This window comes from Hahella chejuensis KCTC 2396 (assembly GCF_000012985.1).
Taxonomy (GTDB): Bacteria; Pseudomonadota; Gammaproteobacteria; order Pseudomonadales; family Oleiphilaceae; genus Hahella; species Hahella chejuensis.
Genome location: NC_007645.1, coordinates 3,759,598 through 3,817,268 on the forward strand (window position 1 = coordinate 3,759,598; position 57,671 = coordinate 3,817,268).

At 54.1% G+C, this 57,671-nt stretch carries 44 protein-coding genes and 1 riboswitch (2 of these 45 only partly in view); of the genes, 21 read left to right on the forward strand and 23 right to left on the reverse strand.

Annotated features, from left to right (window positions below):
• The 7 genes from HCH_RS16240 to HCH_RS16270 form a co-directional block, all read left to right on the forward strand.
• On the forward strand, window positions 1-365 hold the final stretch of the coding sequence (locus HCH_RS16240; RefSeq protein WP_011397428.1) for an EamA family transporter. The gene continues 607 nt to the left of window position 1, outside the view; 365 of the gene's 972 nt are visible here — the last part of the coding sequence; its start codon lies off the left edge, out of view; it ends in the stop codon at window positions 363-365.
• Between the two features lie 107 nt (window positions 366-472).
• The gene (locus tag HCH_RS16245; protein WP_011397429.1) at window positions 473-1,750 is read left to right on the forward strand and encodes a radical SAM/SPASM domain-containing protein; all 1,278 of its coding nucleotides are present in this window, start codon (window positions 473-475) and stop codon (window positions 1,748-1,750) included.
• A 13-nt stretch (window positions 1,751-1,763) separates the two neighbouring features.
• Entirely contained in the window at window positions 1,764-2,705 is a 942-nt protein-coding gene (locus tag HCH_RS16250; RefSeq protein ID WP_011397430.1) for an agmatinase family protein, read from the forward strand.
• A 434-nt stretch (window positions 2,706-3,139) separates the two neighbouring features.
• A complete protein-coding gene (gene zorA / locus HCH_RS16255; RefSeq protein WP_011397431.1) occupies window positions 3,140-5,140 on the forward strand; it encodes an anti-phage ZorAB system protein ZorA in 2,001 nt (666 codons plus the stop codon).
• Window positions 5,137-5,928, forward strand: coding sequence for an OmpA/MotB family protein (locus HCH_RS16260; RefSeq protein ID WP_011397432.1), 792 nt, complete (start codon window positions 5,137-5,139; stop codon window positions 5,926-5,928). Before zorA ends, HCH_RS16260 begins: the two co-directional genes overlap by 4 nt.
• A complete protein-coding gene (locus tag HCH_RS16265; protein WP_011397433.1) occupies window positions 5,925-7,406 on the forward strand; it encodes an EH signature domain-containing protein in 1,482 nt (493 codons plus the stop codon). The genes HCH_RS16260 and HCH_RS16265 overlap by 4 nt, the downstream gene beginning before the upstream one ends.
• Window positions 7,407-10,418: a DEAD/DEAH box helicase gene (locus HCH_RS16270; RefSeq protein ID WP_011397435.1), complete on the forward strand. Its 3,012-nt coding sequence runs from the start codon at window positions 7,407-7,409 to the stop codon at window positions 10,416-10,418.
• A gap of 47 nt (window positions 10,419-10,465) precedes the next feature.
• Here HCH_RS16270 and HCH_RS16275 read toward each other — a convergent pair whose 3' ends face one another.
• The 3 genes from HCH_RS16275 to HCH_RS16285 form a co-directional block, all read right to left on the reverse strand.
• Entirely contained in the window at window positions 10,466-10,873 is a 408-nt protein-coding gene (locus HCH_RS16275) for a GFA family protein (RefSeq protein ID WP_041599629.1), read from the reverse strand.
• A gap of 53 nt (window positions 10,874-10,926) precedes the next feature.
• A complete protein-coding gene (locus HCH_RS16280; protein WP_011397437.1) occupies window positions 10,927-11,727 on the reverse strand; it encodes a hypothetical protein in 801 nt (266 codons plus the stop codon).
• A 183-nt stretch (window positions 11,728-11,910) separates the two neighbouring features.
• The gene (locus tag HCH_RS16285) at window positions 11,911-12,966 is read right to left on the reverse strand and encodes a serine hydrolase domain-containing protein (protein WP_011397438.1); all 1,056 of its coding nucleotides are present in this window, start codon (window positions 12,964-12,966) and stop codon (window positions 11,911-11,913) included.
• A 238-nt stretch (window positions 12,967-13,204) separates the two neighbouring features.
• On the opposite strand from HCH_RS16285, the gene bfr reads away from it, so the two are divergent.
• A complete protein-coding gene (bfr, locus tag HCH_RS16290; RefSeq protein WP_011397439.1) occupies window positions 13,205-13,669 on the forward strand; it encodes a bacterioferritin in 465 nt (154 codons plus the stop codon).
• Between the two features lie 243 nt (window positions 13,670-13,912).
• Here the strand turns inward: bfr and HCH_RS16295 are convergent, their stop codons facing one another.
• From HCH_RS16295 to HCH_RS16305, 3 genes are all read right to left on the reverse strand, one after another.
• Complete coding sequence (locus tag HCH_RS16295) at window positions 13,913-15,037, reverse strand: sulfite exporter TauE/SafE family protein (protein WP_011397440.1); 1,125 nt, start codon at window positions 15,035-15,037, stop codon at window positions 13,913-13,915.
• A 118-nt stretch (window positions 15,038-15,155) separates the two neighbouring features.
• Window positions 15,156-15,887, reverse strand: a complete 732-nt coding sequence (locus HCH_RS16300; protein WP_011397441.1) for a response regulator — start codon at window positions 15,885-15,887, stop codon at window positions 15,156-15,158.
• Window positions 15,888-15,986: 99 nt separating this feature from the next.
• Window positions 15,987-16,355: a hypothetical protein gene (locus HCH_RS16305; protein ID WP_011397442.1), complete on the reverse strand. Its 369-nt coding sequence runs from the start codon at window positions 16,353-16,355 to the stop codon at window positions 15,987-15,989.
• Window positions 16,356-16,733: 378 nt separating this feature from the next.
• Here HCH_RS16305 and HCH_RS16310 point away from each other — a divergent pair, with 378 nt between their 5' ends.
• Window positions 16,734-17,630: a hypothetical protein gene (locus tag HCH_RS16310; RefSeq protein ID WP_011397444.1), complete on the forward strand. Its 897-nt coding sequence runs from the start codon at window positions 16,734-16,736 to the stop codon at window positions 17,628-17,630.
• Window positions 17,631-18,090: 460 nt separating this feature from the next.
• Here the strand turns inward: HCH_RS16310 and HCH_RS16315 are convergent, their stop codons facing one another.
• Window positions 18,091-18,900 carry a phytanoyl-CoA dioxygenase family protein gene (locus HCH_RS16315; RefSeq protein ID WP_011397447.1) on the reverse strand — a complete coding sequence of 270 codons (810 nt, stop codon included), beginning with the start codon at window positions 18,898-18,900 and terminating at the stop codon, window positions 18,091-18,093.
• Window positions 18,901-19,281: 381 nt separating this feature from the next.
• On the opposite strand from HCH_RS16315, the gene HCH_RS16320 reads away from it, so the two are divergent.
• From HCH_RS16320 to HCH_RS16345, 6 genes are all read left to right on the forward strand, one after another.
• Window positions 19,282-20,523, forward strand: coding sequence for a diaminopimelate epimerase (locus HCH_RS16320; RefSeq protein ID WP_011397449.1), 1,242 nt, complete (start codon window positions 19,282-19,284; stop codon window positions 20,521-20,523).
• Between the two features lie 75 nt (window positions 20,524-20,598).
• Complete coding sequence (locus HCH_RS16325; protein WP_011397450.1) at window positions 20,599-22,878, forward strand: MFS transporter; 2,280 nt, start codon at window positions 20,599-20,601, stop codon at window positions 22,876-22,878.
• Window positions 22,879-22,891: 13 nt separating this feature from the next.
• Window positions 22,892-24,397: a hypothetical protein gene (locus HCH_RS16330; RefSeq protein ID WP_011397451.1), complete on the forward strand. Its 1,506-nt coding sequence runs from the start codon at window positions 22,892-22,894 to the stop codon at window positions 24,395-24,397.
• 150 nt (window positions 24,398-24,547) lie between these two features.
• Window positions 24,548-25,726, forward strand: coding sequence for an ABC transporter substrate-binding protein (locus HCH_RS16335; protein WP_011397452.1), 1,179 nt, complete (start codon window positions 24,548-24,550; stop codon window positions 25,724-25,726).
• A 48-nt stretch (window positions 25,727-25,774) separates the two neighbouring features.
• On the forward strand, window positions 25,775-26,950 hold the full coding sequence (locus tag HCH_RS16340) for an ABC transporter substrate binding protein (RefSeq protein ID WP_011397453.1): 1,176 nt from the start codon (window positions 25,775-25,777) through the stop codon (window positions 26,948-26,950).
• Window positions 26,951-26,952: 2 nt separating this feature from the next.
• A complete protein-coding gene (locus HCH_RS16345; RefSeq protein ID WP_011397454.1) occupies window positions 26,953-29,481 on the forward strand; it encodes a cache domain-containing protein in 2,529 nt (842 codons plus the stop codon).
• Between the two features lie 98 nt (window positions 29,482-29,579).
• Here HCH_RS16345 and HCH_RS16350 read toward each other — a convergent pair whose 3' ends face one another.
• The 6 genes from HCH_RS16350 to HCH_RS16380 form a co-directional block, all read right to left on the reverse strand.
• Window positions 29,580-32,105: an EAL domain-containing protein gene (locus HCH_RS16350; RefSeq protein WP_011397455.1), complete on the reverse strand. Its 2,526-nt coding sequence runs from the start codon at window positions 32,103-32,105 to the stop codon at window positions 29,580-29,582.
• Window positions 32,106-32,231: 126 nt separating this feature from the next.
• Window positions 32,232-34,286 carry an elongation factor G gene (gene fusA, locus HCH_RS16355; protein ID WP_011397456.1) on the reverse strand — a complete coding sequence of 685 codons (2,055 nt, stop codon included), beginning with the start codon at window positions 34,284-34,286 and terminating at the stop codon, window positions 32,232-32,234.
• A gap of 472 nt (window positions 34,287-34,758) precedes the next feature.
• On the reverse strand, window positions 34,759-37,551 hold the full coding sequence (locus tag HCH_RS16360) for an Hsp70 family protein (RefSeq protein WP_011397457.1): 2,793 nt from the start codon (window positions 37,549-37,551) through the stop codon (window positions 34,759-34,761).
• Between the two features lie 2 nt (window positions 37,552-37,553).
• Entirely contained in the window at window positions 37,554-39,410 is a 1,857-nt protein-coding gene (locus tag HCH_RS16365; RefSeq protein WP_011397458.1) for an Hsp70 family protein, read from the reverse strand.
• Window positions 39,407-40,000, reverse strand: coding sequence for a DUF2760 domain-containing protein (locus HCH_RS16370; protein ID WP_011397459.1), 594 nt, complete (start codon window positions 39,998-40,000; stop codon window positions 39,407-39,409). The genes HCH_RS16365 and HCH_RS16370 overlap by 4 nt, the downstream gene beginning before the upstream one ends.
• A gap of 316 nt (window positions 40,001-40,316) precedes the next feature.
• Window positions 40,317-40,532 (reverse strand): hypothetical protein, encoded by a 216-nt coding sequence (locus tag HCH_RS16380; protein ID WP_011397460.1) that lies wholly within the window; start codon window positions 40,530-40,532, stop codon window positions 40,317-40,319.
• Window positions 40,533-41,045: 513 nt separating this feature from the next.
• On the opposite strand from HCH_RS16380, the gene HCH_RS16385 reads away from it, so the two are divergent.
• Window positions 41,046-41,333, forward strand: coding sequence for an HlyU family transcriptional regulator (locus tag HCH_RS16385; protein WP_011397462.1), 288 nt, complete (start codon window positions 41,046-41,048; stop codon window positions 41,331-41,333).
• Between the two features lie 9 nt (window positions 41,334-41,342).
• Here HCH_RS16385 and HCH_RS16390 read toward each other — a convergent pair whose 3' ends face one another.
• Window positions 41,343-41,570, reverse strand: coding sequence for a DUF4272 domain-containing protein (locus tag HCH_RS16390; protein ID WP_011397463.1), 228 nt, complete (start codon window positions 41,568-41,570; stop codon window positions 41,343-41,345).
• Between the two features lie 210 nt (window positions 41,571-41,780).
• On the opposite strand from HCH_RS16390, the gene HCH_RS16395 reads away from it, so the two are divergent.
• Complete coding sequence (locus HCH_RS16395; protein WP_049780971.1) at window positions 41,781-42,647, forward strand: cytolethal distending toxin subunit B family protein; 867 nt, start codon at window positions 41,781-41,783, stop codon at window positions 42,645-42,647.
• 23 nt (window positions 42,648-42,670) lie between these two features.
• Window positions 42,671-43,192 (forward strand): ricin-type beta-trefoil lectin domain protein, encoded by a 522-nt coding sequence (locus tag HCH_RS16400; protein ID WP_011397465.1) that lies wholly within the window; start codon window positions 42,671-42,673, stop codon window positions 43,190-43,192.
• Between the two features lie 76 nt (window positions 43,193-43,268).
• Here the strand turns inward: HCH_RS16400 and HCH_RS16405 are convergent, their stop codons facing one another.
• Both HCH_RS16405 and HCH_RS16410 read right to left on the reverse strand, forming a co-directional pair.
• On the reverse strand, window positions 43,269-44,099 hold the full coding sequence (locus tag HCH_RS16405) for a methyltransferase domain-containing protein (protein ID WP_011397466.1): 831 nt from the start codon (window positions 44,097-44,099) through the stop codon (window positions 43,269-43,271).
• 245 nt (window positions 44,100-44,344) lie between these two features.
• Entirely contained in the window at window positions 44,345-44,950 is a 606-nt protein-coding gene (locus tag HCH_RS16410) for a hypothetical protein (RefSeq protein ID WP_148212592.1), read from the reverse strand.
• A gap of 147 nt (window positions 44,951-45,097) precedes the next feature.
• On the opposite strand from HCH_RS16410, the gene HCH_RS16415 reads away from it, so the two are divergent.
• Entirely contained in the window at window positions 45,098-45,979 is an 882-nt protein-coding gene (locus HCH_RS16415) for a hypothetical protein (RefSeq protein ID WP_011397469.1), read from the forward strand.
• Between the two features lie 560 nt (window positions 45,980-46,539).
• On the opposite strand, the gene HCH_RS16425 is transcribed toward HCH_RS16415, so the two are convergent.
• Window positions 46,540-47,895, reverse strand: coding sequence for a phytase (locus HCH_RS16425; RefSeq protein ID WP_011397470.1), 1,356 nt, complete (start codon window positions 47,893-47,895; stop codon window positions 46,540-46,542).
• A gap of 103 nt (window positions 47,896-47,998) precedes the next feature.
• Entirely contained in the window at window positions 47,999-49,333 is a 1,335-nt protein-coding gene (locus tag HCH_RS16430; RefSeq protein ID WP_011397471.1) for a DUF2254 domain-containing protein, read from the reverse strand.
• 248 nt (window positions 49,334-49,581) lie between these two features.
• Between HCH_RS16430 and HCH_RS16435 the strand changes: the two genes are divergently transcribed.
• A complete protein-coding gene (locus tag HCH_RS16435) occupies window positions 49,582-50,031 on the forward strand; it encodes a hypothetical protein (protein WP_011397472.1) in 450 nt (149 codons plus the stop codon).
• Between the two features lie 151 nt (window positions 50,032-50,182).
• Here the strand turns inward: HCH_RS16435 and HCH_RS32445 are convergent, their stop codons facing one another.
• The 5 genes from HCH_RS32445 to HCH_RS16460 form a co-directional block, all read right to left on the reverse strand.
• Complete coding sequence (locus HCH_RS32445) at window positions 50,183-52,546, reverse strand: DNRLRE domain-containing protein (protein WP_148212793.1); 2,364 nt, start codon at window positions 52,544-52,546, stop codon at window positions 50,183-50,185.
• 93 nt (window positions 52,547-52,639) lie between these two features.
• Window positions 52,640-53,308: a DUF1566 domain-containing protein gene (locus tag HCH_RS16445; protein ID WP_011397474.1), complete on the reverse strand. Its 669-nt coding sequence runs from the start codon at window positions 53,306-53,308 to the stop codon at window positions 52,640-52,642.
• Window positions 53,305-54,831, reverse strand: coding sequence for an ethylbenzene dehydrogenase-related protein (locus HCH_RS16450; RefSeq protein ID WP_011397475.1), 1,527 nt, complete (start codon window positions 54,829-54,831; stop codon window positions 53,305-53,307). The genes HCH_RS16445 and HCH_RS16450 overlap by 4 nt, the downstream gene beginning before the upstream one ends.
• A gap of 680 nt (window positions 54,832-55,511) precedes the next feature.
• Window positions 55,512-56,087 carry a TMEM165/GDT1 family protein gene (locus HCH_RS16455; protein ID WP_011397476.1) on the reverse strand — a complete coding sequence of 192 codons (576 nt, stop codon included), beginning with the start codon at window positions 56,085-56,087 and terminating at the stop codon, window positions 55,512-55,514.
• 6 nt (window positions 56,088-56,093) lie between these two features.
• Window positions 56,094-56,265: riboswitch (yybP-ykoY riboswitch) on the reverse strand.
• Window positions 56,266-56,572: 307 nt separating this feature from the next.
• Entirely contained in the window at window positions 56,573-57,304 is a 732-nt protein-coding gene (locus HCH_RS16460; RefSeq protein ID WP_011397477.1) for an expansin EXLX1 family cellulose-binding protein, read from the reverse strand.
• Between the two features lie 337 nt (window positions 57,305-57,641).
• Here HCH_RS16460 and HCH_RS16465 point away from each other — a divergent pair, with 337 nt between their 5' ends.
• Window positions 57,642-57,671, forward strand: partial view of a peptidoglycan-binding protein gene (locus tag HCH_RS16465; RefSeq protein WP_041598720.1) — the 5' end (the start) only. 726 nt of this gene lie beyond the right edge of the window; only the first 30 of its 756 coding nucleotides appear in the window; its start codon is at window positions 57,642-57,644; its stop codon lies beyond the right edge, outside the window.

The following is a 57,671-nucleotide window of genomic DNA, read 5'->3' on the forward strand; positions in this document are numbered from 1 at the left end:
CGACATTGACCGTACACGAAATCGATTACTCAGGGGACGTCATCCTCTACATCGCGTTTATCGCGATTATCGCCACTATTATTCCGTACTGGCTGTTAATGTACGGATTACGCCACGTAGACGCCCTGCCCGCCACCATCATCGGCATGTTCGACCCACTGGTGGCGGGGCTGGTCGCATACGCGCTGGTGGGCGAACGCCTGACCGTCGTCAACATGGTCGGCATCGGCGTCATCATCGTCGCCGTCTGTCTCATTACCATAAAAGAAAAGAACGCCCCGTCCTCGTCACAGAAAAACAATGCGAAAAAGGCGCCGGACGAGTCCTCCGGGACACTGCAAGAACCCACTCAGAACGCCTACTAAAAATTCCCAACCGCCAAGTCCACTCCGGACTCATGGCGGTGAAGACAAAAGGGATACGCCTCATGGAATAGCTGTAACGCAAATCGGATCAAAAAAGGAATTTAGTTATGGATAATAATCACGCAACGCTGTTGAACGTACATCTGATCGACGCCGCCGAAGAGCGGACCGATAACCTCCCAAATCTGCGTCTCTCCCCCGACGTGGACCGCAAATCTCTCCCCCATATCCAGGCTGCGCAGAGCCGACTGGAGAATCTGTGGGCGGTGGGCACTGATTATTGCGAAGAAACCATTCGCCGGGCGCGGGCGGAAAACCGTCTGCTGCACCTGGATATCGATATGACCGGCGAATGCAAACTGAAGTGTTTTTACTGCGATCGCACGCCTGATCGCTACAGCGATGTGCCTGACCGGACGGAGTTAAGCACCCAGGAGCGCAAGGACATTATCCTGCAGGCGCGCCGTCTGGGCGCTACGACGGTGGAGTTTCCCGGCGCCGGCGAGCCGATGATCGACCCCGGTTTCTGGGAGATCGTCGAATACATTCACAGTCTGGGCATGACTACCGTGCTGTTCACCAGCGGCTACCATCTGGACGCCGCAGCGGCGGACCGTCTCTATGAGCTGGGCGCTTCCGTGTTCCTCAAGTACAACAACATCGATACCGCCGTGCAGGACCGAATGGTGGGCGTGCGCGGCTATGGCGACAAGGCGCGCAGCGCCATGGGGCTGTTGCTGGAGCGGGGTTTTAATAAGTCGATACCCACCCGCCTCGCCATTGATGTGGTGGTGACGCCCAAGTATCACGATCTGGACGATGTGGCGGATCTGTTTCGCTGGTGCCGGGACAACAACGTGCACAGTTACATCATGACGCTGATCCCGGAGGGGATGGCGGATCACAAGTCACTGCTGCTGGAGAAAGAGCGCGCTAATGACCTGATCGAGATGATGCGCAAGATCGATGAAGAGGAATACGGACTGGTCTATTCCCCCAGCCGTCCCATGGGCGGCGGTTATCGTTGCCGGCAGGTGAACTGCGGGCTGTTTGTGAATCTGTTTGGCGAAGTGTACGACTGCAACGGCTTGTCCCGTCTGGTCGGCCATTTGCGTCAGGATACCCTGGAGAGCGTTTGGAATTCCGCTTATGCGGAAAAAATCCGTACGCCGGATCAGAACGGTTTCTGTCTGGTGCGGGAGCGTCAATGGCAGGGCCGCGACCTGTCCGCCATGAATCGTAAGGTCGAGGAATACGAACGCTGGCGCGCCAAGCATGGCGACGATGCGGTCGTAGAAAGAGCCAAGCAGGCCGTCGGCATTGACCATGTGGAGCTGACCCGCAAGGGCGCCATGGTGAAAACGCCAACGACGCAACCGGTGTGATGAGGAAGCCGCCATGTATGAGAGAGTTGTGAACGACCAATCGTTGAAATGGGTATCCGAAGCCTGGGTCAAGGACGTGGAGGACGCCGCTGGCGGAGTCTCCGGTTCGGATTTGATCACCTTTATGGAGATACCCTTCGATTTCGCCGTAAGCCATCGCCCTGGAACCCGGTTCGGGCCCGCCGCCATTCTGGAAGCGCTGAATGGTTTCAGTCTTTATTGCACGGACAAGCGCGCGGATCTCTCCTCTCTGCGTTTCAGGCGTGGCGCGCCGGTCCCCGTCAGCAATGATATTCATCAGACTTATTCCCGCATCGAAGAAGCCGTGACGTCGCTGCCGCCCTCCACAATGCCGATATTCCTGGGCGGCGATCATTCCATCACGGACCCGATTATGCGGGGACTTCTTAAACGCTCCGGCGGCCAGCGTTTCGGCTTGATCGTGTTCGACGCGCATTTTGATTCACGTCCGCCGGTCAAAGGCCAGGAACATTCAGGGCACTGGATGTATACGGTGCAGGAGGTGTATAGCCACGCCAACAGCGTGCAGCTGGGCGTGAACGCGCCGATCTATTCACGGGAGTATATGGAGCGCGCGGAGCGGGCTGGCGTCATGGTGCGCACGCCCTATGAAATCCGCCGCGACGGCTGGCTCCACACCCTGGAGGAAGCCATCGCCCACGCCTCCCGCAATACCGATGGCGTATATGTGTCCGTTGACATCGACTGTCTCGACCGCGCCTTCGCCCAAGGCACCAGCGTCCCTAACGGCTGCGGCCTGATGGCGTACGAAGTCGCCGACGCCCTCTACGAAATCGCCCGCAAAACCAAAACCATCGGCCTGGATATTGTAGAAGTCAGCCCGCCCCTGGACGACGCCTCCAACACCGCGGAAGTCGCCGCCCACTTCGTCATGAACTACCTCGCCGGCTTGACCGAAAGACGACGCGACTAACCGATTTAACCCTTCGTCCCCGACCAGGCCCTTCCGCACTCGCCTGTCGGGGGCGTTTTTTTGCGTCAAGCGTCTGTCTCCACTTTCACCACATCAATCCCACTCTGCGAACGTCCTCATTCAAAAACACGTCACCCCCGACGCAAAATTTTACCTCGGATTCAGATACGACGACGAAAGCCGAAAATTAGCGGAAATATGGGAACGAGAAATGGATAGCTTGATGAGGAACGGGGAGTTAAAGGAGTTGTCTGGCAGGTTTAATGAGCCTGCTTTTGAGTAATTTCCCCTTTCTCCTGCTCACGAGCTTCCCTCCCTTCCCCGCTCTCGGTTATCACAAAGTTTTACACTTATCCTGTGAAATTCAGTGGGCGTAGATCAATTCACAGACTTTACTTTATCTCAGTGTAGGTATCTCGCGTGCGAGGGACTGTATGAAAAATGCTGAATATAATTTGGGAAACTTATGGCCAGAGTTTGGCCGAATTCTCCAGTGGGATATAACTTCACCAGAAGGCTTAAGCGCACTGGTTGTCTTAGCGTTAATTATCATTGCCCTCTCTCTCGGAGTCTGGTCTTTAATAAACTACGATAGAGCTATTCGGCGCCTCCGGTTTTATAAGAGATTACTTACAGGCATAGCGCCAGAAGAACTGCTTGAGAAGCAGCGCGAGATCCTCAGTCATGCTTTGAAAAGTACCAAGTACGGAAAGCTTTGGCGCGAGTTTGACGAGTCTCTTGTCCACATCCCTCAGAAACGGCGTTTATGTAATACATTAGATGCCGCTCACTTTTTCAATACTCATACGCTGGCAAGCGGCCTAACTGAAAACCGACTCATCGCGGCAGTACCAGGCTTTCTAACTGCGATTGGCGTAATTGGAACCTTCGCAGGGCTCCAAATGGGATTGGCTGAATTAAATGTCACGTCTGAAGATTTCAATGAGCTTAAAACAGGAATTGCCGGACTGATTGGAGGTGCGTCCATCGCCTTCATGACTTCTGTTTGGGGCGTATTAACCAGTGTGATTTTTAATATTTATGAGAAGTCACTTGAACGCAGCATTCGAGGAAAAATAAGTCAGTTTCAAAATGAAGTTGATTATTTGTATCCCCGTATAACAGCAGAACAAAGTCTTTCCAATATCGAAGATTCTTCCCGACAGAGCCTTGAAAAGCTTGCTGAGCTGGACGAAAAAATTGGTCACAAAATGCAAGAAGCAATGCGGGAAGCATCAGGGGCGATCAGTGAAAGCGTTGCGCAAAGCTTAAACAGCATTCTTGCCCCAGCAATCACCAGATTGGTTGATAGCGCCCACTCTGGGTCGGAGAAGGCGCTTGAATCATTGCTAGAGCGATTCCTTACTGGTATTGGTTCCGCCGGAGAAAGCCAAAGAGCCATGATGGAGCAAGCCGCTCGGGAAATATCCAGCGCGTCTGGCGGTATGACTCAAGGTCTAAGTCGGTTCACCGAGAATCTTGAGCAACAAGTAAAAAGCCTGATTACCCAGAGCGCAACGGTAACAGGGGACATAGAAGCCCAACTCTCACACCAACTATCGCAACAGCGAGAACTTGATGCTTCTCGCCAGCAGCAATTGCAACAAGAGTTCGGCGGCTTTCTTGTTTCAATGGAAGAACAAATGCGGAATCTCGCGCATCAAAGTACGCAAATGCTCGAAAACGTTCAAACAACCTTAGGCCGACAAAGTGAAGAGCAACAGAAGAGAGAGATCGCCAGACAAAGGGTTTTGCATGAACAGTTCACTAGCTTTAATAACAGCCAGGTTTCTTTAACTGAGTCTGTAGAGAAACTTTTGGCGCGCCAGGAGCAACAACACACTTCGCTTCAGAGCGCATTATCGACCTTACTGGATGACTTCAAGGATCTCTCCAAAAGTCATAGAGAAGCCACTCATGGGATGCTTCAAGCCGGCGCAGATATGAAAGCTTCATCAAATCAACTTGGGCTACTTTCCGTAAATATCAAAAGCGCTACTGACGCTATGACCGACAAAATACAGAATGCCGTGTCGCTTTCCGCATCCATCTCTGAACAGTCGCAAGCTCTTCTCCAAGCTTATAAAGATCTTTCTGACAAGCTCCAGCTTACCAATATGCAGATGGAAGACACGGCGACCAACTTGGATAAAGCTGCTCAAACCGCAAGCCAAGGCATGTCTATTGTTGGGTCGCATTTTGATCAGTTGTCAACATCACTAAAAGCTCATATTGGAGACTTAGAAAAACAGATTGCTGAATTGCTGTCTGACTACTCAGACCGCGTTCAAGCGCAAACCGCAGAGCGCTTAAACGTCTGGAATGAGCAAACTAACAGTTATCTAGGAGTCATGACAGATGCAGTTCGCACACTAAGTGAGGTAGTAGATGAAGTAGATAATAAAGTCAGTATCCGCACAGGAAGCCACGGATGAGAACAGTTAGCAAGCGCTATCCCAGCGCACAAGTAGATGAAGAGAATCCTTACTGGATTTCCTTCTCTGACATCATGGCTGGCTTGTTAGTAATCTTTGTTCTGGCGGCGGTCGCTTTGATTCTCGAGCTAACTCAAAAAAGTGAACAATGGGACGACGCGATAAAAGAGATCGCTAAAGCTGAACAAGTCAGAAAGGATATTCTCAGAGAGATTGAACAAGAATTAAATGAAAAGAATATCCCCGTCAAAATCAGCGACAACGATACCGTCCTGCGAATTCCTGAGGATGTTCTTACATTTCGCCAAGGTCGTTTCGATATCCCCAAGGACCAGTTACATCAAGATATTGCACTGGAAATTGGCAAAGTCCTGTTCCATACAATTAGCAAAAATAGTCGTTGGCAATATTTGGATACTATTTTTGTTGAAGGGCACACCGATAAAGTTCCTTACCGAAACTCATCAATTAAAGGCAACTGGGGCCTGTCAACATTTCGTGCAATTTCAGTCTGGAACTTCTGGAATACCATGCTGGAAGAAAACGAGCGCCTTGGATCACTTAAAAACCATATGGGGAAAACACTATTTTCCGTTAGCGGCTATGCCGATACTCGACCAGTCCCTTGCACAAACGCCGACCCGAATGTAACGCTCAAAGAGCTATGTCCGGTTGGTGTATTAGAAGAGTCTGAGTCCCAACAGAAAAACAGGCGCATAGACATTCGCTTCACTGTCCGCCGTCCAGCGCTTGAAGATTATCACGCAGTCAAACAGGCTCTAAAGTGACGCTAAAGCTCCGGTCAATTGAATTTTCTTTACCCGATTGGCCAGACAAGGCTTTTAATGGCATTCGTGAGGCAGAGAAAAGGCTAGCGGATATAGCTGGTAGCGCAGGGAAAGGATCGACGAGATTCCAAGATACTTGCAGCAGAATAGGACGGGCTGCCAGCCAAGGTGAGTCAGCTATTTTAGCCAATATAAATGACCCAATCGAAATTCGGGCATTGACTTATCTTCTCTCAGTCCCGGCTGAAAACCATGCGCCCATTATGCTAACAGAGAGAATAATTAAGCGCATGGAAGAAATAAAAAGCCCAATGAGCCGACTTTCTCTCATGCAATTAGTCCGGGCTTTCTTTTTTCGTTTCGATAACCTGGTCTCCCCTCTTGGCCTACAAACACTCATTGCGCTAATAAAGGACCAACTCAGAACGCTTAATAGAGGCGCACAAGGGGGACTGTCCACTTATGCAAGCTCCTCCTCTCTTTTATTTTCCGAAACAGGTCCAGCTAAGCTAGCGGAAAAAGCACAAAGAGAAGCTATCGATCTAGATGTTCTTTTTAAGCGCCTCTCTCTCACTGGACTTGGTGAAAGTCGATACCTCACCCTTGCCCGCTGTCAATACTATCTTCGAACCCTGGAAACCATCCCAATCAACCAGAGTCATTCAATCCTGTCTGAGATCTGTAAAAAGGAAGTCTTTACGACTCCCTTGGACGAAAGCCGGCTAGTTGGACATGGTGTTTTGGAGATCATCATTGACCGGTCTAAAGGAAGTGTAATTCATACAGATTGGCGCAACGCCATATTAGCGATTGCCGGAGATCCACGTGTACCGAAAAGCGCAGAAAACTATCAACGATGGTGGTCGTTACTGGGAGAAGAAAGGGTTGCACTAATGCGGGGTTGGCTGAGTCGCTTCGACCTCAAGCTGTTTCTTAGCATTCTGGAACAAAGTGCAAAAGACAGCGGAGAAAGAGATATGGAACGCATGTTCGCGCCCCGTAAAAAATTCATGGAAGGTTTACTGGAAGAAGGCGTTATAGTCGAGTCTCGTTTATTTTTGAGTACTTACGCTACACGATATTTAAAGCAGCGGTATAAGAAGGAAGACCTTCCAGCATATGCGAGAGTTCGTTCCTCTAGAACTTCAATGATTTACCTAAATATCAAAAACAAAGTCTATTTAGTTGAAGGTAGCCACAGCTTTCCTATTAAGATTTTCAACAAATTAGCTCCGGAAAGCCGTTTGCCTAACTATAATATTGATGAGGTCACTGACGAACAATTACGAAATGGCGAAATGGAACGCTTTCACAGAACTTACGGACTCAACGGTTGCCTAAGTCAGACACATCGAGACTTAATTTGGCAAAACAGTGTACTTCAATTTATGAAGAGTAATGGTGTCTTAATTAGAGCAGCCAAAGTAATACGACAAGAGTCTTATCGTGCTTATAAAGAAAAGTTTGGTAGCAACTAAATGAGTATACGAGACTTAATTAATAGGCTTACCAACTCCAGTCATGACATCGATATCTCCTGGAAAGTAGATCCAGTTGAAGGGCTGGATTTCATTTTTAGACCCGAAGCACTCGCTGATATTGAAAGTCGCGCTATCAACAACCCAATGTTTGGCATCCAATACGCCTATCTTAAAGGACTGCATGAAGAAGGAGTGGCAAGGAATAATGCTAACGGATATACGATTCCAGCACATTTTGTCGCGGAGCTTGATGATGACTTCTGTGAATTATTTCAATTGCCGCGCCCTTACCCAGGTCTGTATCGATGCAGAATAAAAGGAAATACCGGGCAGGCCGCATTCCATGTATCTATGGATGCCGAGCTTCCTGATGGCTGCGTTATAAACGATATTGCACTGTTTGGCCCATTTTTGAAATTTACTGACGAAGAACTCTACCGGCTATCACCTCCAGAATGGCAAGCCTTAAATGCTCTAAAAAGGCATATTGATTTACCTGCGGATAGTAAAAACGAATACGAAAATAACTGGCTTATATTTCAGCTGCAGTTAGCAAAAAAAGCTGGCGTTCCGCTTAATTTAGCGCACTTCAATAAGTTAGAGATCTCACTTCCAACTTCCATTGGTATTGCTGTAGATGAGCTTCCTAACGGGGACTTATCCCTAACACCAACATTCGGGGCGGACATCGCTATAGACGATATCAAGACCCGCTTGGACCAGCTACCAACGAACGGCGATCACTGTATATTGCGAATCAAAAATAGGTTTGTATTACTAGATAGCAAAAGACTTGAAGCCGCCCGTGAAATTCTAACAAGCAGGCATATTCCGAAAGAGCAAGTCGCCACATTTCTAAGATCCCCGACAGCTTACCTTAATGCAGCCCTTATCGACCTGGATACTGGCTTTTCATTACGCGTGCATGGCGCAGAGAAGTTTTCTCACCGTTACTTCGGTGATGTTGAGAAGTCTGGTATTGATTGGTTTGCCGTAGATAAATCAATACCAGAACCATTTGAAAGGATAAAAGACCTGGTAGTCTCTGAGGACAATTTAGCAGAGCTTAATGAACTCATCTCAGATGCAAAAAATGGTGGCGCAGAGCTCATTGAGTACGCCGATAAAAAATTTGATATATCAGATACAGAAAATGTCAGTCAGACAATAGATCGCATACGAGAAGCCCTAGCCAGCAGCGATTTGGATAAAGCTCCTCCCGCACTGACAGATGAAAAAGAATCAGATACAACGATAAAAGAGCAAGCCGTTGTATCAATTGACAGCAACGATGAAAAAGAAGAGTTTGTAAGCAATATTCCTCTTGGCGGCATCAACGCAACGATCCAGAGCTTCGCAACCGACAACTTGAAGCGCTCTCCTTATCCACATCAAAGTGAAGGCATTAAATGGCTACTTGCTCATATGGATATTGCCATAGAGCATGATGCGCCTAAAGGAGCTTTGCTGGCTGATGACATGGGCCTAGGTAAGACTTATATGGCTCTAGTTGCTATTTCAGAATGGCTTCGACGCCAAAAGCCTGAAGGGAAGTACGATAAGCCGGTGTTGATCGTAGCGCCATTGAGCCTCTTGGAAAACTGGCAGGCGGAGGTAAATGAAACCTTCATAAAATCACCATTTAGTGACATCGTTATACTTCAATCTGGGAGCGAGTTATCGCGCTTTAAGATAAAAGGAGCTAGTCGCGAGACACAGCAAGTATTCGAAGACAAAGACATTATTGAAGACTATGAACAGATTCGTTATTCCCTAAAAGTGGGAGGACTATACGGATCAGATCGCCTGGACATGCCTCGTCGCCTTGTTCTTACGACTTACCAAACACTGCGTGACTATCAGTTTTCATTGAGCAGAGTAGACTGGAGCGCAATTGTCTTTGACGAAGCTCAAAACATAAAAAACCCAAATGCTCTGGCTACTAGGGCTGCCAAAGGACTAAAGGCGGATTTTAAACTATTAGCTACTGGCACTCCGGTGGAAAATACTTTGAAGGACTTTTGGTGCCTTATGGACACCGCAGTTCCAGGGTTATTGGGGGCATGGCAGACTTTTCGGGAAGAATATATAAGCCCAATCACCTCCGCAGATCCGGATAGCATAAACAATGAGAAATTGAGAATTGGCAAAGCGCTCCGAGATAGAGTTGGCGACTTTATGTTGCGTAGAACAAAAGAAGAAAAACTGCCTGGAATGCCAGAGAAAACCATCTACTCTGGAGACCCAAACGACCTCACGGATAGCTACCTCCCTACATTAAGCGGCATGATGAGCGGCGCTCAACTTAAGTATTACGACGAGGTAATTGCCAGCGTACATGGCAGAAAAATTGAAGATAAAAGAAGGATAGTTCTACCTAGCTTACTGAAACTTAAAATAGCATGTATTCATCATGATATTGGCTCAGGCTACACTCCATCAAATTCACCTAAAGAGTTTCTGAGACATGCAGAAAACTCTATAAAAATACAAGCAATGCTAGATGTCCTAAAAGACATAGAGAAGCGGCAAGAGAAGGTGCTAGTTTTCGCCACTTCGAAAGCCGTACAGGCTTATACCAGTGCATTAATTACAACTTTGTTCAAGATTCAAGCGCCAATCGTCAACGGTGATACCAAAGCCGTAGCAACACCCAAAGATGACCTGACCAGAAAGGCTATCATAGACCGCTTTCAATCAGAGAAAGGATTCCGTGTCTTAATTATGTCTCCAATCGCAGCAGGCGTTGGGTTGACTGTAGTAGGGGCCAACAATGTAATCCACCTTGAGCGTCACTGGAATCCCGCCAAGGAAGCCCAAGCAACTGATCGCGTATATAGAATTGGCCAAAAAAAGAACGTTAATGTTTACCTGCCTATGGCGCTTCACCCAAACTTAAGTTCATTCGACATTCAGCTTAATACCCTGTTAAACAATAAGGTTACTCTAAGCGACGCAGTTGTTGCGCCAACTAGCGTTCAACCAGAAGACTTTTCAATTTTTAAATAATCAAAACATACAATGCTATCGCAAACTATTTTTTAAAGCTTATGTCATCACTGCGGCCCCCTCTCCACCATCGGCGCCTTCTCCAGCTCTGTATCCCACTCAGCCCTACTCTCGACAAAAATATGCGCATTGGGTTTTATCGTGACTTTGCTATCCAGGCTGCCGGCGGGAACGGCCAGGAGTTGACCATTCATTTGGATATTGGGTAACGCAGAGCCGCAGTGTAAGCAAAAGCTTTTATTATGCTGGGTTCCTGGCAGCGTGAAAATTTTGACCTGCTCTTCACCGCTCAACCACACCAATTGCGCTTTGGTAGAGAACAAGTTTGAGGCGTGCGCAGATCCGGTGTCTTTACGGCAATACGCGCAGTGGCAGAGATAGAAGCTTTCAAAATCGCCCTCTATCTCAAAACGTGCTTCGCCGCATAGGCAGGAGCCGTGGTGTCTGGCGCTCATTTCCAATTCCATCCAATAATCATTTGGTTTTTACAATTCTAGGGGCAGGCTCCCTAATCCTTAGACGCCCCACCCTCCCCGACATACTGCAGTTCCTTCATCTTAAGCACGCGGGTGAATTCGTCGAGGCTGTCTTGTTCGTCTTTTGTCAGGGTGACGCCGCTGCGTTGGGCTTCTCTGAGTGCGGCGATTCTGTCGCCGAGGTAGTTGATGTCCCGTTTCAGTTCGTTGCGGGAGGGGCTGCGGTTTTCGAAGGCTTTGGTGACTTCCACCAGGCCCGCCATTAGCGAACAGCTGTCGTGGTAGGCTTGCAGGTCGAGGACGGCGAGGGACAGCGGGTAGTCCGTGGTGGTGTTTTTCATGCCGGCTTCCAGCACGGCTTTGTGTTTGGAGCGGGCGACGTCGATGGAGCGTAGTATGGTCGTGCCCAGGGCGTCTGCGTAGACCTCTTTGTTCACTAAAGATTGAATGCCGGATGTGGCGGTGGCGGCGGCGGCCAGGTTGCCGGCGGTTTGGGCGTGGGAAAGCACGGAAGCGGTTCCCGAGAACAGCATGGCCGCCGAACCGGTTCCCACGTTCCAGGCGTTGGCGTTCGAGATAATGCCGGCTTTATGCAGGGTGCATTTTCTATCCGATAAGGCGATTGCTTGCGATATGACCTGATTGCGATAAGTTTTGCTGTTGCTTTTCAGGTTCAATTGGGACAGATCGATCATCCCATCTTCGGTGATGTAGGGGTGGTCGGAGGAATGTTTCGCCGGCAGGATCAACGCTCCCGGCAGGTAGTTTTTCGCAATAGACTCACATCCAGACAGTATGATCGCGACTGCGATTAACGTGATTTGACGCATCATCCTTCTCACTCCTGTTGACTGACATCTTCAGTTACCTATCCCTACATTCCCTATTTCGCGCCGCGCACCTCCACACAAATCTGTAGATTTACAAATTTTCTTCTTAAATCAAAAAGTAGCTCACTCTCCGCTGCGCGGCCAATCTATCGGCCTCCCTGCCGCATCGACCGCCTCAACGTACAGTTAATGCTGCGCGGCCACGGATGTTGAGGCCATGTCCATCGCCTGCAACAGCAGCCGCCGAACGCGGTCATGATGATGAAACACTCTGCGGATATCCGACAAAGACCAGGCGACGTTTTCCAATACCACCAAAGTGATTTTGCGCTCAGGGTAATACGCCAGCGTGGAGATATAGCCAGGCGCATACCCGCTATGACTGAACTCAGAAGGAGCCTGCTGCGACACCTGCACGCCAAAACCGTACCCCAACTCACCCCAGCGATGGCTCCGGGTTGCGGAGGCGGCCAGCATACGTTGGCGCCACTCCGGCTGCAGCGCCTCTCCTTCATACAGGCATTGGCTCCAGCGCACCAGATCCTGAGCCGTAGACACGACGCCGGAAGATGGCGCGTGATGAAATAAAGTCTGATTATCCACCGCTTGTAATTCGCCTTGGTCAGACTCCCTGTAACCGGTCGCCAATCGTTCCAGATAAACCGTATTCTCCGCCGAAGGAACGACGCTTTCCGTCATACCACATTGCTGAAACAAAGTCGCAGCCAACTTCGAGTAGGTATGCTGAGAGACCTTTTCGACCAGAGCGCCGACAATGTCATAGCCGTAATTGGAGTACGCGAACCCGCTTCCTGGCGCGAATTTCAAAGGTTCACCTGGACGCGTGACGCCGGAGGTATGATTGAGCAGTTCGCGAATACGCACCCGATCCAACCAAGGCTCAGTGAGGCCGCTATCATAATCGGCGAGCGTCGCATCCAGTTTGATCGCCCCCGATTGCGCAAGTTGCAGCGCCAGCACAGCGGTGATCTGCTTACTCAACGAGCCGATCGCAAACCGACTTTCCTTACTCAACCGCCCCTTCACGCCCGCAGCGTAACGGAATAAAACTTCATCGCCTTGCGCGATCATGACAACGCCGCTGAACGGCCGGGGCTCCTGCTCCGCAAGCGACTCCGCCAGGGCTCTCGCATCCAGCTTCAATGGCGCAGATTGCGCATTAAACGCGACGCTAAAAAGACCGACAGACAGCCACTTTATGACGTCCCTGAATCTACTCATCCTTACATATCCTGATCTTTAATAGCCAATGTCCTCAGAGCCGGGCGACGCCTCGGCAAAGAAGAAACCAAACACGAATGAGAATCGAATTTACCACGCCTTTTGTTTATATATCAATTGGTTACATTTTATACTCAGCGATAACTGGCCTATAATGTTCAAACCGCGATCAAAGAGGCACATCCCCCAGGGGCGTCGGCTTTTTCCCTTGAGGGTCACCGGGAGGGAGGTTAAGACCATGAAAAGCGATCCGAAAATCATCACTCATCTGAACACTGTCTTGGGCAACGAACTAATCGCCATCAATCAGTATTTCCTGCACGCCCGCATGTACAAGAACTGGGGACTGAAAGAACTCAACGAGCATGAGTATGAAGAGTCCATTGATGAAATGAAGCATGCGGATAATCTGATCAATCGCATTCTCTTTTTGGAAGGTCTGCCCAATCTGCAAAAACTGGGTAAGCTCCGCATAGGCGAAAATGTGCGCGAAATGCTGTCCTGCGATCTCAGTCTGGAAATGGACGCCGCCAAAGACCTGCGCACCGCCATCGCATACTGCGAAGAACATGCGGACTACGTAAGCCGGGACCTATTCCAGGACATCCTGGAAGATGAAGAGGAGCACATCGACTGGCTGGAAACCCAGCTGGATCTGATGGACAAAGTGGGCGAGCAAAATTACCTGCAGTCTCATATGTGAGACCGCTGCGCGTTTACTGCTCTGAGGGCTGTTGGTGTGGCAGACAAGTAGAAGGAAGCTATTTGTCTGCCTGATTAATAACTAAAGGTAGGAGCGCAATAACGCCAAGCCAAAGTAAGTGGTCTCATCAAACTGGCTGATTTCATTGACAGAAACTTGAAAAGCGGCTGGAGGTTTTCCAGCCGCTTATTCGCCATTGCGTGGATATAGATTGCCGGTGATATCCGCCCACGAAGAGCCGCCTCAGCTCAGGTCCGCCGCTTCCACCTGTTTCACAGTGCGCCCCTGAGACGGATAGGGATTCTGAGACAAGGACTGTCCAGACATTTCCGCCAGATACGCCAGACGAGTCTTCGCCGCTTGTTTTTCCTTGGCCTCCCCTACCAGAACCGCACCCCAGGCGCGCAGACGCTCAAAGCCATACAGACAGACGCCTACCGCGCCCACCGCCATCAGAACCCCAGCCACGCCCAGAGTGTGACGCTCAACGGAGCAAGTCCAGATAAACTGTCCCACACACAGCACCGCTACAAATAACAGGGTCGGCTTACGCCCGATCAGGTCGACGATATACGCGCCCAAAGGCGCTCCCAGAGCGACAATAGGAGCCGCCGCCAGCCAGTTTTCATACACGCCGGGCTGCATGCCGGTGGACAGATTTTTAACCACCACGCCCAGCACGGAAGTGAACGCCATGATGACGACAGAGGTAGGAATCGCGATCTTGAGATCCGCACGGCACAGCAGCACCAGCGCGCTGTAGATCACCATATCGATGCCGACGCCGGTGACGGAAGCGACTGACGCGCCGGCGCACAGGCCAAGCATGACGCCGACTCTGAAATCCCAGTGCTCATCAAACTCAGTCATGCCGCTATGACCGGCGATCTCACGAATACGGTACAGGTGCAAAATGCCGAAACTGGCCCAGATCACCGCGAACACGACCTTAATCAACAAACCGGGAACATAGGGGGCGATAAAGAAAATTCCCAAAGGCGTACCGATCAGTGCGCCGAACATAGCGCCGAACAGCATCGACCAGGCCAAAGGCTGGCGACGAGCCAATATGAAAATGCTGGCGCTGGTCATGCCGATCGCCTGTACGGCGAAACTGAAGTCCCGCCCCAAGGTCGCCGGCATATCAAACAACAGCACCAGCACAGGAAACCCAATCGTGCCGCCGCCCATGGGCGTGGAACCGGCGGCGTAACTGCCCAGCGCCATCGCCAGAGCGATGGGCCAGTGTTCCGTCACCGCCTCCCATTGACCAAGGCCGAACACCAGGAAAGCCCAAACGCTATAAAAACCAACCAGCCATAACAGCCAAACCCAAATGAATTTCTTACGCGGAGCTTGTATCGTCATAAAAGTTACCAGGCGTTAATTGCAACTGAGCCTAGATACTAAAATGACGCTCCTACCGACTGCTATGGACAAAACCGGGACTTACTGTCCCGGTTTTGGTTATTGTCCTGGGTGGTTTTTATTGAAATTTCGACGGGAAGACGTAGAAGACAATGCGCTCGATGCAACCGTCTCCATCCCGGAATGGCTTGATCAAAGTCTCGGTTTTCAGGGAGCCGCCGTCCTTGCGACGCAGATGCAGTTCCCCCTCCCAACATCCCCGGTCCAGGACATCGGCGTACAGCGCCTGATACGCCTCACGAGGCTGCTGGTCAGATCGCATGGTGGAGGACGCCACGCCAATCAGCTCATGGGCCTCGTACCCCAGCCAGAAGCACAGCTTCTCATTGATATCAGTCACCACACCGCTGCGATCGATCACCACCACCCCTTCCCTGGCGTTGTCGAGAATATCGCGAAACGCCTGCGCATCCTCGCGTCCCGCAGCAGAACGCAAAGACTGGGTCACCACGCGCACCAGATCTTCATCGTCCCAGGGTTTGGTTATAAAAGTATTGACGCGGGCGCTGTTGACCGCGTCCCGCAACATGGAAAATTCACTTAACCCGCTCATCAACACTCTCTCGATGCGTGGGTACTTGTGACCCACTTTTTGCAGAAATTCTACGCCGTTCATGTAGGGCATGTTGAAATCGGTGATAACCACGTCGAAATCATGCTGTTGCATGAGCCGCAGCGCAGCCACGCCATCATGAGCGGAATGAGTGCGATAACCTCGTCGGTGAAGTAGACGGGTCAGGGATTGAGTCACCCCGGGTTCATCATCAACCAAAAGGACCGCGCCGTTCATAGAATCACCCTCTTTCGCCTGAATGTGATTCAAGTCTAGGCTTCAGTTCCCGGTTAGTAAGCGAGGATTTGGTAAATTAGGGAAACGGTTTGTTATCTCTTATGACCGTATTTGCAGCGCTCCCAGCCCCAATAATCCCAAGCCGATCAGACTGAGCCCGAACACCGCCGCCACAGTTGGATTGGCGGACGCCGAAGCGCCAGTCACCGACTCTGTCGCAGTCATCGCAACGCCTGTCGACGACAGCTCGGAGGTTTTGCAGAAGTCCGTGTTCACGTAAAGTCCACCGCCCATTCCGCACTTGCCCGCCGGCAAGCGATCAAGCTGCGGCTCTTCATAGCCATACTTGATATTCATACTTTCGAGGGGGCGTTTGAGATCGTACTCCGCAGAGTCCGTAGAAGTGACATAGGCCGCTTCCGCGTCCCACGCCAATAACAATAAGAGCCATAGCGATATTGTTTTCATGGTGTCCTTTCCTTGTAAACCGCAAAAGCGCTTCCTGGTTATTCCAAGATCTTCGAACGGCGTTACTCCATATGATTAGATTATTAATCCTTTGGTTGAATCCCGTCCATCACTTTTTGTGACGCGCATCACATTTTTATCGGAAAACTTAACAGTGTAAATTTATAAAAAAGGAAACGCTTTCATATCACGACAGCCTTTCCACCTCTCGTTTCTTCCAATAAGCATAGCGCAAATGAACTTAAACGTTTTAGTAATTTTACGTATGGGTGTGTTACAGGAACGTAATTAAAGTTCAACTCCCTGTTAACAAGGGCCGCGCGGTTAGTGCGCGATATACATCTCTATATATTTTGGTTCTCTGGAAATTAATAACGAATGAAAACACGTAGCATTGCTTTGGTATCGGTTTTGGCTCTGCTCACAGGATGTGGCGGTGGGGGTGGCGGCTCCTCATCGGGGAATGGATCAACAAAAAATAACACAATCAGCGCGTATGAATTCTCACTCGCCAGACAGGCGTACGCCATCACTTATGTGCCGCTGGCGGAAGCGCGACTCTACAGCTTCCACTCAGTTGAGCTAAGGGATAACAGCCTGCCTGGTCTGACAGATGGCGTGAAAACCATCACCTGCCCCAAAGGCGGTTATTACACGGCCGAATTCAAATCGCTTAAGGATAGAACGAGCACATTCACACAGAAGTTTTACAACTGCTCGATGGACTATGGCCTCATGGACACCATCACTTACGTCAGCGGCTCCCGCGACATTTCGTTCATACTGCCTGAGGGCGACGCCCTTGAACTGACGACAGAGTCCGTCAACAACGACGTCAAGGTCACTATCGATGGTTTGCCGCTGGAGTACTCGGGCACTATTACGACCAAAGTGTCTCGCACCAATGAAGCAGGCGACTACCCATTCAAGATGGAAGTTACTCTTGGCGGTAACGTCACGCTCCTTGCTAAAGCGTTTTTCACGTTGAACGAGATGCATAAGAGCATTTCTCCTGTTCAGTTCACTATTAAGCCAAACGCTATTTTGCCAAAGGTCATGAAAGTCACAACCAACGGCAGCATCATGTTGGATAGTCTTTCACTCAAGCAAGCGCTGGTCTACCCGGGCGTTAAAGAGGGAGAAACCGGACTCTTTGGCGTAGAACGCGATTCTCTATTCGAGATGGACAGAGGAAGAGTGATCTTTATCACTAATAAAGACCTGGGCGGGCGAACTGCCGTCACTCGTCTCAATGATCAATTCAGTGACCTTTAATTAGAATTGAGGCGGTGAGCCATGAGATTAATCCTATGCGCAATAAGTCTCGTTGCAGGCATGGCCATACTCTCAGGCTGCGGAGGCGGAGGGGGCTCCGCCTCCTCTTCTGAAGACAACCAACGCAATGAACTGGCGTCCCTGGCGCGCAAGATTTTGCGGACCTTTTCGTGCGCGAGCTGCCGACTGTCGACGCCATCGACACCGGCTGGGTCAGATATGCGCAAGGCGACATTAGAGGTGAGTTTAAAGTTCAGCGCCGTAAAGGAGAAATTGTCTCCGCGCAATAACGCACTTTAACGATTTCGATCGACCGCTCCCGACGCATTGACGGTTTGCTACTTCTCATTGTCGGGAGCGGCTTTTTTTTCAGCGCTTGATCTTGTTAATCCGCTTCGCTTACCTGTATGACTTCGCGTCGCTTTCTTTATCCGGGCTTTAGCTTTCTGCGAACCCTCGGCTACAGACCCAGACCTTTATAGGTGTAATAGCCGGTTATGATCTTGCGTTCGCCTTCCTTCAGTACTGTTGAGCGGTGTAAGGCGCGGGAGTCGAAGATAAACATCGTCCCTTTCTTGCCGGTAATTGTCTTTTCTTTGTATTTCCACAGTTTACGAATCGTCGCCGCTTCGTGGGGCCAGAACATGCCGGAGTAGTCGGTCATTTCCGTGTAGCGGTTGTTTTCGTCGGTGCGGAAGTGCAGAAAGTAATTGTATTCCGGCCAGTAGCGCCACAAATGGTTTTTGTGGCTGCCCAGAGTGATCGTCGTAGGCGCCTGATTTTCCGTGACGTCGGTGAGATACACCCAGACTTTTATACGATGGCGCCAGTCGTCAAAGTGATGATGGTTGGACTGCGAGGATGTCCCCACCTCCCTTTTCTCTTCATAGAACGTTTTCAGCAGTTCGCACTTACTGGAGCAATAGCCTTTGATCAGGCTGAGGATCATCGGGTCCTCAAAAATTTTGCGGGTCATTGGCGCAACATCGGCGACATCGTAAACACGCGAAATTCCCGTGTCGATGTGGCCGTTGGCGACCCGGGTAAGATCCTGACGCTTCTTGGCGGCCTCTATGTCTTCCAGAAATTCATCCACCTGCTCCGGTGAAAAATATTCCTCGAATACCACACAACCGTCCCTGTTCAATGTGTCCAGATGCGCTTTGTACTCCTTCGCCACTGGAAAGGGGGTAAGCGCGCAACGAATTTTGTAGTCCAGTTTCTGTACTAAAAAATCCACCATGGAATCTTTAGCGTACAAGCTCAGCATGTCAGGCTCCTTCGGCTATGCGGGCGTCGCCGATAATCATAAATAAATTAAAGCTTACCGCTCACAACTGCAGAATGTCAGCAAGGCCGCTTAGGTATAGCAGAACGGCGGAAAATGACTGTAAGCCTGTGTGGATATTTGCAATCGCCCCACCTCCTCCAGATACACAAATCGGGAGTCCGAGCGGTTTCTGTATCAGAGTTTGACAATACATATCTCACAAAACTTTCATGCCTTTCTCGCACCCTTCGCCATCACAGTTAATAATTTAAGTTTACCAATCATTTCCAATTATCGCCGTTATGCAATGGCGGAGAATTCAGACCATGCTATTTTCTATGGCGAATTTGTACTGTTTGTCACCAAGTGAGGTCACTCCAGATGTTCATAGATAAGAACGAAACAGCAGTAGCCGCGAAAACTGTTCCCTTCGTCAAATACACTTCCTGTGGCAATAACTTCGTTATTGTTGACGCCACTGAAGACAGCGTATTGGCGGAAATGGAATGGTCGGCGTTCGCTCCCAAGGCCACAAGCACGACTTTTGGCATTGGCTGCGATAACCTGCTGGTGGTGCAACGCTCGAATGCACGGACGCTGGACGCGATCGCTAAGGATAGAAACTACTGGGACGCAAAACCGGATTTATCCGCTGCGGACTATGTTTTCAGAATGTTTGAGCCCAACGGTGAAGAAGCCGCCTGCTGCGGCAACGGCCTGATATGCATCGCCGATTTTTTGCGTCGCAAACACGGCGTCACGGTGTCCAATATCGCCACTGAAATCCCGTTGTCATCTCCTAATATTATTTCCATCGGCAGCCTCGGTTACGACGGCAGCTGGGTCAACCTGGGCATGCCCCGCCATACGCCAACGCAATTGGTCAACCGCGACAGCCTGCATCCGCTGGACGACACCATCGACGTCATCGAGGAACTCACCATTCAGTTCCGCCGGGACGATCTGAAGCCCTATACGGATGCATCCACGCTGACCATCAAAGGCTATCTGGTATTCACTGGAGAACCCCATCTGGTGATTTTCCCGGATCATGATTTCTCCGTGCCTGAGCTGGCCAGCTTCATTTTCGGCGCCACTCCAGAGGGCCATACGCCGGAAGACAGACGCCGCGGTCTGGGCGCCTGGCTGGTGCATCGCATCGGCTCCTTTATCAATAGCCGCTGCCGACACATTTTCCCTGACGGCGTCAGCGTCAACTTCGCCCGCATTCACAATCTGGACTCCGTCTCCAACCGCTGCTTCGAACGGGGCATCAACCGCGAGACCCTGGCCTGCAGCACTGGCGCTCTGGCGGTGGCTTATGTGGTGCAACAGTTGTTCTCCATGCCCATCACCAACATCAACCTGCTGCCCCTCCGCTGCCGGGAAGAAGATCCCGATGCGGTGATCAATATCCAACAGACGGAAAACGGCTGGGTGCTGACCACCAAACCTTACATGTTGTTCGAAGGCCAATACCGCATGCAGCCGATCAACGTGGTGGCGCCAACCGCCAACGAATACCTGATGGCGGAAAGCGAAGCGCGTTTATACAAGCAGCAGCTCACCCTGGAAGCCGCGAATTCGACCACCATCCGCAAGCGTCTGATGACCAAGCAGTGATCTATTATCTATAGTAGTCGGGAGGTATTTCGATGAGTTACGATCGCCACACTTAGCTATGAGGACCGTCGCTAAATGGACGCGCTAAACCCGATGCGGTTTTCCGCAAGAATGACGTTATTGCTGATTCTCACACTGCCCCTCAGCGCTTTCCTGTCTTATGTTGTATTCGAGCGTTTGCACGAGCAGCACTTTCTGTCTGCGTCGATGTTTGAGGCGGGAATCAAAGAGATCCGTTTCCAGAACGCGACAGACCTTGAGGATCTGAGCCAACGTCAAACCGAGTTGTCGGAAAAACTGCGCGCCACCGCCGTGTTCAAGGCCGTCACTCAGAAGACAGGCCAACAGAGCGGCGACGCGTCTTCCGTTTTCGGGCTGGAGCTTGCTCTGGCCCGGAACGGCGTCGTCACCCTGAGCACCAACGCCAATCAGATCGGCGCGGACCTTCCCAATGCCTACCGCTTAAAGAAGCTTCCTGATGATGAGCTGAAGTACGCGTCCACCCAGGATCATTTCCAAATCATTCTTCCACCGGCGCAGCCTGAATCCGGCGTCACCGCCATGGTAACCCTGGACAAAGCCGTGACCGCCGCCAACGGCGAACAACGCGAACGTCAGATGTGGGAGAGTCTGGCGCGGGGATTCGCAGCCGGGTTCGCCGTGTTGGCGGGTATGACGCTGCTGCTGATTGTGCTTAATCGGGTGGCCAACACTTCGGTTGAAGAAGGCGATGGCAAAGGGGCCCGCCGTTTCGCCCGGCTCGTTCGCGCCGGCGCCGGCATTCTCACCGCCGCCAGCGCCCATGGGGCGCTGTTCGTCACCGCCTGGCTCGCCATTCAGGCTGATTTAACCTCGGCGCAGGGCGAAACAGCCTACAGCGGCCCGGATTTCATTGCGTTAGTGGCGGATAACGCCACCATCATGCTGATCGCCCTGCTGATTGCGGTAGAGATGTCTGTGGTTTTGTTCGCCGGGCGCACGCCGACAGAACCGTCACAGACTGCCGACAACGCTCCCTCCGTCCCTACGCCTGAGGCGTCTGAGCTGTACAAAGCCATGCGGCCGGCGATTTTCCTGTTTCTGTTCGGCGTGGACCTGTCCATGTCGATACTGCCTCTGCATATGGAAAGGCTGTATGAAATCATTCCCGGCGTATCCAGAGAGTTTGCGCTGGGGCTGCCTGTTGCGGTGGAGTTTTTATGCGTTGGCGTCGCCATCTTTGTCTCCGGCGCCTGGCTCGACCGCAAAGGCTGGGTTCCGCCATTCGCCGTTGGCCTGCTGCTGACTCTGGCGGGAGGCCTGTACTCCTGGCTGGCGCCCGACGCTTTGCAGTTTGTACTGTCCCGCGCCATTCTGGGCTTCGGATACGGTCTGACATTGTTGGCGGCGCAAGGCTTTGTCGTGCGTCACACCGACACCCGCACCAAGACCCAAGGGCTGGCGCATCTGTTTGCAGGCCTTTATTCGGGCAGTATCTGCGGCGCCGCCACCGGCGCCCTGATCGCCGAGCGCTTTGGTTATGAAGCGGTGTTCCTGACTGGCGCGCTACTGGTGTTCACGGTCGTCGCCTATGCGGTCATCTACTTGCGTCGGGGCGCATCCGGCCCCGCCGCGCCCAAAGCCCCCGCACCCAGTTCCAGCGCTCATGGCGGAGAGATCACCATCTGGCGTTTTCTGGGGGATCGCAATGTGATCGCCGTCAGTCTGCTTAGCAGTCTGCCCGCCGCCATCGCCGCCATAGGTTTCATGCACTATTTCACCCCGGTTTACCTGAGCCGCATTGGCGCGCCGGAGGCCAAAATCGGACAGATACTGATGCTGTTCGGGCTTTGCATGACGTTTCTCGGCCCCGTTGTCGGACGACTGGCGGACCGCATGCCGAGCAAGAAGATCCCGATTTTCATCGGCGGCTTGCTAGGCAGCGCGGCGTTTCTGTCTTTTATCGGCCTGCAGGGCGTCGCAGCGACCTCCTGCGCCGTCATCCTGCTGGGATTATCCAATTGTTTCGTGCTGTCCTCACAAAGCGCCTACGTCCTGCATCTGGACGTGAGCAAAAAGCTGGGAGAAGGCAAAGCGCTCGGCTTGTTCCGGGCCTCCAGTCGTATTGGTCAGATGCTTGGCCCCATGTTGTTCGCCGGATTGGTGGGGCTGTCCGACATCCGCTACGGGGTGGCGGTACTGGGAGGCGCTTATCTGATCACTGTTATTTTGTTCCAATTACTGGCCGCACGGGAGACGCCCGCCGGCGACAGCGGCAAGGCCGGGGAAAGCCTCACGCCAGCCGAGCCCAGGTCGCAACGGCCGCCATCCCGTCACAGCCAGAGCGCTATCTCCAGCCGCAGCAAAACCGCATAAGGACCTCATCACCATGGAATCACTCCTTTCGGAAAGCAGCCTGACCAATTCGCTGCTGACCAAGATTCGCGCGCGCCTTCCTGTCGTCGATGGCGCACTGCAAACCCATGCCGGCGTCCCGGTCTGTGACTATACCCGCAGCGGATTTCGCTTTTTCCAGAGCAGTTTTCAACCGCGCCAGGATCTGGCGGACGTATTACGAAGCTATGTCTCGCCTCTGCTCGGGGAAGCAGTGGCCGCCGCGGTCAGTGCGGATATTCTCAATCATCCCGTCGCCCTGACCGCTAATCATCACGGCGTGGATTATTTCGCCCAGTCCGTGCAAGGCACGCTGCTGTTTGGACTCTCCACCGGCGCCGCCACCTTGCCCGTGTTCGCCTGCGCCAACATTCCCCTCAATAATCTCACCTATCCTCGCGGAATGTTGCTGTATCCTGAGGCGAAATTCGCCGAAAGCGCCGCCAGCGGCGCATTTCCGCTAAAAATACCCTTGTTTCCCGACCGCCTGAAGCGCACCATCGTCGCCCGCACCCCCGCTCTCGACGCAAACATGCTGCAGAACGCCCAGAAACGGGTTAGAGCCGCCTGTAGCGACGATTCTCGCCTGGCCGAGGCTGCTCTCAGCCTGCTGCGGGATGACTACGAGGCGGAAGCGGTGATGTCCGCCGCAGACTATTCAGACCAGGCGGTTATGCTGAACCAGCGTCTCTGGCGCCGTCTGTTCGCCGCCAACGTCTCCGCGCCGACGCTGGTCTATCTGGAAATGGAAAAAATAGCGACTATGCTTCTGGAATATGACTTGGCTAACCCGGATAGTCTCGCTTCCATTCTATTTTTCGAGCAGCCTTTGTTGCAGGCTCTGGACGCTGAACTTAAGGGAATCAACGGTTCCGGCACCTTTCTGTTCTGGGGCGTTGACGACGCCGGGCGCAGAGTATCACTCGGCCTGACGGCTGAAGACGGAGGCGCGGCGACATTGCGTGCAGTGGACGGACAACAAAGCGATTATGCAGTTCCCTTGACGGCCGGTCCGTTATTGCAGGAACTGCGCTCAGGTCGTCTATTGCCTTCATTATTCACGAATTTTCTTGTCATCGCCCTGGCCCGCGGCGTAACCTGCGCCGGCGGTTACTATCAGGCGTCCTATCTGCCCCGGATGCAACGCAGCGTATTGAATGCGCTACAGCGCCATTTTGGTGAAGACGCCCGCTTTCAAGCCATCGCCCGGGCCTTCACAGGATTCTATCTGTCAGGCATGCAAACCGTCGTCACCCGCACGCGCGACGATGGTTACGTGCCAGCGGGGCCGGTCGAGATCCTCGCCGCCGGCGGACTTGACGCCAGCGCCGTGGCGCGCATTCGCGCCATGACGGTGGAGCAGGCGCATATCGCCTCATTGCTGGAGACGGCGGCGGATGTGATGAGCGGCCAGGAGACGATGCCGGAGGGCTGGACCACCACCCTGGCGGGTGAATGCAGACGTCGACTGGCGGGCGCGCCCGTGACCATCGAGGCCTAGACGAACCTGATAGTGCGCCATAAGAGCGCAATAAAAACAAAGGGTTATATGGACAATGTTGCAGTAGCGCAGTAAAGCAGTCAAAGCGAGTGAGGTGTTAGGGAACTATCATTGCGAAAACGAGTCTGGGGAGAATAAGGAGAACAGCGAATGAGGATAAAACGTTATCTGGTCGCTCTGACAACACTGACATTGGCGCTGTTCACCAGCGTCGCCACTGCGGCTACATCCGTCAAAGCTGAAGCCGCCTCTCAGTTCAGCATGGAGCCGACGACTAATCAGGGTCAGCGATGGCGCATCGGTTACTACGAAGGGGGCGAGTATCCGGATTACCAACGGGAGCTGATCGTCACAGTGCGCTCGTTGATGGATATGGGCTGGATCAAAAAGGCGGATATCCCTCCCCAAAAGGGCGATCAGACCAGCGACCTGTGGCGCTGGCTCTCTGAGTCAGCCCAGAGTGACTATATCGAGTTCGTCAAAGACGCCCACTACAACGCCAATTGGGATGACAACCTGCGCGCTCAGATGAAGAAGGACATCATCAAACGGTTCAGTGAAAAGAAAGACATCGACCTGATGATCGCCATGGGCACCTGGGCGGGACTGGATCTGGCCAATAACGAACACAGCACGCCGACGCTGGTGTTTTCCGCAAGCGACCCTCTCTCAGCCGGCATCATCAAAAGCATCGACGATTCCGGTTATGATCATTTGCACGCCACGATGGACCCCTTTCGTTACGATCGCCATATTCGGGTGTTTCATGACATTACCGGCTTCAAGCGCCTCGGCATCGCCTATGAAAACTCTCAGAACGGCCGCAGTTACGCAGCAGTGGACACCATTGAGGCATTGAGTAAAGAACTTAAATTCACCATCACGCCCTGCTACACCAAGAGCGATATCGCCGACGTCAGCATGGCGGAGCACAGCGTCATCGACTGCTTCCAGAAACTGGCGCCGAAAGTGGACGCCATCTACATTACCGAACAGGGCGGCGTCACCCGCAAGACCTTGCCGGTGATCGTGAAGACGGCTCAAAAGTACAACGTGCCCACGTTCTCCCAATCCGGCTCCGAAGAAGTCCGCTATGGCGTGCTGGCCAGCCTGTCGCAGTTCAACTTCAAGTATTTTGGCGAGTTCCACGCACAAACCATGGCCAGAATATTCAATGGCGCCAAGCCCAACGAGTTGCCCCAGTTGTTCGAAGAACCGGCGAGAATGGCGCTGAACCTGAAGACTGCGGAGGTCATCGGGTTTAATCCCTCCCTGTTGTTACTCGGCGCCAGCGACGAGATTTACAGAGAGGTCGAAACGCCCCAATAAGCGTAACCGCCCGCCTTCAGAGCGGGCGCCAGCAAGATGGAGCATCTCATGCGCAATTCGATCATCAGGATTGTCTTCCTCTTCACAGGCGCGCCAGGATTCGCCCTCCTGCTCGCCTTGACGCCTCCTGCCGCCGCTTCGCACCCGCCCGATACGCCACAAACGCAAAATCCGCCCGCTCATACCCCATGGCGGCTGGCTTATTACGAAGGCGGCCCCCATGACAACTATCACGACTACCTTGAAGCGACTATCCGCGGGCTGATGGCGCTGGGCTGGATCGAACAGGCGGAACTGCCTTCCAGCGAGGTCGACGCCAGCACCCTTTGGAACTGGCTGGCGCAAAACGCCAAAAGCCAGTATCTGACGTTTCTGAGCGACGCTTACTATTCCGCAGACTGGGAACAGCAGTCCAGAGAGAAAATCCGCACGGATATTATCGATCGGATGAACCGGCGAAAAGATATCGATCTGGTCTTCGCCATGGGCACCTGGGCGGGTCAGGACCTGGCCAACAACCGTCATCACACCCCTGTCTTCGTGATGTCCGCCAGCGATCCGATTCAGTCAGGCATCATCAAAAGCGCCGAAGACTCCGGCTATGATCACGTGTTCGCCCGGGTGTCGCCCCAGCGCTACGAGAAGCAACTGCGGGTGTTCCACGAGGCGGTGGGCTTCAAGCGCCTTGGAGTGGCCTACGAGAACTCCGTGGACGGACGCGCCTATGCGGCGCTGGAGAATATCCAAAAAGTCGCCGGGGAGAATCGCTTCAAAGTGGTAAGTTGTTATACCCTAAGCGATATTCCTGACAACAGCAAAGCGGTGGAGAGCGTAGTTTCATGCATCGACAAGCTGGCGCCGGAAGTGGACGCGCTGTACATTACCATGCAAGGCGGCGTAAATGAGCGCAGCATTCCGACAATAGTTAAAATCGCCAACAAACATAAACTGCCCACTTTTTCCCAACTGGGCTCGGAAGAAGTAAAATATGGCGTTTTAATGAGTATGTCGCGACCGGACTTTGAATCCATCGGCGATTACCTGGCTTCCTGTCTGGGCCAGGTTATAAACGGGGCGAGCCCCAGAGCCCTGAAGCAACTGTTTGAGGAGAAAACCAATATATCCCTTAACCTTAAGACGGCGGAAGTCATCGGCATTTACCTGCGCGCAGACTGGCTCGCCGCTGCAGACGAAATCTATCGAGAAATACAGGTTCCCGATTAAACATGGTTCGAGCTAACAGCCGTTTTTTCAGCCACTACCGTTTTTACTCGCTAAGAACCAGGATAATTTCTCTCATCCTGTTGATCATGACCATAGCGGCGCTGGCGATTCTTTATTTCACCCATCGCGATGTGGGACGCGCGATGCTTCATGCTGAAGAATCCTCTGCGCAAAACGTATTGAAGTTGGTCGAGCTGAATATCAAAGCCGGTTACGATCAGTTGACCGGCGACAAAATAGAAATCCTCTCCAATCTGCAAAGCGATTTACAGAGCGTGTCGGAAATCGCGCAGTCCTCTTTCAAGGTCTACGGGGACCTGTACAAGTCGGGCAGGGTCTCGCAGGAAGAGGCCGAGGCCATGGCTTTCAAGTGGCTGCGGGAAGTGCGTTTCGGCGAAGTGGAAGTGTTCGTGTTCAACCGCCAGGGCGGCGTCATGGCGCACCCGGAGCACAGCGTGGAAGCGACTTACATTACTTCGCTGCGGGATTTTAAAGGCCGCGTTATCTATCAGACCATGGCGGACGACAACCTGGACGCCTCTGGCGACAAGGCCATTTTCAACTGGCGGAAACCCGGCAGCGACCGCGACAGCCGTCATATCGGCTATTTCCTTCCCCTGCCCGACTGGAAAATGACGCTGGTCGCCATGGTGGACTTCGAGTACGTCGAAGCAGAAAGCCGCAAGAAAATGAGCGCTATCATCGACAGTCTGCGTAAGACCTTCCCTGACATCAAGGTCGCCAACACCGGCTACGCCTATCTGTTCAACGGCCAGAGCGAAATACTGGTACCGCCGCCGGGCAATGACGAAGAAGGCGAAGCGCCCATGTCTCTGAACGGCGAGCAACAAAATCTGCTGGCGGAGCTGATTGGCCAGATCGCGGCGCAAGAGCAAATCGGCCAGGTGATGTATCATTACCTCGACCCCTTTGTCGCCAGCGCCAGGCACGACGAAGAGCGTCAGGTGGTGGCCTACGTCAGCTATTTCAAACCTTTCGACTGGTATCTGTCCGTGGTGGTGCCGGTGGAGGAAATTTCCGCTCCGGCGGAGAATCTGGTGAAGAGTCAGAGTCTGATCATCGGCTTTTTCTTCATTGGCAGTATTCTCGTGGCCTTTATCTGGGTATCGCGCATTTCCCGGCCGCTGGACTTCCTCACCAACTACGCCAAGCAGTTGCCTTCTCAGGATTTCCTCAAGGACGATCAGCCGAACAGCACGATTCAATCGTTGGCGGTGCGCTCCCGCGACGAGGTGGGACGTCTGGCGGAATCTTTCATCTTCATGGAAGTGGAGCTGAAAAAGAACATCAAGGAAGCCTGCCGCGAGAAAGAAGCGGCGGAGCAGGCCAATCAGGCTAAAAGCGAGTTCCTGGCCAGAATGAGCCACGAGATCCGTACGCCGATGAATGGCGTGCTGGGCATGGCGAGCATTCTCGCCGATACGCCCTTGTCGGAGAAACAGCGCAAGTATCTCGACACTATCGTCAGTTCCGGCGAGTCCCTGCTGAATATCATCAATGACATCCTGGATTTCTCCAAGATCGAAGCCGGCAAACTGGATCTGGATAATCATCCCTTCAAACTGTCGGAGTTGCTCTCCTACCTCACGGATATCTTCTCGCCCCGGGCGCACAGTAAAAACATTGAGCTGATCTGCGCGATCAGCGACGGCATCCCGGAAACCCTGATCGGCGACAGCGGACGCCTGCGGCAGATCCTGACCAATCTGGTGGGCAACGCGCTCAAATTCACCCAGCAGGGCAGTATTCAGATCATTGTGGAAATCAGCGATGAAGACGCCCGCAATATGAAGCTGAAAATATCGGTTATCGACACCGGCATTGGCATTCCCCTGGGGAAACAGCAGAAGATTTTCGAATCCTTCTCTCAAGCGGACGGCTCCACTACCCGCACTTATGGCGGCACAGGGCTCGGCCTGAGCATTTCCAAGAGTCTGGTGGAACTGATGGGGGGCGAACTCGGCGTGGAAAGCCGCCCCGGCGAAGGCTCTTCTTTCTGGTTCTCCGTATGGCTGGAAAAAGATCCTTCCATCAGTGGCATATCCACCTTGACCGCCAAAACCGTCGGCGCAACGGGTCGTAGCCAGAGCCCGCCGCTCAGCGGACGCGTTTTGCTGGTTGAGGATCATCCCATCAACCAAGAGTATGCAGTGGAGCTGTTGAATATGATCGGCATCACTGCGGACATCGCCGAGAATGGTCGCGAAGCGCTCACGCGCTTAGCCAAGAACCATTACGACATAGTGTTGATGGATTGTCAGATGCCGGTCATGGATGGTTATGAAACCGCCATGGCCATTCGCGCCGCAGAACAGTCCCACCCGGGCAGCCGACGCTTGCCGATAGTGGCGTTGACCGCCAACGCCCTGCCTGCGGACCAGCAACGTTGCATGGATTCCGGCATGGACGACTTCCTGGCCAAACCGTTTAGCATTCAGCAATTGTACGCGTCACTGGCGCGCTGGCTGCCGCCGGCCAAGGCCCGTATAGCGGACCGCAGCGCAAAATAGTCTGCGTCGTCGTATTGGCGATGGCGCAGATGACCAGAAAATGTAATGCGCCGACAATAAGGGATTAAGAGAAGGAATGAGATGTTCCAGACGCTCGTCTAAACGCCCTTCTCGTATTGCTTGAACGCCGCCCCCAGCGTTTCCAGCAAGTGCGCATTGTCCCAGGGTTTGGAGATATAGCGATAGATTTCGCCCTGGTTGATCGCGCCTTCCAGGCTTTCAGAGGAGCCATGGCCGGTGAGCAGTATCCGCAGCGAGCGCGGATGCATGGTTTTGATTTTCGAGAAAAACTGTACGCCGCTTTCTCCTGGCATCTGCAAATCTGACACGATCACCGCCACTTCGCGCCGCGCCAGCACTTCATAGGCGTCTTCCGTATTACTGGCCACCAGTACTTCGTATGCCTCATCTCGAAGGATGCGCTTAATGCTGCGCAGAATGTTAACGTCATCGTCCACTACCAGCACCGCGCCTCTGTCCTTGTTTCGACCGAATTCGCTGATGTCCAGGCGCGGGCGCTCCTTGAGCATGGCGCAAATCTCCGCCTCCGGCAGCGGACGGCTGAAGTAGAAGCCCTGTATCGCATCGCAGTTTTCCGCCGCCAACAGCGCTATCTGACCCGCCGTCTCCGCGCCTTCCGCAATGGTCTTCAACCCCAGACTCTGGGACATGCGGATAATGGCTTTGACGATGGAGTAATCGTCCGGGTTATTAGTCAGGCCTGACACAAAGGATTTATCTATTTTGAGTTTATTAACCGGAAAACGCTTGAGATAGCTGAGGTTGGAATATCCGGTGCCGAAGTCGTCAATGGACAAAGAAACGCCGATATCCTTGAGCCGCTGCATAAGAGAGATGGATGTGACCGGGTCCAGCATGGAGAGAGACTCCGTCAGCTCCAGCTCCAGATACTTCGGCTCCACCATGTATTCATTCAAAGCCTGCTTCACCAGTTCTTCCGTTTTCTGCTCCATGAACTGCAAGGCGGAAATGTTGATAGCCACCGGCACGATCTTCAACCCCTGCCGCCGCCAGCTTTGCAGGCGTTTACAGACGGCGAAGATGACCCACTCGCCAATGGCGGAGATCAAACGCCCCTCTTCCGCAGCGGGAATAAAATCTCCCGGCGGCACCAGTCCCAGGGTTGGCGACTGCCAGCGTATCAAGGCTTCAAGCCCAATAATCTTGCCGGTGCTCAGATCCACTTGAGGTTGGTAATGCAATACAAATTCGTCGTTCTCCAGCGCCTGTTTCAAGCTGCTTTCCAGCTTCAGACGCTCGTTGAGGCGATCCTGCATCTGGTGAGTGAAAAACTGATAGGAATTACGCCCGGACTCCTTGGCCCGATACATGGCGATATCCGCATGACGCATCAGCACTTCCACGTTGTCGCCGTCTTCCGGAAAGCTGCTGATGCCCAGACTGCAGGTAATGGAATGGCTCTGTCCCAGCAATAACACCGGCGCGCTGACGGAGCTGATCAGGCGCGCCGCCAGATGCGTCAGGTCCGCTTCACTTTCCAGATTGTCCACCAGTAAAACGAACTCGTCGCCGCCGAACCTGGCCAGGGTGTCGCAGTTGCGGGTGCATTCCTGCAAACGTTTCGACATGATCCTTAGCAGATCATCCCCGGCGTTATGTCCCAGCGTGTCATTGATCAGCTTGAACTTATCCAGGTCGATGAAAATCAGCGCCAATCTGGACTCATTACGTCGCGCGTGATTAATCGATTGCGTCACCCTATCCAGAAACAGGCTACGGTTTGGCAGGCCGGTCAACGCGTCATGAGTAGCCTGAAACTCAATCGCCGCCTCCTGACGTCGACGTTCAGTGATGTCACGCAACACAAACATGTGGCAAGGCGAACGATGATAGGATATGGGAATGCAGTTGACCTCCACTTCCACACGCCCCCCGGTCAGCTGCTGCAGCAGCATGACTTCCGGCGGGCCGGCGCTCCTGTCCACCGAGCAAGCCTGTTTTAATTGCATCGCCGCGTATTCTTTCTGATCGTCCAAGACGAAATCCAGTAACGCGCCGCCCAGCAGCTTATCCGGGTTATCCGCCTTCAGCATTTTCACCGCCGCGGAATTCAGAAACACGATGCCTTCTTCCCCCTCCACGAGGATGGCGTCCGGCGTGGTCTCCACCAACTTGCGGTAACGCAGCTCACTGTCCTTCAGATGCCGGTAGGCGACTTTCAGTGCGATATGAGTATGCACCCGCGCCGCCAGCTCCTCCACCTGGAAGGGTTTGGTGACGTAATCCACACCGCCGGCGTCGAAGCCCGCCTTCTTGCTTTTAACATCGCTGAGCGCGGTCATGAAAATTACTGGAATATCGTCGCACCCACTCAGTTTCTTCAGCTTGCGGCAGGTTTCGAACCCATTCATTTCCGGCATCATGACGTCAAGAAGAATGAGGGAGGGCTGGTGTTCCATAGCGATTTGCAGGGCCTGCACGCCATTTTCGGCGGACAGAGTGCGGTAGCCCCGGCTTTCCAGACAAGCCACCGCCACATCCAGATTGAGAGGCGAGTCGTCCACAATTAAGACTGTAAACTCAGAGAGATCCTCAATCGTGGCGCAATCCTCGAATCCATTAGCTTGCAAGATAGTCGTCATGAAAGAGACTCTGATTCCCGTTAGCCCTTAACCAAAAGATAGCCTCGCCGTCATGGATTTCAAGGCCGCTTGTCGCCCCCCTCCTGAACGGCTGAGCCAAGTTCAGTTAAACACCTGCGGCGCGGCTTATCCGCCGCCTTGTTTTTGCTTGAAGCGGTCCATCAACTCATGCTGAAGTTTCGGCGGCGCATAATCGTAATGGCTGAATTCCAGCGTATAGGCGCCCTCGCCCCCGGTCATGGATTTCAGTTTCGACTGATAGTTGTCCAGCTCCGCCAACGGGATCAACGCCGACACCGCGGCCCGGTTGCGGCTGAGCGCATTGCTGCCCGTCACCATGCCCCGGGAGCCGGAAATATCTCCGGTGATATCCCCGACGCTGGCCGCCGGCGCGGTCACGTTGAGCCTCACCATCGGCTCCAACACCACGGGCTGCGCTTTGGTCACCGCATCCAGAAACGCTTTCTTGCCGGCGGTGACGAAGGCGATCTCCTTGGAGTCCACCGAATGATGCTTGCCGTCGTACACCGTCACGCGCAGGTCCTGCAAGGGGAAACCGGCGATGGCGCCGCTTTCCAGCACCTGCCGCACGCCTTTTTCCACGCCGGGAATGTATTGCGACGGGATGGAGCCTCCCACCACTTTGTTCTCAAATTCAAAGCCCTGTCCGCGCTCCAAAGGCTCCACCCGCAAATAGACTTCGCCAAACTGCCCCGCCCCGCCGGTTTGCTTCTTATGGCGATAATGGCCCTCCGCAGGCTTGGAGATAGTTTCTTTGTAGGCGATGGAGGGCGGATGGGTGACCACCTCCACGTTGAATTGCTGTTTCATGCGCTGCAGCACCACGCGCAGGTGCAGATCGCTGACTCCATACATCACGGTTTCGTTCAGCGACGCGCGATGCTCCAGTTTGAGACTGGGATCTTCCGCGCACACCTTCTGCAATGCGTCGGACAATTTTTGCTCATCCCCTCTGCGCACCGGTTCAATGGCGACGCCGCAAATCGGCGGTGGGAAATCGATGGACTTCAGGTGATATTGTTCTTCGTCCGTTGAGTCATGCAGGACGGAGTCAAACTCGATATCGTCCACCTTCGCCACTGCGCAAATATCTCCCGGCACGCCGTAGGCGGTCTCCCGGGTTTTCTTGCCCTGCAGTTTCAGCAGATGGGCCACTTTGAAAGGCTTGCGGGCGTCGCCGACATACATTTGCGAGTTCGGGGAAATGCGTCCCTGGTGAATCCGAAACACGCCCAACTTGCCCACGTAGGGGTCCACAGCGACTTTAAACACATGGGCGATGGCGTGCTTGCCCGGGTCCGGCTCCACTGTGACTTTCCTGGCCTCAGCGCCCTCGCCTTTCAAAAACTGCGGCGGATTGCCTTCCAGAGGCGTCGGCATCAGATGGGAAATGACTTTCAGCAGCTCTTCCACGCCCGCGCCGGTTTGCGCCGACACGAAACAGACGGGAATCAGATGCCCTTCCCGCAATGCTTGTTCGAAGGGATCATGCAACTGTTCTGGATTGAGCGCCTGTCCCTGCTCCAGATACACCTCCATTAACTTCTCGTCCACCTCCACGACTTGATCCACCAGCGCGCTGTGCGCTTTCTCGACGGATGAGAAATCCGTGACGCGACTCTCGTCCGGCGCAAAATAGCAATCCACCACCGCATGACCGGACTCCGCCGGCAGGTTGATCGGCAGACATTCCGGGCCAAACGCTTCGCAAATGCTCTCCATGAGTTGGGCGAAGTCGATATCGTTCATATCTATCTTGTTGACGATAATCATGCGGCAGAGTTCGCGCTTTTTGACCGCCGCCATCAGGCGTTCCGTCACCATTTCCACGCCCGCCTGCGCATTGATGACCAGGGCGGCGGAGTCCACCGCCGGCAAGATGCTCAGCGCCCTTCCAAGAAAGTCAGGATAGCCGGGAGTATCGATGAAATTGATATGCGCCTCGTCGTAATCCAGGCTGCATACAGAGGTGTAGAGAGAGTGACCCAGTTCTTTTTCCTGGGGATCAAAATCACTGAGGGTTGCGCCTTTTTCAACGCTGCCTGCGCTGGGGATTTCTCCCGATCTGACCAGAAGCGCTTCCAATAAGGTCGTCTTGCCGCAGCCGACGTGTCCCAGTAGCGCGATATTGCGGATGTTTTCTGTGCTGTACTGCGCCATAGCTCTTCCTTTTGGTGAGTGGAGACGACTTACGCCGTCAAACGGAGCTTCGGCCAGTATCCCACTCGTATTCCGCACGGAGGGTCCGTCGAAAAAAACGAACTGCGATGGATTCTGGAAGGAGTATTTCTATGAATTAAAGCAGAAAAACCGGGATTTGGGAAAAATCCAAGGGGTTAGCAAAAAACGAGAAATGCGTAATGGGGATATTAGCGGAATAAAAGCGTAATTTTACACAGAAGTCTTCTGGCGCTCCGGGGATACTATTCCTGTCCGACAGCGGTTTCAGAAACGCTTACCCCGTTTCTGACTCCCCTTTAGCTTAGGCGACTTCTTCTGGCGACGACGTTCGTCGAAGAGTTCCCCAGCGACCGAGGCGTTAATGAGCCAGGGTGGGCGCCTCGGTTTTTTTACTTTCCTACAGACTGGCCGCCGCAGGCCGGCGACGCCAGCGCTGACTGATCCCCGTCGCTTACTCGGCCAACAGCTTGAGCCCGGACGGCAACGCTTCGCCAAATACGCGCCTGGTCTCCGCCTCATCCAGCTCCACCACCTGGGACACCATATCAATCCAGATCACAGGGGCCTTGGCGCCTTTCAGCGCGGCGACCACGGCGTTGCGGTCCGCTTCAGACAAGTCCCGTACGCGATCGCCGCTCATGCGCGACAGCATCACCGTGGCGAAGGCCGCTTCCTGGTTCTTTTTCCAGTCCTGTTTGAGCAACTGCGGCAGCCAGCCGGACACCGTTTCCGCAGGAACCACATTGTGCGCGCTGCCATGGAAAGGCTGCCGCGAAGCGATGCGCCCCAACGCCCACCAACTGGCGACAGGTTCGCTGGGCTTCTGCAAACGTTGCAACAGCCATTTGGCGACTTCGATTTTAGTCTCCACCGGCAAGCGCTCCAGCGCCGCCGCCAATCGCACCATGTCCTCGTATGATTTGAACGCAGGCGTCGCCAGCAATTTACGACTGCGCAATGCGGCCGGATTGATATAGACCGCCGCATCCTTGTACACGCGCTGTTGCTGCTCGCTGTTGAGCCCGCCGGCGACGCGGCGCCAGAAGGTCCACCACTCGCTCCACAGCTGCCCTTCCTTATCGAACTGCAGCCCTTGCTGATACATTTTCCAGACTTGCTGCACCCGCCAGTCATCCAGGGGATCGCCAAAGCCGGGGCGCAGGCAGTATCCGGCGAAGTTAAGCCAGATACGTTCATGAGCCGCGGAACGACGACGATTCTTGGCGCCTTCCAGAAACTTGTCAAAGATGGCGCGCAGCGTGGGCATATCCCATTGGTCGCGCTTGCCGAGCAGCTTTTCCAGATCATTGCGCAGGGTTTTGATGGAGTCGCCGTCCTTTTTGTTGGAACTGTACGCCGCGTCAATCTTGCTCGCCGCTTCAGTGAATTTGGCGGGCAGTTGCGCGCCGCTGTCTTCCACCGGCGTCTGTTTGCGTAACTGAAAATCCAGACGCCAACGTTGTGGGTTGGCGTCGCCGCCGGCGATTCCCACGCACTCAACTTGTAACGCGCCCGCCTCCGTCAGCACGGCGCTCAATTCCACTTCAACTTCTGCGCCGCTATCCTCCGCATCGGCCCTCAACGCCGACACCATGGGGGGCAGGAAGATGAAATCGTCGTCATTCATTTCCTGCAAATCGCCTGCGCTGAATGTCTTGTCGCCCGTTGAAGACGCCAAGTGGAAGCGCACCGGGCGTCCGATACGCAACGCGAATTTACGATCATGAAGACGAATTTCTTCCCCTTCTTCCGTCGCTTTGGGCAATAAGCAAACGCCAAATTTCTTATCTGCGGCGGCGTCAGTGGACGCCTCCACAATCAGAAAATAAGAGCGGGCCGAACCCCCGCCGATTTTGATCTGCGCGCCTTTACGCGCCAGCCCGTAGGCCACTCCGCCAAAAGCCACCGCCAGATTGGGGTGCGCATTATCCAGCAGCTTGACCGGGGCGCCGTTCCATTGACTTAACAGCGCCCGCGCCCGCTCACTGAGTAACGGGCTGTTGAATACGCCGCCGTTCAGCAACAGCACGTCGGGAACCGCCGCAGCCGTTTCGCTGGTTTTCAGCGCCTGTCGGCAGGCCTGCTCATGGCGGGCCAGGAATTCCGCAATGTATTTGCTGACGGCGGGGTCCGGCGCATAGGGCAAGCCAAACTCCACCACCGCGCTGCGGCGTTTGGCGGGACGTTCGCTGAATTCACAGAGAGGAAAGAAGCCGTCCACGGCGATCTGGCGGGCTTCTTCACGGGTCAGCTCGCAACTTTTGGCGCCGCCGATCAACTTGGCGCCGCCGCCCAGCACCGTCACAGATGCGGCATCCGGCGCTTCCGGCGACAATAGTAATTCTTTGGCTTTTCGGGTTTGCTGAATCAGCTGGGAAAGCGCCGCTGCACTGAGTTTGCGGGTGCTGGCGATGCGCTGTTCCGCTATATGCGCCAGCGCCAGATCGATATTGTCGCCGCCGAGCATAAGGTGGTCGCCCACCCCGACGCGATTCAGGGTCAGCTCGCCTTGATCGCCGGACCCGGCCGCCACGCTGATCAAACTCAAATCCGTGGTGCCGCCGCCAACATCGCACACCAGCAAGAGTCTGGCGTCCTGCAACAGGGATTGCGCCTGCTCTTTGTTGCGCGCGCACCAGTCGTAGACGACCGCCTGTGGCTCCTCCAGCAGCAACACGTCAGATAAGCCCGCCAGGCGTGCAGCTTCCAGAGTGAGAGAACGGGCGCCTTCATCAAAAGAAGCCGGGACAGTGATGACCACTTCCTGCTGTTCCAGCCGGTCCTGTGGGTGCTCACGGTTCCAGGCCTGTCTGACGTGGTGCAGATAGCTGGCGCTGGCGAGCAGTGGAGAAACTTTGACGACATCCTCCGCCGCCGCCCAGGGCAGAATGTCCGCCGTGCGCTCCACCTGGGGATGGGACAGCCAGCTTTTGGCGCTGGCCACTAGCCGGCCGTCAACCTTGGAGCCCAATTCCCGCGCCCATTCGCCGATCACGACCTGACCAATTTCGCCGGATAACCCCTGGGGGCTCCAGGGCAGTTGCAGATGATGCTCCGCAATCTCGCCAGGGGCCGGATGGTAGCGGAAAGACGGCAACATGGGTTTCTTGGCCAGTTCGCCCGGCGCCACCAACTGCTCGATTTCAAACAGCCTGGGAATAGCGTTTTCCGCTCCCATGGAGATGTCCGTATAAGCCACTACGGTGTGAGTGGTGCCCAAGTCTATCCCTACCAGATATTTCACTCTCAGCCCTCGCGCACGTCGAATTCAACCTGCCATCTCGCATCGCCGCTTCTGGGAATAGCCTCCAGACACAGGGTGCCGACTTCGGTGACCCGCGCTGACAGACGCACCGGCACAATTTCGCCCGGACGACGTCCCTCCGCAGGTAAGGAAGCCTGAATTTCCGGCAGTTCTTCCAGCTCGTCCGGTTCCCAGGCGTCCAGCACCCTGCCCGGTTCGTCATCGCGACGCAACGTGGAGCCAAAGAATTTGAAGCGCACGGGTTCGCCGACGATCAAGCCCAGTTCCTGGCTTTCCACCTTCACTTCTGAGCCTTCCTCCATACCGAAAGGCGCGACGCACAGGGCCTCCATCGGCGCCTCCATGCCCGGCACCGCCGGCATGGCGCTCTCGATTCCCACATAGTAGGCGCTGGCGATGCCGCCGCGAATGCGCACTCCGCGTCCCCGGCGCACATAGCCGTAATACGCCGCTCCGCAGGCCACCGCCAAGTCGAGATCGCTGTCCTGCAACAGACGGGCGGCGGGCGCGCCAGCGTCGCTTAGCCAGCCGTTGATGATGCTCATCAGACGCGAGGACAAAGCCGGCGCTTTCAGGACGCCGCCATTGAACAACACTGCGGTGGGTTTGATAAATTCGCTTTCGTTTTGCGCCAACAACTCGTTGGCGGCGGCGTGCTGACGGCTCAAAAACGCCGCCAGATGCCGTGTGACCGCCGCATCCTGGGCGTAAGGCAGGCTGATTTGGGTCAGCGCGCGCCGCATTTGCTGTTTCGGATGCTCGTCGACGCCGACCTGCGGGAAAAATCCTTCCACCAGAGTTTGTTGCACCTCGTCCCGGGTCAATTCAGTACGCAGAGACCCGCCCAAGAGTTTCGACCCTCGACTGGGCACGACAATTGGCGCGGCGTTGACGTCCTGATCCGACAGCAGCACTTCTTTGGCGTCGCGGCAACCGTGCACAATCGCCTGAATCTGCCATGGCTGCAGCTCTTTGCCTTCCTGCGCCAGCTTGCTCTTCACCCGATAGGCCAGGGCCAGGTCCATATTGTCGCCGCCCAGCAGAATATGTTCGCCCACCGCAACCCGATTCAGTTCCAGCCCACCGTCCTGTTCGGTGACCGCAATCAAGGACAAGTCCGTGGTGCCGCCGCCGATGTCCACCACCAGCACGATGTCGCCAACGCGGACCTGGTCGCGCCAGGCGCCGCCGCTGGCCTTGATCCAGTTATAAACCGCAGCCTGGGGCTCTTCCAACAGAGTCAGATTGCCAAGTCCGGCGGCTTTCACCGCTTCCACGGTGAGGTCGCGCGCCGCTGGGTCGAAAGACGCCGGCACCGTCACCACCACATCCTGTTCATTCAACGGGTAGTCTGGATGCTTATGATTCCAGGCGTTGCGCAGGTGTTCCAGGTAGCGGATAGTCGCCGCCAGGGGTGAAATTCGCGCGACGTCTTCCGGGCTGTTCAAAGGGAGGAAATCGGAACGGCAGTCAACGCCGCCATGACACAACCAGCTCTTGGCGCTGGCCACCAGGCGAATCGGCGTTTTTGATCCCAGCTCACGGGCGACGCCGCCCACCAGGGCTTCCGCTTTATCGGTCCAAGGTAAAGCTAACTCGCCCGCCCCCAGTTCAGATTCATGGGGTTGGTACAAAAAAGAAGGCAGTTGCGTCTTTTCCTCCACACTGCCCGGGCGAGTCAATTGCGGCACCGGCATCACCTCCTGGAGCAGTTGATCTTCATCCGGTAACGGCTCGCTGGCGTCTCCCAAATCAATGTAAGACAGTACGCAGTTGGTAGTGCCCAGGTCGATGCCCACACTATAACGGGGCGTTCTATCCGTGTTCATATCGCTCATAGCTCGACCTCCGCCGGCGCGATAATAGCGGCGTCATGCTCTTTAGCGAGTTTCGGCAGCTTCACGTCCACCGCCTTCCATCCACGATGCACCAATACGCCGATGAACGGCGCCTTGCCTGCGACATTGCCAGTCAAGCGCACCTCGGATGCATTAAACCCTTCCGGCAGGGTGACGCGGGTTTCCTCTTCCTCCTGACGCAGCGGAGCCAGAGTGAAGTATTCGTTCAAGGTCTTTTGGCCGCCTTCATGCACTACACGGGCTGCAGCGCCGATGTCCGCATCGCTGAAACCGGCCAGGTCTTCTTTGAGGAAATCAATAAAGCGCGCGTTCTGCTGTAATAAAGCCAATAGTTGCAGGGCTGAATCCGGGGTTGAATCTTTGAAGGGGTTAACAGGTTCTGGTTTGACTTCCGGCGCCGGCTCGGCGGGCTTTTCAACCGGTTGCGGCGCAGGCTGCGCCGCGATGCTCTGTGATTTCGCATTCTTTCTGGCGCTCAGCCACGCCGCCAGAAATATAATTGCGAATACAGCCAATCCCAAATGCAACAGATCAATTGTTGTGGGCATTGCGGTTAAATTCAGATTCATTATTTTCTCTCTTAATCCTTAGCTATGTTGATGCTGGATTCCGTTGCTGATTAATTAATATGCATGTGCGCGTCATTCGATGCGCAAATACGCGCCGGGCTTGTGATACGACAGCAACAGACAAATAAACTTGTTGGCCCGGGCGGCGGATAATTCGGGCGTGCAGACGCAGTGCGGCGGCTCAGCCGGCGCATATGATAGCAATAACTTAAAGACGAAGTAACACCGTACGGCGGACGACTCGGCGTCTGCCATCATTCTACTGCTCACTATAAAGACTGCTCGTGAAAGAGACGGTTACGCGCGGGAACTTTATTTAATCTGGTTTATGAATTTCGTTAAGAGACAGAATATCAATCACGTCGGATATATCCTTGTGATATTCCTCCATTAACTGATCCAGTTTCCGCTTGAAGTCTTCCTGTTTGCGATCTTTCATGCTTGTGTCCATTTCCTGCAGCGCTTCTGACAAGCGTTGCGAGACTTCGCGTGGGCTGAGCTTTTTCAGATCCTTTAAAATCTTTAACTGCATGTATGAGTAATCGTTTTTAGCTATCGAGTTAATTGAAATACTGTCCGGGCGGTCGACGTCCGACGGTGGACAGGCTTCGTTCAATATAGTGGAGGCGGCGCATCAAGACAATTTGAGGCCGATTTATATTACCCTGTTTGTCGTCCAGAACAAACATTCAGTTGTTTATAATACCACGGAGATCTTAATTGATTACTTTAAGATTATTAATAAATGTATCAATCGGTCAAAAAGTCATCATCCTTTTGTGATTTTACCCACTCGATTGGCCTCTCCCACTCACCCAACAGCAACTCCTGTCGCTTCAGACAAATAGAAGGAGGCTGTTTGTCTGTTTGATTAGCTGCAGGTCTGTTTGATTAGCTGCGGGTCTGTTTGATTAATAGTCGTCTACGCCGGACATTTGACAAGAGCCGCCCCCCATTTGAAAAATCCCCCGCTTACGCCACAATAAGCGACTGAGCGGGACGCCATGCGTCCCTCATTACCTTGTTATAAACAGGAGAGAGACACATGGGCTTGGGCTCATTTTTTAAATCCATGTTCGGCGGCGAAAAAGCCCCTGAGCCGGAAGACATCATCGAACACAAAGGTTTTCAAATAATTCTGAAGCCGCGCAATCTGGGCGGCAATTATGGCGTCGGCGCCATTATCCGCAAAGAGATCGACGGCGAGGTTCGCGAACACCAGTTCATCCGCGCCGATCAGATCCCCAGCAAAGAACAGTGCAATGAAATTACCTTGATGAAAGTGAAAACCGCCATCGACCAGCTGGGCGACGACCTGTTTCAACCGCAATGATCTGACCGCTCAGGCGCCAGGGGTAATAGCGTCCCAGCCCTGATTCATATAACGAATCAGCCAATTAAGCGCGTAATGCCGTTCCATAATGATTTCTTCATTGATAGCGGCATTGCTTTCGCCTTTCATGCGAAGTTCAATCGCCGCCCAATGCAGCGCCCACAACGGCACATCCAGACCTTCATAACGCCACCCGAACTTGAGCCGGTCTTTTTCAGATGCGTCTGCATCATTCACAAAGGCCGCCTCCCACCGCCTCTCCACCGTCTTGCAGACATGGCCTTATAAAAACACTTTCCCAGCCATTCATTTAAATCAGGTCAAATATCCATTTTATGAGAGAGTTTTAATCAAAATCAGGGAACAGAAACCAGTATGTGTTGTTTAATTAATACGAATGCAATGGCGTTCGAAACGAGAAGATATATCACAATAGAGGATGTTTTAATGCCTGTTCAGGTTTATCGATGGATATTTAAACAACTGTCCTTTTGGACATTAACGTTATTGGTTGTTCCGCTTTCTCATGCCGCTTTATTCGACCGTGTCGCCGTTACCTGGAACTTACAAGGCTCCAGCCATGCATCGGAAAGTAAATGGAATGTAAGCATCCGCCAGTTGCTGCGCGGCTCTGATCGCGCGCAGGTATTGGCGATTCAGGAAGCCGGCTCGGTTCCTGATTCCGCTGAACTGATGCCGCAACTTACCCCGCCAAGACTGGATAACCCGCATTCGGTTCAGGTTCCTGTTGAAGAGTATCGTTGGAATATCGGCACGCGCTCACGCCCTGAGTATCGCTGGATCTATTTCTCGCGCAACGACGCAGGGGCCAATCGGGTTAACGTCGCCATTGTCACGGAAGAGCGCGCCAACCGCGTGATTATCCTCCCTCCTCCCGCCAGTTACGCCAGCGCCCGCCCCATTCTGGGCGTTGAAGTGGGCTCCGCCGGAGACACTTACTTCTCCATTCACGCTTCCGCCAACGGGGGAACGGACGCCGCGCTGATCGTAAACGCGGTGCATAACTACTTCGCCACAGCGAACAACAATGCGCCTTTCATGATCATGGGCGACTGGAACCGCAGCCCTCAGGCGCTGAATACGCAACTGGCGACCAATCATCCCGCGGTCCACGCCAATATTAATCTGGTCAATCAAGGCTCCGCCACCCAGCGCAGCGGGGGCAACCTCGATTACGCCGTCACTGGCTCCATCACAGGCGGCGCCAATTTAATGCGCGCGTTACTGGGTATCGCCTCTCTGGTCGGACAACTTTCTTCAGACCATACCCCGGTCAGATTTCAACGTTATTAATTAAATAATCAGGACTATTAAATATGTTATCTCGAATTTTACCTGCACTTATTATCAGCGCAGCAATAGCGCAAACCAGCCACGCCCAGGATTATGTCAATGCGGCCTTGGAGAATGTTTATACCGGACAACTATTAGTTAACTATCATAATGGCGCAGGCTATGTTTTTACTTACCCTGCCTATGAATATACGGGGAGTGATTTCGAACGCATCAACTGGCGAACGGAATATCTTGCAGACGGTTCACTGCGTTTTAGAAATGCTTATTACACAGATGTATGTCTGCATGTGGACAGTGATTACTCCGGTGTTTATACGCAAGCCTGCGATAACTCCGATCATCAACGTTTCACGCCGATTTATACCTCCACTGGCGCAGTGCAATTGCAGAACCGCAGCAATTCCAACTGCCTCTATGTGGACTCAGGCAGTTCCAACTCAAGCGTCTATCACAAAAGCTGCTCCAACGGTTCTATCGATGCAACGGAGTTATGGGTGATTACAGTTCCCCGGGGAGCGGCCAACTCGTTGCCAACGCAATAGCCATCATTACCTGACGAGGACATTAATAAGTTGATCTCAGGCGCATGGACGCGCCTGCTCGGCTACCGACATGCCGCTATTTCTTTGCGACTACTTGCGCAAGCGCTATGCGTCCCTCTTGCAGGTTGCGTCCTTGATTCTCGGCCATCGCCTGAAACTCCTCTCCCATCAGGACATGAACGCCAAGCTGCGGAAAGCCGCGTCTCCGTGTCTTTTCAAGCTGCGCGGCGAACCAGGAACGCGCCGCCTCTGTGACGTCCACCCACACTGAAACAGTGAATCCTGCGCTCTCAAGCAGGTTGCGCAGCGCATCCGGCGCAACCAGAAAACTGGCATCCGACGTACGCGCCCAGGGCGCTGGATACAACACCGGACCTGAGGGACCGGCTAGAACGTCGTGAATCGCCAGAGAGCCTCCCGGCTTAAGAACCCGGTACATCTCATGATAAAGCCGGGATTTATCCGGAATATTCATGGCCGCATGCTCGGTCCAGACAGTATCGAAGGATTCACCCTCAAACGGCAAATTAACAGCGTCTCCCTGCCGAAATTCAGTCAGCGCCTCAAGACCCACCCTGGCGGACAACATAGCCGCAGCGCGACAATATTCCTCCGTCAGGTCAATGCCGGTAACGCGACAACCATACTCCCGCGCCAGATAACGCGAAGTTCCGCCAATGCCGCAGCCCACATCCAGCACACGCTTATCCGCGTCCAGCCCCACAATCTCGGCCAGCTCCCGGGTCGCCGCCCGGCCGCGCAGATGAAACGCGTCCATCGGCGCCAGATCCTCCAGCGTGAGACGATGCAGATCTTTCCCCGCACCTTCCAGCGCAGCCAATATGAGGCTCTCCACATCCTGGCGGGCGTAGTGGTTTTCTATCGCTTCATTGACTTGATTGGGCATATATAGTCCTTCTCGCCATCATCCTGCTTAAGCTTCATCCGTTTTATTAATATGGCAATGATATTGGCATGTTAATAACCAGGCGCATGGATGCGCCTGCGCGGCGGCCAGCCGCGGGAGACAGGGCCTGACATGTGCAGGCCCTGTCGTTGCAGACAAATAGAAGGAAGCTATTTGACTGCCTGATTAATAATATCGCCCTTCTGCACTGGAGCCTCGATAGCCGCCTCACTTATTCACGCCTATCAGTCCACAAGCATTAGTCCGAACTTTTCCACCGCTTTGCTCGACAGCCTTTCTTTTACGAGATCTTTCTTAGCTTCAGATAACGCTGTTTGCTCAACCAGCGCTTGCCATTCGCTAATCAATTTACGGTTATATAACCACTCGTAATGGCGGGCGAATAGTTTTTGAGCCAGATGTTTGTCTGCAGCTTTTACTGTGTCGATAATTTCCCGATCTTCATTCGTCGAGGCATAAAAATACAATCCGGAGATGGCGCCTTCACATACCGCCATGGCATCATTTTCCGCGTCGGGAAGACAGTACTTATGGATGGCGGCCAGTGTCGCAGACAACCCCTGCTGACTTGAAACAGCCAACAGTTGCTTCTTCGCCGCCTGGACTCTTTTTACAACGTCAAGACAAGGTTGATAATTAGCCGATTTGCAGTCTTCCAACCCAGATTCCGAGGCGGGAAACTCCAGACCATTATGCGCCAGCCATAATGTGCGGAACTCCGACTCGTACGTGGGAGCAGCTATCACATCGCGCGACACTAAAATGCAAGCGTGAAGTACGAACGCTGATAACAGTGCTATGTATTGAAGTCCCTTGGGACTGTTTTTCATAAGAATCATGAATAAACGTTTAGACCACCTGCTTAATTTGGTGTTCTCTCCTTTGTTTCACTCTGGCAAACTCCCCAAAGAAGTTCGAAGCTAACTTAACCTGTTCTCTCAGGTCAAAGTATATTCATCCGCCAAGCTAAGGTATTTATGTCCGAAATACGCACTATCGAATGCATCGTAGACAACCGCACCCTGATTCTGGCTCTGGACGAATTGTATCGCCAGCGCATGCAGTCTTTTGAAGTGAATACGCTCTTGCCGGCGGCCAAAGCAGTGGCGAAAGTGTTGGATGTAGAGCCAAGTAGCGGGCCGGTAGAGGGTTACTATGCAGAAACGGAAGCACTGACGGAATATTTTCAGATCATGCGCGCTTTACAGCAACAGGGCGCGCATTGCGCAGAAAAGGTTGGAAATATGCCTGAACTCCATCAGTTGCTGAAAGTCTGCAACGCTGCGATTTATGGCGCTGGGGCCAGCCATAGTGGACTCCTGCCCTCACGACGTGATCCCCTCTACTACGCGTTGAACGCACTGCCCCCTGATGAGTGGGGGTTGGCGGCACTGACGGAATTGGCGGCGAACATCGCCCGGGAGAAAGACGATTATTCATTGGTCGGCATCGCCTCTTTATCCCAGGAGCCCTTGCTGATTGCGGCATTACGTGAAAGCTGCGTCTTGTATGGGGCGGTTGCGGCAGGATGCGCACTCAACGCCTCTCCTGTTCAATACCACTACATCTGGAAAGTGGACAAAGAAATTGAAGACGCCTGCAATCGATTCATCCGCGAATTCAACGCTCTGACGCAAAGCGACCTCCTTCCCGCCACAGCGGATAACGCTGAGTATTTCTATGACGCTGCGCAGGATGCGAATATTACCGGGCGCTGTGTTCGCATTGGCTATGACGACAGCGTTTATCCCACCCGTCACTACCATTGGGCGATCAACGACAGACGCAAAGTCGAGGAATTCTGGAGCGATGAGTTGTGGACGACGGAGCGTTACTGTAACGAGAAGCTTTGGCCATGACGCATCAACCACAAGTTCAACTTAACCCCGGTTTGCAAAATACAAATTATTGAATGCGCCCTCCCCCATGAAGGAGAGGACGTGTGGGAAAACCACAAGCGACACCCTCACCCCGATCGCCCTGAGCTTGTCGAAGGGCTTCCCAGAGCGTTAGCCCAAATAGAATCCCCAGTGAAAACTATTTCCCGCCGGATTAGTAACGCTGTTTAGTATCGCGGGAGACTGCCAGCCCTTCGACTGGCTCAGGGCGAGCGGGGTCTTGGTTGTTGCGATATTAATCTGGAAGCCACTCCGATCCGATTCCTTCCGCATGAAGAAGTGAAAATACTGAGCCAACGCTAACCCTCCGTTCGCCCTGAGCTTGTCGAAGGGCCTCCCAAAGCTTTAGCCTAAATAGAACTCCCCTCAGTGGAATCTATTTTCCCGCTGGATGAGTAACACTTTTGGTGTCGCGGGACACTTGCCAGCCCTTCGACAGGCTCTGGGCGAGCGGGGGCTTGGTTGTTTTACTACCAATCCAGCATATCGTTTTACTGCTAATGACGACTTTGCTCAGTTCATCAATGGGGGAACCGGTGCTTCCGGCGCGGACGCCAACTCTCCGTATCAATCATCAACGGGGGAAACTGACTGTTGGCGATATCTTGCCAAGGGACAAACTTAAAGTTGGTGTTATCCCTCTTGCCCCCTTCTTCATCCAGCTCATCCGGGGTGTTGTCGCCATCCTGCACCACCAACAGGCCGTAGGGGAAGTCAGGCCCCATATTGACGTTGATGACAGCGCCGCCGTCCGTTTCCTGGGTTCCATCCGTATAAGGGCCGTCGACAATGGCGAACTCTCCCATATAGGGGTTACTCCCCTGCCGATCATAGACGACGTAACGGTCGTCCCCCTGACTGGAGGCCAGCAGATAGCCGGATTTTCCTGGCCCGTAATAGATGGTCAGCCCTTCGACATCCGCTTTCAGATGCTGGCCGCCATGTCCTGGGTCCTGATCCCACAACAGGGTGCAAACGTATTCCTCTTCCTGTTCATCCCACTCTCGTGTATAGGGCACGCCAAAGGACGCCACCACATCCACCAGCTCCGCCGCATCAGGATCATCCATCGGGATGCGCCAGACGCCCACTTGCTCCTGAGCCGCGTATAACACTTGATTGCGCTCATCGATCACCATGCCTTCCACTTGCGGGTCCTGGCCGTCCTCATCCTGACAGGGGGTCCATTCCACATCATCGGACAGCTCAAACTCATCCGGCAGGTCCGTCAGATCATCCACGTCATAGGTCATGAGGCCGTCTTTGGTCATCTTGAACTCAGCGACCGCCAAATCTGTGTCTTCACGCTGACTGATCACCGCGTAGCCGTCTTTGTGCTTTTTCCGTTTGGATACGGCCAAGCCATAGCCCGTACGCTGCTCGTTCACTTCGTCCTGATCATCAGAGAAAATCCAGGGGGCGTCCGGCGAGGTTACATCCGTTAATGGATCGATATCAGCGCTGTGATAATCAGGGTTAATGCGGTAAAAACGCAGCTTGTCGGAACCGCGGTCGATAACCACAGCAAAGTCATTTTCGTGTCTTCTTGCTTTTAAACCATAAACCACATCGACATTGTTGAAGCGTCCGGGCACATCGCCAGCGCTGGGAGGCATCGGCGCATCAATGCGCTGCAGCGTTTGTCCCTGCATGTTCAATACAACGAGGCCGCCCTCTTTTAAGGTAGCGATGACCAGGCTTTTGGCGGGATCTTCAGGGTGCGCCCAAATGGCGGGATCATCCGCGTCGGAGTTGTTACCGGCGTCATCGTCATAAAAGGCTTCCGACTCAAAACGAGCGACAACTTCGGGAGGAGCGGCAAGAACCTGAACAGAGAGTGCGGCGAGTGTAAAAGGCAGTAATTTAGCGAATTTCATTCCTTCAATTTCCTTGTGATTTCTTATCCGTGGCGCACAATGATTTTCCATTGCGCTTAGGAACTTAGACTCTTTTTATTACAATTCAAATCGTCTGTTCTGGTTAAGGCCTTCTGTCGTCGCCCTCCGACGATAATTCACCGCACAGCCCGGTCTTGCGAATCACTTCCAGATCATCCTCCAGAGTTAAGCGCTGCTCCACCCTGGCCAATGCCAGTCGGGAATGCTTTACCGCCATATCGCGCATGGCGCCGTCCGCAAAGTGGGCCAGCGCGTAGAGCGTCTCCTGCAATCGCAAATGGACCATCGGGGCGTCCGCTCCTTCCCTGGCGATCGCCGTAAAGGCGTCGTCAAACATATCCCAAAGAGACAGTTCGGGGACCTGCACGCGGTCAAACTCACAACTATCCTCCACCGTCTTTTTCGCATCGGGCTCCATCCAGAGAACAAACAAACGCCCCATTGCGCCAACAATGTCTCGCGCCGTACCAGGATCATTGACCGCAGGCGACAGCCCGCGGATAGCGATCTCAGACAGCACAGTGAAGCCAAAGCAGGGGTCTTCATCGAACAGACGATTGCGCCCGATCACGAATGCTTCTTCCACAGTTTTGGCGTTAAGCTTTGTGTCGCCGCCATCACCTTGGTCTTTGTTGTCAGGATTGTCGTTATCGCCTCCGAGTATAAAGGCGATGGGTGCGCCGGGGCATACGAAGGCGCCGGGCAGCGCCGCCACCCGAATGTGGATGTCATGTTTTTTAGCGCGAGCTTGCAATTTATCGTACTCGATATGCTGCACATATCCGACTTGCTGCGTGAAAACCGGCTGACCATCGTCGGAGCTCCCGCTGATTGCAGCGCATCGCATAGTAGGCTGAGAACGCCTGCGTTTGAGGGAGTGCGCCGTAGCTGTCTCTACTTTTTCGATCACTGCGCCCAAACGCCCCAAACGGGCGATGCGATCCACCCAACGCACAAAGGTGACGATCACCAACGCCAATATCGCCAGCGTAATGGCGCACAATACAAAGCGCCCGCTATTGCCGTAGTAGCCATTCATCAGGGCGACCAGCGCGACAATGCTGAAAATAAAGGCGCCAATGAAAGTGGACAGCGCGTTCTGCGAAACATCATCCGCAATCACCAGTGCGAATGTGCGCGGGGTGGCGGTGCTGGCGGCGGACGCATAGGCGGACACCATGGAAGCCACCGCCAGAGTGGCGATGACCAGCATACTGGCGGCGCAGATTTTCAACAGCTCGACCAACGATTCCTTCGACACCTCCGGCGTCCACTGCTCCAAGCCCATCTCAGCCCCAAACGAATCCGCCGCCCTGGACGCCAGCGCCGCGGCAATGGAAAGCAGGCAGACAATTAACGGCTTGACCCAAAGCCGCTCCCTGATGCGGTTGAGAATAAACTCCAGTTTATCGAGCATTCCGTTTCTCTCCTGAGTTCAATTGGCTTAGAGGGTTTCATTCTTAACTGTCGCTATAGTCCGGTTATCAACAAAAAACTTATGAGGCGCGGCAAGTTAACACATGTGCTATCGACGCAAGGGCGACTCGCCTTGCGAGTGCGATAGCTTGAGCCCGGCCGCAATCCACGCAATAATCCCCGGCCCCGTTTTTATACGTTATTTACGCCAGTTTTAGTCACTACGGGGCGGTCATACAGGTAGCTAAGATGTACGATTTATCATTAAAAGTTAAAGGTTTTCAGAATACAGCGTCGACGAAGCACGGCAGTTGCCTTGCGCAATGCGAGACGCTGGCGGGTAAGATTTTTGTGGATACGGATCAGCGTTGCGATCTGTATGCGCTGAACGCCATGCACTATCACTTGCGTTTGCCCAGCAAGCTGATTGTCGACCCCACCATCAGTCAGTTTTTTGATGTCCCGCCCAATTATCAACCTGAGGTGTTTGTGGGCGATATGATGGATTTGAAACGCCATCTCAGCGAAATGACGTCACGTTTCGGCGTCGCAAAACATCATCGCGCCATTTCCGTCAATATGAGCAGCGTCGACCAGTTGCTGACGCTATGGTCTACGGCGACGGTTAAGAAAGGCGGCGATCGTCTGGTGAAGCATGTGGGCTCCGCCAGCGGCAGAATCAGGGCGTATTATTCTTGAATCGCTGACATTGGCTTCATCCCTTCGCTCAGCGCAACAGGGCTATCACAGGGTCTACGGTGAGATGGCGATGAAGGATGGCGCGGCGATCCCATCCGCGCCATCCTTAAACAGCTATAGATCTCAAGAGCGACCTACAAACAGGCAACCTCTACAACTCATATTCCACGATCAGTTTGGGCGCGCGACTGCTTTCTCTGCTTTCAATGTCCACACCGTTGCTGGTTCCGTCGGATGACAACACCAGGCCATTATTCGGCGCGCCGGACAGCCAGCTTTGCACCAGTTCCACACCGGCCGCGCCCAGGTTGACGGACAGGGAGCCGTTGTTGGACGGAGTGAAGGTGGCGACTTTGCCGCTGGAGGTGTCCGCATCGCTCCATTGAGCGGCGCTCTCGCTCCAGTCTCCTTTTGCAGGGTACAGAGAATATGAGCCGCTGGAAGGATCAACGATAGAGAACTCCGCTTTTACGCTGGTGACCCTGGCCTGCGCCGGCAGGTCGCTCAGATTCCAATGCATCAGGACGCGTAATTCCTGACCGCCATCGCTGCCATCCGCTTCCAGACGGCGGGTGTTGCGTCGACGCCCTTGCGAACCGACAGAAACATCCTGATCGGAGGAAAGCGACTTGGAGCCGCGTCCTGACGAATCATCGCCAGACTGGTGGGCGACGATCAGTTTAGCGGCCTGGCCGCCTTCTCTGGAGACGAAATCGACGCCATCGGACGTGCCCATGCTGGCGATAATCAGACCGTTATTGGCTTCTTCGCCCGAAATCCAACCTTGCACCAGGCGACGGCCTTCTTCGTTCAGGCGGATGCTCACGCCGCCCTTGCTCGAGGGAGTGAAAATTCCCACCTTAACCCCAGTCTGTGACGCCGCGCTCCAGTCCGCGCCTTTTTCCGACCAGCCAGTGGAGCCTGCGTAAACGCTGTATTCGCCACTTGAGCTATTGACGACTTGCAGGGCCAGCTCTACAGAATCAACGCTGGCGTCAGCAGGAATCGCGCTCAGGTCCCAGGACAACAGCGCTCTCAGCTCCTGCCCGCCGTCGGAACCATCCGCATAGACATCGTTGCCGTTATTGTAGAAACCATCGCTGCCAACGGTGACATCCTGACCCGCCGCAACAGTGCTGGAACCGCCATCCCCTGGATCGCCCGGGTCGCCGGGATCACTGCCGCCGTCCACCTGCGTGAGGCCATCGCCGGAACGGGTCAGTTTCATGACTTCTCCGACAGTCTGCGGTTTCCACAAGTTGAGACCAGAAGGCAACGCCAATGGATCAGAGTCGCGCTGCGCCTTGGAAAGGCCCGTCACATCGCCCTCCCCGGAAAAACGAGCAGTGCGCACCAGCACCTCGTCGCCGGAAAACTGCACGATTTTCAACTGTGCAAAGCTGTCCTGATCGATGATCCAGTTCGCATAACGATCCGCGGATCTCGTGGGCGCGCCCCAGCTGCCCTCACCCACATACAGCGTGCCGGCGGCCGCCTGCGCATAGCCGCCGTTATCCGGCACAACCGGCCAGGTGTATTTCACCAGATGGCTGTCCGACTCGAACGACAGGTTCATCTTGTAGGTATAAAACGGCTGCGCCCACTCGTACATCTTGTCGTACTTGGACGGCTTTGACGTGGTGCGCGGGAACATAGGCTTGTGATACTGAGTCATGCGCCATGTCACGCCGGAGCCGTCAGAGGCGAGATCCGCCTTCAGCCAGTCCATCTGCTCGCGCCATTCCGCCTCATAGCCGGAATTGCGGAATTCGGTGTTCAGCGTATAGAAACGCGCCTGTCCGCCGCCGATGGTGAAGGCGAAATAGGTGTCCTCCAGCGTACAGGAGCCGTCTTTGTTGGCGTCTACGCCAAAAACCTTACAGATAAAGGTCTGGTCGTTGTCCTCGTGGTTGCCCACTGTAGGAACCAGCGGATACACCCGTTTGTAATCCACGCCGTCGATGACGTCGTTGGAATAGGTTTCGGTCCAGTTATCCAGCCATTCGTCCACTTCGCTGGCGCGGTTATCGTCGGTGAGGTCGCCTCCAAACAGAACGAATTGAGGACGCACTTTGCTGACCAGACGGTTCCCCTGACGACGCGCCGTTGGATTGCTGCGGGAGTCGCCGCCGGCGATGAAGGTCAGGTCCGCCGCGTTATCCTGGGCGGTGGTGAACCAGAATCGATCGCCGCAGCCTTTGCTGTCGCAAGCGCGAAAGTAGTAGTCAGCGCCCGGTTGCAGATCCGACAGACGTACGAAATAGCTGCGCAGACTGCCGTCGAAGGTGTAGCTCTTCTGATAGGCGGTGTTCTCCCAGCTGTTCTCGTCGGTGCTATCGCCCCACAGAAGATAAGGAGAACCGCCGGAGCCCTCGGAGAAGGCGATAATGGCTTCATGGGCGGGATCGTGGTCCCAGACCACGCGAATCTGCGTCGGCGCCGCCAACGCAGTGGACCCGGTCGCCGCCAGGGTTAAACCGGCGATTACGGCGAGAATGGGTTTATCGTTATTCATCGGTTGTAGATTTCTCCAGGTAGTTTTAGACATTGCGACGCACCGGCCTGCCGCAGCCGGATATTCCCCACGTCGCTCCCTTGCTCATCTCCGCTACTGCTCCATGGAAGACACCAGCCTCGCCCACGCTACCGTGCGAGGGGGCAAGGCCTGTTCACTTCCCTGATAAAAATTGAATGTCATGACGCTGAAATCGCCACTGTCTCCATCCCGCACCGTGGACGACCAATAGGGTCCGACGACGGTGCGGGGAAACAAGTAGGCGTTGATCATAGGTTGGCCCGGGTAGGTCTCCCGGTCCTGTAAGGAGCGCAACTCCTCAATGGTAGGTAAGCGCCAGGAGGCGACGCCGCAGTGTCGAACCCGATTCAGGGCCTGGATCAGGTCTTCGGTATCGCAGGGTTCGATGTGGTCGCCGAGGATGCAACTGCCCCTCTCCGCCTCGCCGCGGTCACCCTGCCGCCAGGAAAAGCTGGACTTGTAGTAATGGACATTCTCCTGCCAGCTCTTTACTTCCCAAATCACGTTGTTGCGGGCGTCCGCCACGCAGGCCCATGGGCCAAGTTTAGGCGCGACTTCCGCGCCGTCCGCGTCCAGCTTGCGCCAGCGCGCCAGTTCCGCCTGAATGCGGCGTTGCGCATGTTCGCCGGACGCGCCGGCGTCCTGTCCTCCGTTAACGGTCATGGCCACAATCATCGCCGCCGGGGCCACAATGCTAAGAGCGATTCCCATGATGATCTGAGTGCGCAGTCGCTTGCTCATGGACTCACCCTTAAGCGGAGTGGACGATGATGATAGGCGTGCCGGGTTTGCGCATGATCAAAGGGCGCCACCCACATAAACACGCCGTCTTCGATGGGAATATCAAAAGGAGACCCTGTCTCTCTGGCGCGGGCCAGCTCCAGATACCAGCGCCCGTCGCGCCATTGAGCCCGCCCGCGCACGTCGCCGCGATCGCCTTCGTAATGGCTCATCCAAAGTACGGAAGGCAGACCGTCGCCCACTGGCGTCTCATCACGCTCCGCCGTGTAAGCTCGCGAACCATACCAGGTCATGGCGTTCTCCCCCTTCGTCACGCCAGGACCATCGCGGGGCGTACGCAGTGGCGTCACGCCGCTGGTGCGAAACCACTCCCAGTTCTGGCGCACGCCGCCATCCTCCACCGGATCGGGTTGGTAGCCGGCTTTGTATCGAGGGCAAAACGCACAGGCCGCTTCCGGCTTGCCGAAGTGGTCGTCGTCCAGCACCGCCATATCGCCGCCGCGCACCGCTTTCCAATGCCAGACGTCGCGAATCGACCCGTCTGTCGTGTAATGATAGCCGCGTCCCGAACGACTGGCCGGATACCCCTCCAAAGGACGACCGCCCAGATGAACGCTGTTATCGCCGCCAAAGCCGCCGCCTTTGGACAGCATCACCGCCAGCTTATCCTCGTAATAAACCCGCTCGTCATCTTTCTCGAAGCCCGCATGCAGGGCCTTCCAGCCGGTCTGCGTCTTTTGCAGCGGAAGATGACTGTAATCCGCGTGAGCGTCAGGCCAGCTAATGGAGAAATAGATCGTATAAGGATTCGCCAGCGCCCGGACTTCGACGGGTATGACAGCGTCATAATCGTTGCCCTGGTAGGTGGTCACCGTGACGGGCGCCGCATTCGCCCAGGCGTCTTCGTCCGGCGCCCCATCAATCTGAATACGGACCTTTTCCGCCAGCGGCGCGACCACCAGCGCCTGACTGTCCGCTCCCCCTCCCCACCAAAGCGCGGCGCCCGCCGCACAGGAGAAGACTAATAACCCCAGCCCCTGGGAGAATCTGCGGGGGATAAAGACCGCAGGCAAAAAACGTCCCCCTCGCAACGCCAGTTGCTCCATCAGGTGGGCGACAATCAGAGTGGCCAACAGCAGAGCGCACCAGTAATGGGTGGCCAGCACCCAATCAAGCACGCCTGCGCCAATACCGAGATAAAAGATAACGCCGCTAAGCAGCTGTACCGGCAAAATCAGGTAAAGCGCGCGTATCAGAAAACCTTTGGGGCGGGTTTGCGTCCTATCCGAGCGCTTTTTCAGCCAGGCGAGCGACACAGTAAAGCTTACCGCCAGCCAGCCCAGGGCTGCGCTTAAGTGCCATGAAATCATATCGCCCTGAGGAGCGATGGCGGACCAGTACTCCTGCAATGGCCAGTCGCCGTCCGCCGCCAGGCGCATGCCGCTGGCCAGACTGACAGTAAACAGAGACATCGCACAGAGGTGAAGTAAAACGCGTAGCCAGTGAGAAGGGGGAAAGATCATTGTAGTTTCTGTTGTTATCGGTTTAATTCACTTCGCCCTCCACCTGGAAAGACTTGGGGAGATGCGTGATTAAATATGACTAGCAATTGCGTTACTTCAATATAAATCATTGTCGAATAAGAACTTTTCATCCTAAAACTCGGGTGCGGCCGCGACAATGGCCTTTCCTGCATAGTCCAATGGAGTGAAATCCGCAGGTCAGCCTGCATTGTCGAGCGGCATGCAGCCTAGCGGCCTCCTGTTGCAAGCGCATGACATAGCGCCAGCATGCGACGCGCCTAAGAGTCGGGATCACCAGCGTCGGCACTGAAAACGCGAAAACATAGACTTGTCTGTAAACTGGCGCTGAACGATGGGAGTTGAAGTCGAATGAGTGCGGAGTGAGCGTTCATAAAACATTCCTTATTTCATGAAGACAGGGTATGAAGCACGTGATTGCACGTGCGGGCGCAGGTCCTGCTTAAATTTTAGCCCGCGCGAAATGCAATTCAATCTCATTTACGCGCTTTTCACAACTTGGATCACCACAAGGGGTGAGCAGGCGCACAATTTAATGGTTTTATTAATATGACAATGATATTGGCATGTTGATAATCAGGCGCAGGCCCTGTCGTTGCAGACAAATAGAAGGTTGCGGACAAATAGAAGGAAGCTATTTGTCCGCCTGATTAATAGGCGACTTAGAATCCCAGTCTGGCGCCGGCGCCCAGCAGCGTCGCCACGCCCAGTACGACAAATATCAACGCCGCCACGCCATGCACCACCCGCACCGGCATGCGGTGGGCGATGCGATCTCCAAGCAATACGGCTGGCGCGTTGGCGATCATCATCCCCAGCGTTGTGCCGGCGACCACCCAGAAAAAAGACGAGTACTGCGCCGCCAGAGCGACGGTGGCCACCTGGGTTTTATCCCCCATTTCAGCCAGAAAAAACGCTACGACCGTTGTGCCGAATACGCCCAGTTTTGCGAATTTCGCCTCACTTTCATCGAACTTGTCGGGAACCAGCATCCAGCCGGCCATGGCGATAAAGGAGACTCCCAGCACCCAGCGCAGTATTTCCGGCGTCACCAGAGAGGTTACCCACGCGCCCAGAGCGCCGGCGAAGGCGTGATTGACAATGGTGGCCACGAAAATACCGAGGATGATGGGAACCGGCTTGCGGAATCTGGCGGCGAGAATAAACGCCAGTAATTGGGTTTTGTCGCCAATTTCTGCGAGCGCGACGATGCCGGTGGAAATCAGAAAAGCTTGCATTCGGGAAATCTCCTGGGCCGGATTAACCATATGACTACGCCACGCCCCGGCCCAACCGGTGCGGCATAGTCAAAGGTCTTGCCAAGTTATGGAACCGTTTACGCCATGGCCTGTGGGCCAAGTATGTTGACGCAAACCTCTTCAGGGCGAAGAGAGGCTACTCCCCAGTGACGCCGGGCATACTAATGCAATGCATCCCGTAAATCCAGCGTGCTTTTGTACCCAGCGTAGACGCGCAGCCAAGTCGCCGCCTCTTATCTGGAGCGCTATCGAGGCGGCGTATCCAGGGTTATTCTGGTTTTTTGCGCAAGGTTCCAATCATCCTCTTGACGCTCACTCTCCTTCACCTGTTCTGGAGATATTAATATGGCAATGATATTGGCATGTTAATAGTCAGGCGCATGGATGCGCCTGCGCGGCGGCGAGCCGCGGGTGACAGGGCCTGACCTGTGCAGGCCCTGTCGTTGCAGACAAATAGAAGGAAGCTATTTGTCTGCCTGATTAATAACGCCGGATGTCCCCATACTGGGAAACTGTTGCTGCGTGTTGATAGGGACGCCAGACTGAAGGGTTATATTCCCTGCTTCCAACACATGTCCATAGATGTCCGTGATGCGAAAATCAAAGGGGCCCGTCCCCATGCCGGAACGTTCGACAAAGTAGTTGTAGTCTTCTCTGGCGATCTCCTGATAGGAGCCGGTTGAACCACTTTCCCGGTACGCCAGACTGCTTACGGGATACCGCTGTTCGCGTACTTGCACGGCCGTCCACCACTGGCTCGAACCTTCCATGAAGTACAGCAGCACAGAGGGATAATCGCAGGGAACATAATCCCAGCTGATCGGAATGCGTCCCGCCTCCAATGGCGAAATCTGCGCGAAGGCGGCGTCGGTCAGATCCACGTCTCCCGGGTTGCAGCCGGGACAACTGTCGTCAACGCGCGCCACCACGGACTTGCCGTTATTGCGGTTGGTCACCTTGACGCATCCGCCACAAGCCTGGGAACCGTTATAGTCGGTCTGATTCATCGCTGCAGTGAACATCGCAGGCACGGGAACGCTGCAATGGCCGCCGCCGTTGTAGAAGTAGTAAGTCCCTTCCCCCTCATGCAGCGCGGCGGACGTGTGAGTCGCAGAAACTCGATTTTCCGCATAAGAGGCGCGTACACACAGCAACAACAGGATACTGCCGATAATCAGAAAAGTAAGTTTGCTCATGTGCTTCCTTGTCCTTTGCATTGGCGGTTGTATACCAAGCTTCCATACAGCCTGTGAGAAGCCGATTCGGCCCTTCTCCCCCGCCTCAATTAACAAGTATGCGAACAGCCATTAAGGCGGACTTGCAGGGCCTTCCCACACTCTGACACAGGCGGACCTCCGCTCCCAGCCTCAATAGGAAAATTGGGAAAAGATGGGACCGAATCGTGACATTGTCTATCATAATCAACAGGTTACAGGCATAACCTTATCGGACGATCCATTAGTCCATACGCCCGGTTGTTCCCGCTTCGGTCAAGTTTTACTCTGCCTTGCCATGTTAACTTCAAGGATCGACATGCAGAGTATTCAACAATCCGTAGGGCTT

What these genes read in the sequence shown, in the direction of transcription:
- HCH_RS16245 (WP_011397429.1), top strand. Translation starts at nt 473, where the DNA reads ATGGATAATAATCACGCAACGCTGTTGAACGTACATCTGATCGACGCC.
- HCH_RS16410 (WP_148212592.1), bottom strand. Translation starts at nt 44,950, where the DNA reads ATGAAAAACAGTCCCAAGGGACTTCAATACATAGCACTGTTATCAGCG.
- HCH_RS32445 (WP_148212793.1), bottom strand. Translation starts at nt 52,546, where the DNA reads ATGAATAACGATAAACCCATTCTCGCCGTAATCGCCGGTTTAACCCTG.
- HCH_RS16380 (WP_011397460.1), bottom strand. Translation starts at nt 40,532, where the DNA reads ATGCAGTTAAAGATTTTAAAGGATCTGAAAAAGCTCAGCCCACGCGAA.
- HCH_RS16270 (WP_011397435.1), top strand. Translation starts at nt 7,407, where the DNA reads ATGAGTATACGAGACTTAATTAATAGGCTTACCAACTCCAGTCATGAC.
- HCH_RS16315 (WP_011397447.1), bottom strand. Translation starts at nt 18,900, where the DNA reads ATGCTGAGCTTGTACGCTAAAGATTCCATGGTGGATTTTTTAGTACAG.
- HCH_RS16445 (WP_011397474.1), bottom strand. Translation starts at nt 53,308, where the DNA reads ATGAGCAAGCGACTGCGCACTCAGATCATCATGGGAATCGCTCTTAGC.
- bfr (WP_011397439.1), top strand. Translation starts at nt 13,205, where the DNA reads ATGAAAAGCGATCCGAAAATCATCACTCATCTGAACACTGTCTTGGGC.
- HCH_RS16370 (WP_011397459.1), bottom strand. Translation starts at nt 40,000, where the DNA reads ATGAATCTGAATTTAACCGCAATGCCCACAACAATTGATCTGTTGCAT.
- HCH_RS16405 (WP_011397466.1), bottom strand. Translation starts at nt 44,099, where the DNA reads ATGCCCAATCAAGTCAATGAAGCGATAGAAAACCACTACGCCCGCCAG.
- HCH_RS16415 (WP_011397469.1), top strand. Translation starts at nt 45,098, where the DNA reads ATGTCCGAAATACGCACTATCGAATGCATCGTAGACAACCGCACCCTG.
- HCH_RS16430 (WP_011397471.1), bottom strand. Translation starts at nt 49,333, where the DNA reads ATGCTCGATAAACTGGAGTTTATTCTCAACCGCATCAGGGAGCGGCTT.
- HCH_RS16325 (WP_011397450.1), top strand. Translation starts at nt 20,599, where the DNA reads ATGGACGCGCTAAACCCGATGCGGTTTTCCGCAAGAATGACGTTATTG.
- HCH_RS16330 (WP_011397451.1), top strand. Translation starts at nt 22,892, where the DNA reads ATGGAATCACTCCTTTCGGAAAGCAGCCTGACCAATTCGCTGCTGACC.
- HCH_RS16285 (WP_011397438.1), bottom strand. Translation starts at nt 12,966, where the DNA reads ATGAGTAGATTCAGGGACGTCATAAAGTGGCTGTCTGTCGGTCTTTTT.
- HCH_RS16305 (WP_011397442.1), bottom strand. Translation starts at nt 16,355, where the DNA reads ATGAAAACAATATCGCTATGGCTCTTATTGTTATTGGCGTGGGACGCG.
- HCH_RS16455 (WP_011397476.1), bottom strand. Translation starts at nt 56,087, where the DNA reads ATGCAAGCTTTTCTGATTTCCACCGGCATCGTCGCGCTCGCAGAAATT.
- HCH_RS16400 (WP_011397465.1), top strand. Translation starts at nt 42,671, where the DNA reads ATGTTATCTCGAATTTTACCTGCACTTATTATCAGCGCAGCAATAGCG.
- HCH_RS16280 (WP_011397437.1), bottom strand. Translation starts at nt 11,727, where the DNA reads ATGATGCGTCAAATCACGTTAATCGCAGTCGCGATCATACTGTCTGGA.
- zorA (WP_011397431.1), top strand. Translation starts at nt 3,140, where the DNA reads ATGAAAAATGCTGAATATAATTTGGGAAACTTATGGCCAGAGTTTGGC.
- HCH_RS16300 (WP_011397441.1), bottom strand. Translation starts at nt 15,887, where the DNA reads ATGAACGGCGCGGTCCTTTTGGTTGATGATGAACCCGGGGTGACTCAA.
- HCH_RS16365 (WP_011397458.1), bottom strand. Translation starts at nt 39,410, where the DNA reads ATGAGCGATATGAACACGGATAGAACGCCCCGTTATAGTGTGGGCATC.
- HCH_RS16260 (WP_011397432.1), top strand. Translation starts at nt 5,137, where the DNA reads ATGAGAACAGTTAGCAAGCGCTATCCCAGCGCACAAGTAGATGAAGAG.
- HCH_RS16310 (WP_011397444.1), top strand. Translation starts at nt 16,734, where the DNA reads ATGAAAACACGTAGCATTGCTTTGGTATCGGTTTTGGCTCTGCTCACA.
- HCH_RS16340 (WP_011397453.1), top strand. Translation starts at nt 25,775, where the DNA reads ATGCGCAATTCGATCATCAGGATTGTCTTCCTCTTCACAGGCGCGCCA.
- HCH_RS16460 (WP_011397477.1), bottom strand. Translation starts at nt 57,304, where the DNA reads ATGAGCAAACTTACTTTTCTGATTATCGGCAGTATCCTGTTGTTGCTG.
- HCH_RS16345 (WP_011397454.1), top strand. Translation starts at nt 26,953, where the DNA reads ATGGTTCGAGCTAACAGCCGTTTTTTCAGCCACTACCGTTTTTACTCG.
- HCH_RS16350 (WP_011397455.1), bottom strand. Translation starts at nt 32,105, where the DNA reads ATGACGACTATCTTGCAAGCTAATGGATTCGAGGATTGCGCCACGATT.
- HCH_RS16335 (WP_011397452.1), top strand. Translation starts at nt 24,548, where the DNA reads ATGAGGATAAAACGTTATCTGGTCGCTCTGACAACACTGACATTGGCG.
- HCH_RS16295 (WP_011397440.1), bottom strand. Translation starts at nt 15,037, where the DNA reads ATGACGATACAAGCTCCGCGTAAGAAATTCATTTGGGTTTGGCTGTTA.
- HCH_RS16250 (WP_011397430.1), top strand. Translation starts at nt 1,764, where the DNA reads ATGTATGAGAGAGTTGTGAACGACCAATCGTTGAAATGGGTATCCGAA.
- HCH_RS16320 (WP_011397449.1), top strand. Translation starts at nt 19,282, where the DNA reads ATGTTCATAGATAAGAACGAAACAGCAGTAGCCGCGAAAACTGTTCCC.
- HCH_RS16450 (WP_011397475.1), bottom strand. Translation starts at nt 54,831, where the DNA reads ATGATCTTTCCCCCTTCTCACTGGCTACGCGTTTTACTTCACCTCTGT.
- HCH_RS16275 (WP_041599629.1), bottom strand. Translation starts at nt 10,873, where the DNA reads ATGAGCGCCAGACACCACGGCTCCTGCCTATGCGGCGAAGCACGTTTT.
- HCH_RS16395 (WP_049780971.1), top strand. Translation starts at nt 41,781, where the DNA reads ATGCCTGTTCAGGTTTATCGATGGATATTTAAACAACTGTCCTTTTGG.
- fusA (WP_011397456.1), bottom strand. Translation starts at nt 34,286, where the DNA reads ATGGCGCAGTACAGCACAGAAAACATCCGCAATATCGCGCTACTGGGA.
- HCH_RS16385 (WP_011397462.1), top strand. Translation starts at nt 41,046, where the DNA reads ATGGGCTTGGGCTCATTTTTTAAATCCATGTTCGGCGGCGAAAAAGCC.
- HCH_RS16425 (WP_011397470.1), bottom strand. Translation starts at nt 47,895, where the DNA reads ATGAAATTCGCTAAATTACTGCCTTTTACACTCGCCGCACTCTCTGTT.
- HCH_RS16435 (WP_011397472.1), top strand. Translation starts at nt 49,582, where the DNA reads ATGTACGATTTATCATTAAAAGTTAAAGGTTTTCAGAATACAGCGTCG.